A 57,671-nucleotide genomic window follows, 5' to 3' on the forward strand; every position below is an offset into this window, starting at 1 on the left:
ATCGACTGTTAAAAAATCACCTGTGCCAGTCGCTCTGCGCGTTTGGTTACTTATTGGGGTGCTGTCGCCTACCATTAAGCGAGCTATTGATTCGCTGGTTTCGTTTTTAGGAATGCAATGCCCACTTACCTTGCCGGCGCGCAAAATAGTGGCGCTGTCGCAAAGCGCAATAACTTCATGCAACTTATGGCTAATAAACAGCACCGAGCAGCCTTCTTTTTTAAGCGAATGCAGGGTCTTAAACAGTGCGTCTACTTCTTGCGGAGTGAGTACCGAGGTGGGTTCATCTAAAATAAGCAGTTGAATATCTAATAATAAACACCTGACTATTTCTACTCGTTGGCGCTCGCCCGTTGAAAGCGTAGACACTAACCTATGCGGGTCCAGCGGCATGCCGTACCTAGCCGATGTTTTACTAATTCTGCTGGCAAGTGTGCTGCTATGCCCTGCTAAATCGCCCAGCGCTAACGCGATATTTTGCGCAACTGTTAGGGTTTCAAATAACGAAAAATGCTGAAACACCATACCTATGCCTAATTCGCGGGCATCGGCGGGTTCTTTTATGTCCATTTTACGACCGTTAAAAAACATGTCCCCTTGGTCAGGTTTAACTACACCGTAAAGCATTTTCATTAACGTGCTTTTACCCGCGCCGTTTTCACCAAGCAGGGCATGTACCTCACCATGTTTTATTTTTATTGTTACGCCGTCGTTGGCTATACATCCGGGGTACTGCTTTGTCATTCCCTGCATAGTAAGGCGGTATTTATTGTCCATTATTTAAACCTTTCTTTGTGCTTGTTGGTTAAATAAGCTAGCCTAGAAACTTAGCTGACCAAGCGGTCAACAATGGCATGGTATCTGCAATTAACTTACCAAGATGAAAAAGTTTTTTTCTTACCTGCTTAAAAACAACAAGAAAAAATATACGCCAAGCCTTTACATATCAGGGCTTTATAAAAGTTAAGGGGGTCTGTGTGATTACGTTTTTATTAAATGACACGCCAATAGAAGTAGAAGAATGCGCGCCGAATCTCACCATTTTGGACTGGCTTCGCACCAAAAAAGGGAAAATGGGCACCAAAGAAGGGTGTGCAACAGGCGATTGTGGCGCATGCACAATTTTAATTGGCGAAGAAAAACTAAATTTAAACGGTGAGCCAGTTTGGCACTATAAAACCATGAATAGCTGCCTGCTTTTATTAGGTAATGCACACGCAAAACACATAGTAACCGTAGAGGCTGTAACAACAGGGCTTTACCCTACACTTAACGATTTACATCCGGTGCAACGCGCGTTGGTTGAGTGCCATGGTTCGCAATGTGGTTTTTGTACCCCAGGCATAATAATGAGCATGTTGGCGCTTTATATTAATAACCCGAGTTACCCAGGTAAAAAAGCCGCTATTCATGCGCTAGGGGGTAATTTATGTCGTTGTACGGGTTACAGCCCTATTTTACTTGCAGTTGAAAAAGCTTATAGCTACGAGCGTAAAAATGAGCCTTACTCTGCCATGGCGGCACAATTTAAGGCATCACTAAATATAGGTGATGACATTCCTTGTTTAAAAAATGGCTCTCGTACGCTTTATTTACCGCAAAGTGCAGCGCAACTTGTTGAGCTTAAAGCGCGTTACCCGCAGGCACACTTGGTTGCTGGTGGCACCGACTTTGCCATTGAGCTTAGCCAAAACATGCTATTGCCCGATATTATTATATCGCTTAGCCAAACCAGTGAGCTGTGCACTTTAACCGATAACAGCGGCGAGCTACATATTGGTGCAGCACTCCCTTACAGCCAGTTTGTAGACGCTTTTTACGATTACTACCCAGAGTCTAAGGAGCTGTTTGAACGCCTTGGCTCTAACCAAGTACGTAACAGTGGCACCTTAGGTGGCAGCATAGGAAACGCCTCTCCAATCGGCGATCCAGCCCCTTTACTCATTGCACTTAATGCCACTTTAGATTTATTAAGCGCAGCAGGCACACGTACAATAAACGTGGCCGACTACTTTGTTGATTACAAAAAGACAGTCATTAAAAGCGATGAAGTCATTAGCAAAATTACCGTACCTAAACGCCCAGACTCGTTAAAGCTTGCGTGTCATAAAATTTCAAAACGCTTTGAAGATGATATATCTACTGTGTGTTTAGTGCTGGCTATAGAGCAAACGCAAGGCGTAATTAGCAATGCCCGCTGCGCCATGGGCGGCATGGCCGCAATACCCAAACGCGCCGCGCACATAGAGCAAAAGCTTAATGCTCAACCCTTGCAAGTAAGCACGTTTATAGATGCCGCTAGTGCTATAAATGATGACTTTGCTCCCATGAGCGATGTACGCAGCAGCGCGCATTACCGCACTACGGTAAGCAAAAACTTGCTACAGCGTATTGGTATTGAGTTTTGCGGTGCACAGCCAAGCAGTAAAAATAATAACAACATTGCCATTACGAGGATTTCACATGCGTCACTTTGAAATGGATAAACTAAAAGCCCAAGGTGGAAGTGTTGGCCAATCTAAGTATCACGAAAGCGCAATAAAGCAAGTATGTGGCCATGCAAACTACGCCGACGATAACCCAGAGCCCCATGGCTGCTTGCACGCCTACCCTGTGCTTGCGCCTATTACCAGCGGCTTTATTAAATCAATTGATACAAGTAAAGCGCTTGAAGTGGCAGGCGTTAAACGTATTTTATCGGCTGATGATGTACCCGGTAAGCTTGATATTGGCCCAGTATTCCCTGGGGATGTGCTATTAACCAATCACGAAATTCAATATCACGGGCAACCTGTGCTGGTAGTGGTTGCCAAAAGCTACGCCATTGCGCGCCGCGCTGCTCGCCTAGTGGTTATAGAGTGCGAGCAAACCACCCCCATACTTGATATTAAAGAAGCGATTAAAAAAGAGCACTGGGTAAGGCCGCCACACTCACTTAACCGCGGTAATAGCGAGCAAGCCATAAATAATGCAGCCCACCAACTTAAAGGTGAAATACACATAGGCGGGCAAGAACACTTTTACCTTGAGGGGCAAATAGCACTTGCTCAGCCCGACAACGATGGCGGGATTCATGTGCAATGTTCTACGCAGCACCCAACAGAGGTGCAGCACTTAGTTGCTAAAATTTTAAAAAAGCCATTTAGCTTTGTAAACGTAGAAACCCGCCGTATGGGCGGAGCCTTTGGCGGTAAAGAAACTCAAGGCGCGCCTTGGGCTTGCCTTGCAGCGCTTGCAGTTTACCACCTTGGCTGCGCCGTTAAAATGCGCCTAGCCCGCAGTGACGACTTTAAACTTACCGGTAAACGCCACCCATTTTATAACCAATACCATGTAGGGTTTGACGAAAATGGCCTAATTGAAGGCGCTGATGTAACCGTAAATGGGTTTTGTGGTTATTCGCCTGATTTATCTGATGCCATTGTCGACCGCGCAATGTTTCATGTCGATAACGCGTATTACTACCCAGCTGCCACCATTAAAGGGAATCGCTGTAAAGTAAACACCGTAAGCCACACTGCATTTAGAGGATTTGGTGGCCCGCAAGGCATGATCATGGGCGAGCTAATAATGGACGACATAGCCGCTAAATTAGGTAAAGATCCGCTTGAGATCCGAAAACTTAATTTATACAAAAAAGGCCGCGACACTACGCCGTATCATCAAACAGTAGAGCAGCATATTTTAAAAGATATGATAAGCCAGCTTGAGGAGTCGGGTGATTACTGGGCGCGAAAAAAGGCAATTAAAGCCTTTAACGCATCATCGCCTACTATAAAAAAAGGCCTTGCGATGACGCCGGTAAAATACGGTATATCGTTTACCGTACAGCACTTAAACCAAGCTGGTGCACTTGTGCATGTTTATAGCGATGGTTCGATACATTTAAACCATGGCGGCACCGAAATGGGCCAAGGGCTTAATACAAAAATAGCGCAAATAGTAGCCCATGGCTTTGGCGTTGATTTTGACGCAGTAAGCATAAGCGCTACTCGTACCGACAAAGTACCAAACACCTCGCCAACTGCCGCATCAAGCGGGACTGACCTAAACGGCATGGCGGCGCTAAACGCGGTAAATACCATAAAAGAGCGTTTAATAAACTTTATAAGTGAGCACTTTGAAGTAGACAGCCAAAGTATTGTATTTAAAGATAACCTCATTACCTTTAGTAAAGGCGAAATTAGCTTTAGCGAACTTGCAAACCTTGCTTACATGAACCGTATATCGCTTTCATCAACCGGTTATTACGCCACGCCTAAAATTCATTACGATAGAGCGAAAGGCGAAGGCCGGCCATTTTTTTACTACGCACACGGCGTAGCACTGAGTGAAGTAGAAGTAGATACGCTGACAGGCGAAAACACCGTAACCCGCGTGGATATACTGCACGATGTGGGCAGCTCAATTAACCCTGCACTTGATATAGGCCAAATTGAAGGTGCCTTTGTGCAAGGTATGGGCTGGCTTACCACCGAAGACTTACAATGGAATGATAAAGGCCAGCTTGCAAGCTTTGGCCCTGCTAACTATAAAATTCCTGCAATTGGCGATACCCCTGCCGAATTTAATGTAAATTTATATAACTCGGCCAACCCAGAAACCACGGTATTTAGATCAAAAGCGGTTGGCGAGCCGCCGTTTATGTTGGCCTTTAGTGTGTGGAGTGCTATTCGTAATGCTATAAGCAGTGTGGCCGATTACAAATACACCGCCCCACTTGATACACCTGCCACACCTGAGCGTGTATTAAATGCAATTGAGCAAACTGCTAGCTGGTTTAAGGAGCAGCAACATGGCTAATTTAAATGAGTCGTTTCAGGGTTTTCATACGCAAAATTGGGCGCAAGCTATAAACGAGCATGAACAAAGCGGCACTAATTATGTTATTGCCACTGTGCTTGGCACCAATGGCTCAACCCCACGTGGCACAGGCTCTAAAATGGTAATAAGCGGCGAGCATATTTACGACACCCTTGGCGGTGGACACCTTGAATACGTAGTAATAGAAAAAGCACGCGAGCTACTTACCAAAGGCGAGGCCGCCCAAGTGATAGAGCAATTTAACCTAGGCGCAAATTTAGGCCAATGCTGCGGGGGAGCTGCCACCGTTATGCTTGAGTGCATGCAATGCGAGCGCTTTACCCTCGACATATACGGCGCAGGCCATGTAGCACAGGCGCTTATTGGTATATTGGCGCAATTACCTATGCGCATACGCTGGATAGATAGCCGCGCCGATGTATTCCCGCAAGTTATTCCTAATAACGTAATAAAAGTGGTTGATGAAGAACCAACAGAGCAAGTTAAACGCGCGCCAAAGGCTAATAATTACTTAATATTAACCCATAACCACCAGCTCGACTTTGCACTTACACAAGCCATTATTAAACGCGCTGATGCTAATTGGCTTGGTGTAATTGGCTCAGATACTAAAGCAAAACGCTTTAAACAGCGCTTAGCCCATCGCGATTTTACCACCGAGCAAATAAAGCAAATGACCTGCCCTGTCGGGCTTGAAAATGTAACGGGCAAGCTCCCTATGGAAGTAGCAATATCAATAAGCGGGCAGTTAATTGGCCTTTATCAGGCTATGCAAACCCATGCGCCCAAACGCCAAGGCTTGCAATGGCGTGCACTTAAAAATGCCTTAATTAGCAGCACGCACGAGGAAGAAAACGCATGAGTAGCTTAAAAATTAACGACCTAAATGCAGCGCAAGCGCATCAAGCATTAGAGCACTGTTGCGCAGCTCCTAACTGGGTAAGCGGTATGCTAAATATCATGCCATTTGAAAATAAAGATCACTTATTTAGCAGCGCGCAAAGCGTTTGGGATAGCCTAGGTGAGAGCGATTATTTAGCCGCTTTTGAAGGCCACCCGCAAATAGGCGATTTATCAACATTAAGTAAAAAGTACGCCGCTACAGCGCAAAAAGCGGGGCACGAACAATCAGGCATGAGTAAAGCAAACGAGCAAACCCTTAAAAAAATGATTGCGCTAAATAAAGAATACCTCAGTAAATTTGGCTTTATATTTATTGTGTGTGCCAGTGGTAAAAGTGCTGAGCAAATGCTTGAACTTATTGAGCAGCGCATACACAACACCCGCAGCACAGAGCTTAATATAGCCGCGGGCGAACAAGCCAAAATAACAAAAATAAGATTGGAGTCATTGCTATGAATAAAAGCCCTATCACTACCCATATTTTAGATACCAGCACAGGCAAACCGGCTGAAAATGTAGCTGTACAATTGTTTTTACTCACTAATAACGAGTGGCAATTAATAGCTCAAGGTAAAACAAATAGCGACGGGCGAATTACCGACTGGCTCAACACAGACGTAGAATTTGCAACCTATAAACTGGTTTTTGACTTAGACAGCTATTATGAAAACCAAGAAACACCTGCGTTTTACCCAGAGGCGCAAATTACCTTTAGATTACAAGATCAAAAACACCATCATATTCCGTTATTGCTTAGCCCATTTGGCTACTCAACGTACAGAGGCAGCTAATTATGAGCACCCACAACAATAATAAAATAACCGTAATGTGTGCCAACATACTCGACTTTGTTGACGACCCCGCCATAGCAGGCGAAAGCGCCCATCGCTATTTTGAAAAAGGCGCGTTAGTTATTCAAAGCGGCAAAGTGGTTAACCTTGGTTACGAGCAAGACATACTGCCAAACATTGATAAGTCAGCCACTATTATTCGCCACGATGGTAAATTAGTAATGCCCGGCATGATAGACACGCACATACATTTGCCGCAAACCGAAATGGTCGGCGCGTATGGCGAGCAGCTTTTAAGTTGGCTTACCGAATACGCCTTCCCCACTGAAAAAAAGTTTACCTGTGAGCATTATTCAAAAGACATATCTAATCGCTTTTTAGATGAGCTACTGCGTAATGGCACCACTACCGCATTGGTATTTGGCACTGTGCACCCGCAATCGGTAGATGCGTTTTTTAACGAATCTCAAAAACGTAATTTACGTATGATTGCCGGTAAGGTAATGATGGACAGAAACTGCCCAGATGACTTATCAGATTGCGCGCAAACCAGTTACGATCAATCAAAAGCACTGATAGAAAAATGGCACAATGTTGATAGGTTAAGCTATGCAGTAACGCCACGTTTTGCGCCCACATCAACCCCAGAGCAACTACAAAAATGTACTCAATTATTAGAAGAATACCCCGACACCTACCTGCATACCCACTTATCTGAAAACAAAGACGAGTGCGAATGGGTAAAAGGGTTATTCCCAGAGGCTGATGATTACCTAGGCGTTTACGAGCAAGCTAAAATGGTGCGTAAACGCTCGGTATTTGCCCATAGTATTCATTTATCTGAGCGCGAGCTGTGCTGCCTTGCCGATAACAACGCGGCTATATCGCACTGCCCTACCTCTAACTTGTTTTTAGGTTCGGGCCTTTTAAATTTAAAGAGATGTGAAGAGCATGGAATAAATGTCGGCATGGGTACCGATGTAGGCGCAGGCACAAGTTTTTCTATGCTACAAACAGGTAACGAAGCGTACAAAATTCAGCAATTACAAGGTCAAAAGTTCTCAGCATTTAAAGGGTTTTATTTAGCCACCCTAGGCGGCGCACGTGCCCTTGATTTAGAGAACACCATAGGTAACTTTAATGTAGGCTGTGAGGCCGACTTTATTGTAATGGATTACGCGGCCACCTCGTTTTTAAAGTTCAGAATTGGCCATGCCAAAACCCTTCACGAACAGCTTTTTGCCATGATGATGCTAGGCGACGACCGCTGTATTGAACAAACCTACATTATGGGTAAAAGCGTGTATAAACGCGACCAACAAGCCCAGTTTGCAGCCACACCCACACCCGATTTAGAAGAGGCATAACCCGATGGAAAACTATTTATTTGAGCTTGCTCATTTGGTGTTTAGATACTTTCACGTGGTAGCAGGTATAGCGTGGATAGGCGCCTCATTTTATTTTGTGTGGCTTGATAATAACTTACAAACACCGCCACAATGGAAACAAGATAAAGGCATAAAAGGCGATTTATGGGCTATTCATGGCGGCGGCTTTTACGAAGTGGCTAAGTATCAAAATGGCCCAGAGCAAATGCCCTCTACCCTACATTGGTTTAAATGGGAGGCCTACACAACCTGGATCAGCGGCGCGCTGTTATTTACGCTGTTATATTATGTGGGCGCAGATGTGTATTTACTTGATGCCAGTAAAAGTGAGCTCAGTAAGTTTGCAGCTATTGGTGCATCACTTGGTTTTATAGGCTTAGGTTATGGTGTTTATCGGTTATTGTGTAAAAGCCCGCTTGTTGAAAACGGCAAGGCATTTATTGCGCTAGGTGTAGGCTTTTTAGCGTTATGGACGTATGGGGTTGATCAGCTATTTAGTGACCGCGCGATGTATATTCATGTTGGTGCATTAATTGGTACCTGTATGGCCGGTAATGTATATCACATTATTATGCCTGCACAGCGCTACATGGTAAGCGAAGTAGAAGCTGGGCGCATTCCTGATTCAGCGCCGGGTTTAAAAGCAAAGCAATGCTCAGTCCATAATAACTACGCCACCCTACCAGTTATTTTTATTATGCTAAGTAACCATTTTTCGTATACCTATAGCCATGAGTTTGGTTGGTTAGTGCTTATTGGCTTTTTTATTATTGGTATGTGGATACGCCACTTTTTTAATTTAAAGCACCAAGGTGTTAATAAGCCTTCAGTACTAATAAGCGGTATTGCCGCGTTTTTTGCGTTAATGCTAGCCATAGCACCGTGGCCAAGTAGCTCTGTAAACGCACAAAATGATCTACAAGCAAGTATAAGCGATGCACAAGCGTGGGATATTATTAATAAACACTGTACACAGTGCCACAGTGAAACCCCTACCTCAAAGCTTTTTCAAACCGCGCCGCTCGGCTTTAAGCTCGACTCACTTGCTGATGTAAAAAAAGCCAGTGCACTTATCCATACTCGCGCGGTTATAACCAAAGACATGCCATTGGCTAACATGACAAAAATGACTGATGCAGAGCGTGAAATGCTTGGCACTTGGCTTAGCGCAGTAAAAAAGGAGCAGTAACATGAGCGAGCAATTTAAACATTACCCGCGCGATTTAATTGGTTATGGTGCACACACTCCGCATGCCAACTGGCCTAATAAAGCCCGTATAGCCGTGCAAGTAGTATTAAATTACGAAGAAGGCGGTGAAAACTGTGTACTGCATGGTGATGCAGCAGCCGAAACGTTTTTATCTGAAATAGTCAGCGCTCCCCATGTAGAAGACCGCCACATAAGCATGGAGTCTATTTACGAATATGGCTCGCGCGCAGGCGTGTGGCGCTTACTTAAACTCTTTAAAAAATACGATATACCGGTCACCATTTTTGCTGTGGCCATGGCCCTTGAGCGCCACCCCGATGTAGCTAAAGCCTTTGTTGAAGCTGGGCACGAAATTGCAAGCCACGGCCTGCGCTGGATTAATTATCAACATTTAGATAAACAAACCGAGCGCGAGCACATGCAAAAAGCCATTGAAATCATTCAAACGCTTACCGGTAAAAAGCCCACAGGCTGGTACACAGGGCGCACAAGCCCTAACACAGCAGCCCTTGTGGTAGAAAATGGCTCGTTTTTATATGATGCCGACGATTACAGCGACGACTTACCCTTTTACAGTATTAAAGAAGGTAAGCCACAGTTAATAGTTCCCTACACGCTTGATGTAAACGACATGCGCTTTGCCGCTGTGCAAGGCTTTAATGCCGGCGATCAGTTTTATAATTATTTAAAAGATGCGTTTGATACGCTTTATGAAGAAGGCGACCCACAAGGTGAAAACGCCCCTAAAATGATGTCGATAGGGCTGCATTGTCGCTTAATTGGCCGCCCAGGGCGCATTAAAGCCCTTGCACGGTTTTTAGAATATGCTAAATCGCATGAGCAAGTGTGGTTTGCCACGCGCGAACAAATCGCCGAGCACTGGCTTAAAACTCATCCGTATAATACCAATCCGCAATAGTACTTAATCATTTAGTTATGCGCATTGGTATAATAAAGCCTAGATGTGAGCCGTTAAAACTAAATTCTAAGAGCTTATTAGATTTATCGTAAAACAAAAAAAGCCCAGCAGTGCTGGGCTTAAGGTCACTTTAGGAGTAGTTAATTAAATGACACTGTAATGATGTTAGAACATACATTTTCAGTTACACATAATTGGTAATCGTACGATGGTGATGTAGCACCACGTACGTAGTCGCGGTAACGGCCGTTGTCTGATGTGGTATCAACCAGCTCACCGTTACGGTATACGCTTAATGACTCAGCGCCAACACGTTCCCAACTTAAATCTACACGCATAGTATCAAGGCGAGATTTATTAGCGCGTTTAAGGGTAAGCTCAAGCTCTACATCACTTACTACAACCGTTTGCGTTGACGTGCTTGTATTGCCTTCGCTGTCAGTTACGGTTAGTACAACATCGTAATTACCAGAAGCTGCATAGACATGCATTGGGTTTTGATCAGATGATGTTGCACCATCACCAAACTCCCAGCTCCACTGTGTAATATCGTTATTTGCATCCGTACTTGAATCAGTAAAGTTAACGGTTAAACCTTGTGTTTCTACATCAAAACCCGCACGCGGTGGTTGTGGGCTAACTTCACCAATAGCGCTTAATGTAAGAGACCACGTATTAATGGTACCCGTATCGGCTGCTGCGGTATCTTCAACGTGTAGCGTCCAATCACCTGTTGCCACTTCACCGTTAAATGACTCAGACGTAAAGCTTCTCACTATGTCGTCGCTTGAACCACCCACATTACTTTGTAGCGTTACTTGCGTGCCTTGTGCTGATACTAGCTTAACCACTAAGTCGCCTGAGTAAGTATGCGTAATATCAACATCCGCTGTTGTACCAAACACAGTTAAATCATCAGGTACATTAATTACTGATACGGCGCCCACTGGCGAGTTATCGGGAATATCAACACTTGCATTACTGCTGTAGGTAAAGTCGTTTAGGCCTACCGGTTGAATCATTAATTTAACTGACTGCTGTTTAACAATTTCATCCGCTGTTGCAGTAACGGTTAGCTCGTATTCACCCCACTGTGTATCAGTGTCGGTTTCAACGTTAAGCATTACTTCATCACCAGGGCGAGCCGTGCTAGCCGACAAATAAGCGCCGCTTAATGTTGATGATAGTTCAAGCGTTACTTCTTCATCCCACTGGGCAATTGAGCCAATGGTAAATGTGTAATTTGTAGCTTGGCCCGCTACAATTTGTTGCGTAAGTGGATCGGCTGAAATTTTAAAGCCAGGTGTAGGATCTGCATCAATAAGTGCTTGGTTAACATTAAGACGCGTACCTGCCACCGTTACACCTTGCAGTGCAGCGTTTGCATCGCCAGAGCTCATTAGTAATTCTTTAAGCTCTTGCGTGTTAAGTTCTGGGTTAATAGATAGCACTAACGCTGCAGCGCCAGCTACATGAGGAGTCGCCATTGATGTGCCTGAGTAAGACGCATAGCTCTCACCTGGTGTAGTAGATAAAATTGCGCTACCAGGGGCGCCCATATCAACGCTGGTTAAACCATAATGCGAAAACCACGAAATATTATCGGTTTGATCCGTACTTGCTACAGATAACACGCTTGCGTTTTCGTAGTTAGAAGGATAATGCGGGTTTACATCGTTATCTATGGTGTCGTTGCCCGCTGCCGCTACAAACAGTAAATCGGCTGCTTCGCTTGAGGCAATTGCATCGGCTAATGCTTGGCTATAACCGCCACCGCCCCAGCTATTATTTAATACACGTAAGTTAACGCCGGCATTTTTAAGTCCTACCATGTAATCAATACACTTAATTGCATCTGATGTTGAGCCATTACCTGCAGCATCTAAAAATTTACACCCTACCAGCGATACTTCGTGGTTAACGCCTACAACACCTGTTGCGTTATTACCGCTTGCGCCTATGGTGCCCGATACGTGAGTACCATGGCCTTCATCATCCATAGGGTCACCACTGTTGGTAATTGCATTAATACCGTGCACGTCATCTACAAAGCCGTTACCGTCATTATCGATGCCATCTCCAGGCACTTCACTGCTATTAACCCACATATTGCTAGCTAAATCGCTGTGGCTATAGTCAATACCGGTATCAATTACACCTACCACAACATCGCGGCTACCTGTCGAAATATCCCATGCTTCTACTGCATCAATATCAGCATCGGCAGTACCGCCTGTTTGGCCGTCGTTATTTAAACCCCACATCTCATCAAAGCGCGGATCATCAGGCGTTTGAGCAATGCTTACTTGGTAATCAGGCTCAACGTATTCAATCGCTTGGTGAGATTTTAAGCGTGCAATGGCTTCTTTAGTACTCATGCCCGAAATTTTAAACTTAGCTAACCGCCCAGAAAGTAAAGACTTATAGTTATCATCAATTTCATCAGCGTTTACATCTGAAATTTTTGCTTTAACTAACGAACGCGCTTGTTTACGCATTTGTGCTGATGCATTTTTTTTGTATTTAACAATTACTGCATCACTACTTGCTACAACAGGGTGTTTAACACCTGCATCAGGTAGTTTTGCAGCAGCTAAACACGGGAGTAAAGCAAGAGTGATAATAGATAATTTTGTTTTCATTGTTCTATCCATAGTTGGTTTAACTTAGCCGTACTAAGTAAGTTTACTTACAACTTCAAATACAAGAGGATCACGTGGCATAGAACTAGAAAACTAATAAATATGGATTTACACAAGTCAAAAAATAACAAACAACTAAAAATCAACATTTTTAACCAGACTGATTAACAAAAAAACATACAACACAGTCATTTTTATGAAATACCGCCCGCCATTTTTACCTTTTTAAGGACCAAACATTTTTACTAGTTTTCCTTCCTAGTATTGTTCCTATATGGATACTTTTTATAACCTGTTGAAATACTTAAAAAATAAAATTGGTAAAAAAAGATGATTTAAGTCCTTCGCCGGGGAGAATACAGTGAAGGTGTTCTTACAAAAAAGTTTAGCCACTTTATGTTTAATAAAAATGACAGGCTTAAACTTAGCATTTGTAATAACAAACGATTTACAAAATCAAATTAACAGTGGATCACACCATTATTTCAGCACGGCATGCTGAGCGAAAATATCTTATTAAAATTTATAACACTTAAGGTATTTGATTTTACTATTTCAAGGAGAATAATAATGAAGTTGAATAAAACACTTTTAAGCTGCGCTGTTGCATTAGCAGTCGGTACCAGCTTTGCCTCACACGCAGATACACAAAACAAATCAGTGTCTAGCTCGCAACTAAGTACACAAGTATCTACAGAGAGTCTAGAAAACAGCTTAACCCTCAGCCAAACTTCAAATGAAAATAACGCGTTTCTTTATCAAGAAGGCGACAGCAATACCATGCTTGTGACCACCACAGGTAACAATAACGACACTGAAGTTGTGCAAAGCCAATTTGGTAATTATGCCGAAGTAACAACAACTGGCGATAACAACACGCAAGTGTACTCGCAAGATGGCGTTGCTAATGGGTTTATTTCTGAGGTAACAGGTAACAACAACATGTTATTTGTTAGCCAATTTGGCCAAGGCTTTTTCGTAAATAACGAAGCGATTAACATCGTAACCGGTGATGACAACCTTATTGATGTAGAGCAAGGTAGCGGCGGCCACTGGTTCTACAACATGGATATGCAAGGTAATGCAAATGAAATCATGTCTTTACAACAGGGTGAATGGCATGAAGCAGAAATCACTATGCTTTCAGGCGATGAAAACACACTTGATTTAGTTCAAGACGGCTACTGGGATACCTTTAAAGTAAGCAGCTTACAAGGTAACGACAACGAACTTGATGTTGAACAAAACGGCGACCGTAACGCTGTAGCATTTAGTTCAATTTCTGGTGATGCAAATGAAATTGAAATTGAGCAAGATGGCTTAACAAATGCAGTAACGTTTGCAGCTGTTGTTGGCGATGATAACCAAATAGATTTAGATCAAGAAGGTTCATTAAATACAATTGAATCAAACTTATTTGAAGGTGCAAATAACGAAGTGGCAGCAACGCAAGTTGGCGCTGAAAACTTAATGACAGCCGATTTAATTGGCGATAACAACGAGCTAACTTCACTACAAAACGGTGACTTTAACGAATCTTACATGGGTGTAATTGGCTCTGATAATGAGTTTTCAACCACTCAAGTTGGCGACTTAAACTCTGTTCACCTTGCTAATTTTAACGGCACAGGTAACGATGTAGATTTAGTTCAATCTGGTGATGAAAACGTCATGCTGGTGCAATCGTCGTACCCTGATGTATCGCTTACATCAAACAATAACGATATTGACATTGCCCAAAGTGGTGCTCAAAACGAGGCAGTTGTTACGCTTGCGGGTATTTTAGATAGTAACGATAACCAAATCGATATTGCGCAAGATGGCATGTTAAACCTAGTCGATATGATGGTTGAAGGTAGTAGCCACAGTATTGATATTTCACAAGAAGGTGAAGGTAACTGGGTAAGCGGCGTTGAGCAGTCAGCCTTTTTAGTGGGCGGTGAAAACGTATCGTTTACAGTCACTCAAGTAGGTAACGATAACCTTGTTGAAGGCTCAGTAATTGGCTACGACAGCACGGTTTCTGTTACGCAAATTGGTGATGGCAACACAGCAACAATTACGCAAATGTAATTATTGAGGTGGGGAGGTTAACCCTCCCCATTTTATTATGAAAAAAAATATTCACTTACGTTACTACCTACTGAGTTTTTTTCTGTTTTTTTCTTCGCTAAGCAATGCTGCGCAAGAATTAGAAATAGATGGCTTACTGCTTGATAGAAGCATTAGTCGTTTTGGCCATCAATTTTATTACGAGTTTTCAAATTACTGGCGAGATCTCCCTTCAACCGCCGGTTTTAATATAGAAATAAGAGAAACAGTAATACCAAAAGCTGGCACAAAGCTTTCGCTAATTATGAATAACCAACTCGTGTATGTAACCTATTTAGGACGTAGATTAGCGCCCCTCGACGAACGCGTTGAGCAAGCTGTTTACACTGTAATAGACGCGATGGCACGCTCAAATATGGCAACATCGTCACCCGATATGGCAGTAAATGGATGGTAAAATGAAAAAAATAGCACTTATAATAATAACAACACTTAGTTTTTCAGCCTCGGCAACTGAAATAATTTATACCCCAATCAACCCAAGCTTTGGTGGTAACCCACTCAATGCCACTATGCTGCTTAGTAAAGCGCAAGCGCAAAACAAACACAAAGCCCCAACCATCGAAAAAGGCTACGCAGAGCAATTTCAAGACTCATTAGAGCGCACGTATTTAAACCGCATGGTAAGAGAAATTACCGATATGGCGTTTGGCGAAGAAATTGAAGACAGCCTGTTTGACCAAGACTCAATATTTATGAGTGGCGATTATCAAATAGAAGTCATCACCAGCACAACCGATACTATTACAGTAAAAATAACCAATATATTAGATGACTCTGTCGTGATAATCGAAGTTCCGAGGTTTGGATAATGCGCAAAATACTCATAACAATAACTCTATTAGCCATAACTGGTTGCTCAAGTATGGGAAACTTAATCCCTCCCTCACAGCAAGTCGCCACCACATTAGAACCCACTGAAATATTTAGTGATTTAAAGAACTTACCTAAACCCGTAGGCAGTATCCCTGTGTCTGTGTATTCGTTTAGAGATCAAACAGGCCAATACAAACCGCAAACTAATGTTAGCTCGTTTTCAACTGCAGTAACGCAAGGTGCTAACTCTATTTTAGTGCAAGCACTACACGAGTCTGATTGGTTTACACCGGTTGAACGCGAAGGCTTACAAAATATTTTAACAGAGCGAAAAATTATACGTGCAGGCCAATCTGACAACCCTAACCAACCAGATTTACCGCCCCTTACAACCGCTAAAATAATTTTAGAAGGCGGTATTATTAGCTACGATACTAATGTAAAAACAGGCGGTTTAGGAATGGAATACTTTGGTATTGGCGCCTCTGAGTTATATCGTGAAGATGCAATATCTATATATTTACGCGCAGTTGATGTTCGCACCGGCCAAGTATTACTTAGCGTAGCCACCAGCAAAAAAGTACTTAGCCAAGAAATGCGTGCAGGATTTTTTAGGTACGTAAGCTACAAACGCTTAGCCGAAGCTGAAGCCGGCTTTAGTGATAACGAACCGATGAGCATATGTGTAACCCAAGCCATTGAAAAAGCACTCACAGACTTAATTACAAAAGGAATTGATAGAGGGTTGTGGGCACAAAAAGCAGCGTAATACCAATGCGCAATAACACTTGATTAAGCGAATTGGTATAAGGCTATAATTTAAAAACAAAAAAGGCTACATAATGTAGCCTTTTTTGTATGAGTGTATACAACAATCGTGTTTTAAAAAATTGCTATAACTACTTAGCCATAGGTAATAAAACCGATATGTAACGCTGAGCCCAATTTGCTAATTCAACACGGTTACGAGAATTGGTTTTTTTAAAGGCACTGTACAAATGCGTTTTAACGGTGTGGTCACTTATATTAAGTTTATCGGCAATGGCGTTATTGCTCGCCCCTTGAGCAATTAAGTGAATAACCGATTTTTCACGTTTAGTAAGGTGCGCATAATCCCCTTTTTTGAGGGTAATGTCTTCTTGTAGGCTATTAAACGAAGAGGCAACCGAGAGAATATCTGAAAACGCTTTTGATATAACCTTTCGCGTAAACCATAACTCGCCTGCGGTTATTCTAACTAGCCCTTTAAAAATAGTTTCTGGTGCATCTGATTTATAAAACACACCATTGAAATGATTTAGCAGTAGGTTTTTTTCGCACACGGCATTGGGCTCTACATTAAATAAGACAACTTTATGCTTTTTAGCGAGGCAAATTAAGTCGGCAGGCAGTAAATCTAACCAGTTATTTTTAGCGCCATCAATTAAAAATAAATCAAACTTGTCCCTTTTCTCGTTTTTAGGGATCACGTCGTCCATTTTAATATCGCCAAAAATGGCTTGCATGGTTTTTAATATAGTTGTGTAGCTTTCACAGTGAAAAGAAGATTGAAACGTGGTTTTTACAAAAACGGCGTGTGGTTGTAGCATAGATTTCTTCCTTGAAATGTTTACACCACATTACCGAATTTATTAACAACTTACAATGCGCCCTTGGTATTATTCATACACGGCATAAAACAATCACCAATTATATTTAGTTAATAGTTACAATAACTTAATGATAATGAATGAATTATTTTCATATAAAATACTGCTCTGATCAGTCCTCACATAACGTATAAAAGCGTGAGGTAACCCCGTTAGTCCAGCCAAAACCTTGCTGTACTACGTATTCTCCGCCCCCTGCTTTTAATTGAGGCACGCACACATTGTATTTTTCTAGTAGGCACTGATTAACAGAAAAGTCGTTTTCTACCATTGTTAGCCAGTTTTGCATTATACGTTTACTAAGATCACTAAAACCGTAATTATTAAGCCCTTTAACAGCAAACCACTGCAGCGGAGCCCACCCATTAGGGCTATCCCATTGCTGTGATGTAGAGGTAACGGTAGTAACTATGCCACCGGCCTTTAAAAAGTCGCGGCTTAGTCGCTCGGCAATATGTTGAGCTTGTTGCTCAGACGCTAAGTTAAAAAATAATGCAGTACTTGCGGCAGCGCTTAACACCTTAGATTGACTCGCTTTGTGATGATTATAATCAACAAAAAAGTGTTGTTGCTCACTCCACATGTATTTATTAATCAGTGTGCGGCGAGCTGCTGCGTAGTCGCTAAATAAATCGGCTTGTTGGTTATTACCTAGCAACTTATTAAACTTACTAAGCTGTTTTTCTAGGTTATAAAGCAAACAATTAAGATCAATGGGTAATATATCGGTTGTTTGTATAGAGCTAAGTGAATTAGGCTCAGCTAGCCAGCGAGAACTAAAGTCCCAGCCAGATTCACACGCTGCACGTATATGTCGATAAAAGTCGGGCTTTTTATGCTCAGCTAAGCCCTCTGCGAGTGCCAGATCTTCTCTCAGGGATTCTGCCCTAGGGGTTGCTTCATCGTCCCAATAACGATTTAACTTGCCACCGCATGGCATTTTTACAACTCGCCTTAGTGCCGTTTTCTCGTTAGTAAGCTCTTCTGCGCCTTGCATCCAAAACGCATACTCTTTTTCAAGCGCATCAACACATTTTTCAAGCCACGCTACATTATTGGTTTTGCTGTGTTCGTGCTGCCATAGTAATTCAACCATAAGCGCTAAAATAGGTGGCTGTGAACGCGATAAGTAGTAACTGCGGTTGCCATTTGGAATACACCCATAATCGTTTATAAGGTCGATAAAGTTTTGCAGCATATCTTCAACAATCTCAGGTTTATTAGCATCAATTAAGCCAAGCGCTGTAAAGTAGCTATCCCAGTAGTATATTTCCTGAAAACGCCCACCAGGCACAATGTAGCTATGCTTTAATGCTAATAAAGAATCGGCTTTAGGTTTATCAGCCGCCCGTCTTAAACCATGCCACAAAGAGTTAATGTAGTGTTTAACACTTGCGGTATCTGGCTCACTTTGCATACGTAGTAAGGGGGTCGTAATAAAGTGAGCATTTACAAACTCTTTTAATTGGGCTTGATTAAGCGGTGCTACTTGCTCATAGTTTTTACACGCACTTTGCCAGCTGGTTCGTGCAGTTGCATCTGCAAATGTTTTACAGTCATCAAAAATATGTTGGGTCTGTACATCTTTAAATAACTGGCTCTCAAAAAAATTCATAACAATCCTAAATCAATTATATGCTGGCCGCGTGCTGAGAAATGGCGCGGGTGCGCTGTTTAAAAATAATCACGCTTATGAAAATTAAGCTAATGGGAATTAACGACAGGTAAAATGCGTGCTGACCACTAAAATGCTCAAATACGTAGCCTGTGATCATTGAACCAGTTGTGCCTCCAAGTGCTGAAAACACAACGATTAATCCTGTCATGGCTGCATGTTGGTGCTTTTCTAATGCGCTGAGCATTACCGAATTTAACACTGGATAAATTGGCGCCATAAAAAAACCAATGAGGGGCAAAACAAATGCAGCCAGTGGTGCATCAAATAGGCTGGTGATTACTGTATTAGGTAGGTTTTCAGTTAGGGGTAACGTTATAATAATAAGTAATGCCATGGCGACTAAGCATCCACACAGTACAAAAAACCAATTAATGTGCTTAAGCACCTGCCCCGCAACTAAACGACCAAACGCTAACGCCGCTGCAAAAATACTCGCTAACTGAATACTTATAGCCACTGGCAATTGTAAAACTTGGTTATTAAAGGTTGGCAGCCAAGTGCCTACGCCTTGTTCAATAAGGACATATAAAAATGCACTTATAATAAAAATAAGCACCAAGGGCTGATACGTTAATTTAAGCATGGCTATAAAGTCACTCAAACTAGAGTCAGTTTTATTTTTATCAATTGCAGGCGCAATCGGTGCAATAACAACACTTAGTAATACAATTAAAGTAAGCGCAGCCAACGCGTAATAAACATTGAGCCACGCATTGCTTTGGCTTGGGTCTATAAAGGCGGTAAAAATCCAATAACCACTTAATACACCCACCATAAAAATGCCTTCGATGGTGTTTAAAAGTGACGAGTGACTATTAGCATCTTCGGTTACTTGGCCAATAATCGAATAAACAGAAACTTTGACTACCGCAAAGCCACAGCCTATCACTGCAAATAGCACTTTAAACATATAAAATTCGCTGATCAGTGCGGTGCTTAAGCACGCTAATGCAACGACCGCTAAAGCCCCTAACATTGCGAGCTTATACCCTAATCTAGGAATGAACGAGGCAACAACAAAAGACATTATCGCAATTGATAAGTCTTTAAACCCTTCCAAAACAGACGCCTCAGTTTTGCTAACGCCCAATGTGTTTATTGCCTGCAAAATGACTGTTCCTACGCTATTTAATAATATTGCGAAAATAAAATAGCTTGCAGCAATTGCTAGTGTGATTTTTGTTTTACTCATAGCTTGCCTTACTTATAACGCAGTGCGCCATAACGATTAAAGCTAACACCTTTGGGTAATTAGCGTGTGTGTTTGTGTCAGTGAATGTTGAGTTTAGTGTAGAATAAAAATCAATGCAATCGTTTGCATTTTAAGTTTTAAAATTTGTATCTATCATTCATAAATCAACGTTTACTCGATTGACGAGTTATTAATTCTATATCAATAACTTGAGATTCAACTTTTTGACCCATAAATTGTTGCATAAGCTTTTTAACTAAAAGTTCAGCCGCTAATTGAGTATTTTGTTTAATTGTTGAAAGCGACGGATGGCTAATATCTGCCATTGCTATATCGTCAAAGCCCACCAATGCAACATCGTTAGGAATACTGACATAGCGCTCTTTTAACGCCTTCATTGCACCTAAGGCAACCATATCGCTACAAGCCATTATTGCATCAAAGTAGAGCCCTTTTTCGCGTAATAGACTATTAATTTCTTGATACGCCGAACTACTAGTAATATCAATAGAAACAACGTGCTGCTCTAGTTTATGCGTAGATAGCGCAGCCACATAACCACGGTGTCTTTCGCTAATTTCACCGTGCTCTGGGTCGCCTAAAAATAAAATATTTTTTGCACCGTGTTCGATTAAGTGCGCAGTGGCTTGCATTCCACCTAGGTAGTTATCACTGCCTACAATAGGGTAATTACTGGGTGTTTTAGGGTCTCCCCACACAACCAAAGGGATCCCCGCTTTAGCAGCCGCCTCTATATTGCGCTGATCTTTACCTTGCCCAACCACAATAATGCCATCGGCCCTTCGGCCATTAATAAAGTAATTAGCCCAATCGTGCTGTGCCATTATTGAATTAGACAATAAAAGCTCTAGCCCTTGTTGATTAAGTGCAAGATTAATTTCGCTAACCACTTTAAGTAAAAATGGATCGCTAATCGATTGTTCGGTTTGTTCATCTAAGTTAATGATAACAGCAACAACATTTGTTTTTTGCGTTCGCAAGCGGCTTGCAGCGGTGTTTAAACTAAAATTATGCTCTTTAGCGAGTTGTTTTAATTTATCGCGTGTTTCTTGTTTTATTAATGGGTTGTCATTTAAAGCACGCGAAACCGTAGAGGTAGACACCCCTGCCAGCTTTGCTAAATCAGCTAATTTTATTTTTTTGTTATCCATGAAAACCCTGAGCCGCGTTGTATTAACTAATGTTTAATGTAACTAGCTGACAATATAGCATTATTAATTTTTTCTGGCTTGCCTCACAGGCTAAAAAAGCCATACCTAGGCTTTTACGCTCAATATTTCTACAAATATAATTCATAAATAATTTACAAATAAATATTGCAAACGTTTGCATTAATCTTTAAGGTTTCATCATATACAGCCTGTTTACATAAAAAATTTGTATACAGCGCAGTAAAAAACACACTGTTTAACACACTAAAAACGGGATCACACATGACATTCAATAAAGCAAAAAGTACATTAGCGTGCGCTATAACTTTAGCCTTGAGCTCACACGCCACCTTTGCACAAGAGCAAGCACAAGAAACCAAGGTAGAGCGAATTGTTGTTTCGGGCACACCTACCGGGGTCGGCATCAGAAAAATAGATGCAGGCTACGCTGTTACAAATATTGATAGCCAGCAAATTATTAAACTTTCACCTAAAAGCACTGCCGATCTGTTTAAAGCCGTACCTGGGGTTTGGGTAGAAAGCTCAGGGGGTGAATCTGGTGCCAATGTATTTGTACGTGGTTTTCCTGGCGGCGGTGACGCCCCATTTTTAACCCTAAGTATTGAAGGGTCACCCGTTTACCCAGCCCCTACTTTATCGTTTTTAGAAAACTCTTCACTTTTTAGAATTGATGAAACGATTGAGACCATGGAGGCTTTACGCGGTGGGCCGAACCCTGTTTTATCAAACGGCCAACCGGGTTTAACAACTAACTTTAGGCTAAAGCGCGGTAGTGAAGACACCGAGGGCTTATTTAAATACACAACATCTGATTACGACCTACAACGAGTAGATGCTGTTATTAGTGGTGAAATTACTGACGATTTATACTTTATGGTTGGCGGGTATGTAAAAAGCTCTCCGGGTATTCGTGATGCAGGTTTTACCTCTGAGAAAGGCAGCCAATTTACCATTAATATCACTAAAGATTTAGATAACGGCGAGCTTAATTTTTATACCCGTCAAACAGATGACCATGGTGCATGGTACTTACCTACTCCACTTAATATTGAAGGGATTGACGCAGAATATACCCAACTTGGCACATTGAACCGCCAAGCAACAATATTCACAGGCCCTGATGCACAAGCACATGATATAGACCTAGGAGATGGCCGAGGCTGGGATGGGCATGTTTCGGGCGGTAGCATTAAGTTAGAGCTTGATAATGGTTGGCAATTTTCTGACCGCTTTAATATAACTAAAGGAGATGCCAATACATACGGGTTGGTGCCAAGTGGCTCAGCAACCACGGTTGGTGCAGTTGCCGATAATGGGCAAACCGCATTTGGTGCAGTAACCAATACAGAATACGCAAGCGACACCCCTATACAACAGCTTGGACGCTGGGTTGTACTTAAAGAAATTAGCTCATTTACAAACGATTTAGCGTTTTCAAAGCAATTTGATGATTTATCAGCCACGTTTGGTTACTACACAGCCAGTACATCGGCAAACGATTGGTGGAGTTTAGGTAATACGGCTTACCACGTACTAGAAGCAGGCGGCGAGTCGCTAACTGGCATTGAGTGTAATCAAAGCACTGATGGCTGCGATTTTAACTACGATATTAGCTCAACAGGTGATGCGCGCACCCATGCGTTTTATGTAACAGCTCAATACAAATTTGCCGACGACTTTACATTAGATGCAGGCGTGCGCCACGAAAGTCATGAAGTAGAATACAGTGTTGATGAAGGCCTTAATGGAATTATTACCAAAACAGTTAACTATGATGAAAGTAAAACATCGTGGACCACGGGGATTAACTATTCAATAAACGATGACATGGGTGTATTTGCACGCGTAAACCGTGGTTATAAAATGCCTTACTTTGACGACTTTAGAGATAACTTTAGCGCTTATGAAGGCGGCGAAAAGCTAATTAAAGAAGTAACCCAAGGCGAATTTGGCTACAAGCTAATTTCTGACTCTACAGACTTTTACGCTACCTTGTTTGTTAACGAAGTTAAGGGCGATACATTTGTACGCCGCCCAGGTGTACCTGCAGAAATTTTAACAAACGAAGCGTACGGTGTTGAGCTTGATTATAACTTTAATCATCAGGCGGGTTTTTCGGTTAATTTAAATACCACACTACAAGAAACCGAAATTACGCAAAGCCCAACCAATGAAGGAAATGAATCTCAGCGTCAGCCAAAGTGGCAAGTGCGTATCACACCTAGCTACGACTTTGAGCTACAAGGTATGTATGCCGCGTTATATGGCACACTGTCGGCTGTTGATGACCGCTTTGGTAACAACGAAAACACGGTGACTCTTGATGGCTACGAAAAAGTAGACTTAGGTTTAATTTTAGAACCTATGGAAGGCATAAAACTACAACTGGCCATTGATAACTTAACGGATGAGCAAGGTATAACAGAGGGCGACCCACGTAATGCCGATGCCCCAAATGGCCGCTATATTATGCCACGCACTACGCGCTTTAGTGTAAGTTATGCGTTTTAAACACACTTAATACTAAAGGGAGCTTGGCTCCCTTTATTTTATTTTTTCGTTTAGTTTATTAAGCGCCTCGACCGAAAAGCCCCTATCGTAAAAATGTAAAATTTTACCTTTGCTATCTATTAAAACAACGCGAGTATTGTTTGGGTTTTTATTACCTGTAAATTTTTGCACAGCTTCACCATCTTCATAAATAGTGATTACCCCGCCCCACAGCTCTTTTGGTATACCCTTGCGCATACCGCTGTCTATAAATGTACTAAACATACGCGGGGCCATACCTGCTATGGTAGGCAGTTCGTAAGTGGGTAATGTAACCCCTGTCATATCTAAGCCAATTAACCAACGGTCTATGTCAAATTGGCTATCTTGTTTATAGCCAATAAGTAACAAGGTTTTATCGGCTTTAAAATCACTCGGTATGGTTACGCTTTTCTCATCTAGGCTTTGGCCGCTAATGGTAGGAAACTGCTTACCGGTAATTTGCTGATTTGGGTATTGAGCTGAGCACGCACTAAGCATTAACACCATAAATGCGCTGGCTATTATTTTAATCATTTTAAAACCTTACATTGTTATAAATATCATACTGATACGTGTATGAGGTAAAACAGGTTTAAACCGTTTGCAATTTTAAATACGCTTTAAACTCTCGAAGTGCCATGGGCTTGGCATATTTCCAGCCTTGGCCGTAATGTACGCCAGCTTGTTTTAGTATGGCTTCTTGCTCATTTGTTTCTATGCCTTCTGCTACACAGGTGTAGTTAAACTTACGTACCAACGCCATAATATTGGGGATCATTGATGCCTTTAAGCCTTGTGTTGTTATGTCTTGTACAAAGGTGCGGTCAATTTTAAGTTGATGAAAGCTCAAGTTTTGTAGGTTTTTTAAGTTAGAGTAACCCGTACCAAAATCATCTATCGATAAATTAAAGCCCGCCTCAACCAGCCTTTTAAAGTGGGTATGGGCAACTGTTGAGTCTAAGTATTCGTCTTCTGTTATTTCTAAACAAATAATAAAGCGCGAATCGGTGAGTGCAGGTATGTCTTTTAAAAGCGCAATATTGCCTGTTTCTACATCGTAGGGAAAAATATTAATAGAAATTTTAAAATTGCGCGGTAATGCCTCAACGGTGGTTAGCTCATAAAGTACTTTTTCAATCATGGCTTGGGTAAAGCGCCACGTTAAATTGGTTTTTCTGATAATAGGAATAAATTGATCAGGGAATAAAACCCCGTATTTATCTTCAAAACGGGCCAATGCCTCACAGCCAACCACTTTACCTGTTTGCAAACAAATAATGGGTTGGTAGGTCCAATAAAATGAGCCCTTTTTAAGACCTTTGCGCACCCGCGTAATAGTTGAGCGCCTAGCCGCTAAGCTATAGTCAATTAACAGTCCACTCGATACACCCGCTAACGAAATTAAAATAAGCGAAATAATCAATAAAAATTGATTATCATCAAAAAATTGGCTCCACGGTAGTTGTGCGGCTGCGCAGTACCCTGGGTTATTGGTACTGCATTTAATAATTGATTCATAAGGTAAAAATGCGTTATTTTCAACCTGTTCATAAACCCCTTTAGCCCCCGCTAAATGAAATGTCTCGCGCGTATTTTTATAAAGTACTTCCCATTTGGTCGACACAATCACTTTATCGTTAAAAGCGCGCGTATCGACTATTAAATTGTAACTACCTTGCCTTACAATTATCACTTCCATTGCACGGCCACTAAACAAAAGCAAATACAATTGCGGTTCGTACCTTACGCGCACAGGTTTATTATCGTATTTATCAATTCGAATGTAGTCGGGAGGATTATCGGTAATTGTAGCTGCCAGCTTTCCTGCACCGGTGGTGCAAACCAGTTCATTATTTGTAAAAAAGCCAATATCTATCACGTATTGTGCATCAAACAACGCGCGGCGCATTTCTATCAATGTATTGTTATTACATTGTTTAGCGTTTGCGTTATTTAGGCGGGTTAAAATTTTTCTACGTTCTGTTGCGGCAGCATCTATGTGTTGAACAATATAATTTGAATCTCGCGCTAACTGCCTACTTAGCTTTTGTGCAGCAAAGTACATCAGTGTGCTAGCACATATAATAAAAACCACGACACCGCTTAATACTGCAATTAAAGACCTACGTTGATATTGTTTCATAACACCTTTTTAAAGAAGCTGTGTGTGAGTCAGGTGCAATAATAATTGCATATCTGGGCATAAAAGCAATCAAGCTTGTAAAATAATTAAAGCAAATTACGTTTTTAATTTATTGATTTGTTTGCATTATAATTGCAAAACCAGGTGGCTGAGTATATCGCTAAGCTGCTTATGGCCTTGGCTATTTAAATGTATACCATCACTCCCTAGGGGGGCGTTAAGGTGTGATATATCAACGTAATTAAGCGCGTGCTCGTGTGCTACACGTTTAAAGAGAGCGTTTAAGGGTTGTAACTTTTGATCACAGTTTAAATAAATACGGCTTAACCCATGCTGAGGGTTAATAAATAAAGGACCAATAACAATTATGTTCGGTAAATTAGCGAGCGAGTAAAATTGCTTAATAGAGCCAATAAAATGCGTAAGGCCGGTGGCTATATCTGCTGGGGGTAAGTTAAAACGCTTTTTTAAATCGTTAGTGCCAAGTGCAATAATGAGTGTGTGTAAAGCATGTTGCTGCAAATCGGGTTTTAAATAGCGAATACCATTAAGCTCCCCCGTAAAAGGCGGGTTATTCACAAGCGTACGGTTTGGCTGCCCCGACTCTATTACGGTAAAGCCGCTGCCTAGCTGTTGCTGTAACCGCGTGGTCCAACGGGTCTTTTCATCATAGCGCTTACCTGTTTCGGGGTTTAAACCCCACGTATTAGAGTCGCCAAAGCAGAGTATATTTTTTGTTATTTGCGTCATTAAAATGGATTAAGCGTATAGCCTTGTTGTTGAAGTTGTGCGTGCGCGGTCATCGCAGAAAGCGACATTTTTACGCCATCAATGAGCAATTCAGGCGTTACTTTAAAGTGAGTTGCCGATTGCCCACACACATACACCTGAGTGTTATTAGCAAGTAGCTGCTTAATTAACGCTTGGTTTTTATTATCAGCACTAAAGCGTTTTTTATATTCGCTATTAGCTAACACATCAACGCTTGCGCTGCCGTGCACAACTAATGCAAGTTGAATGTTTTCAGGCTTTACACCATGCGCTACATGCATGTTAATAAAACGCGCTAACGAATTTATTGAATTATTTTGCTCGCCTTTTTTTGCGCCATCGGCAACATCAAATGCTATTTTAAATACCGTAGAGCTATTAATTTTGTCATGCTCGGGTACATTATAATAATTACCAAACCCGTTAATTGGTTGCTCATTAGCATTAATAAACGGGCTAAAAAGCAGCACTAACCCTAGTAAATATTTCATAAAACAATCCTGTGTTTTTAAGCGTATTACTAAACTACCAGAGACAACCAAAAAAGGCTGCAATTTAAGCAACCTTTTGGGTACTTTTATGGTGATGATTAATAAACTGCATACCTAAATAACTAAACGTATTTTTAAATTGCTCTACAAAACACGCCGGCGCTTCAGTTGATGACGCATTAGAAAGCACTGAAAAATGCTTACTACGCAGCGTTCGTAATTTTGGTTTTAATGCTTCATCGTCCATGTAGTCGGTTATTCTATCAATAAATAATTTCATTTGTACCGTGGTGCTGTACCAATAAACGGGTGAGGCAAACACCCAGTGGTCATACTTTAATAGTGCTTCAAATACTGCGTAAAACTCATCGTTTTTATAGTTTTTACTGTAGCAGTATGGCTCTATTTTATAATCATCTAAGCATATTATCCTTACATCGTTTTGCTCAGCAAAGCTGTTAGCGTGTGCCTGCGTATTACCATTTTTACGTGCGCTTGAGTAAATAATAACAGTGCTGCGTTTAAGTTTTTGTTGCATTTAGTTAGCTCCTTTTTTAATGTTGAAAGAAGCTTAAAACCTCAACTTATATTGAGGTCAACCGGAAATTTAAAACAATGCCAATAGATCAAAAAAAACTAACCGAGGCTAACCTAACCGTAGGTTATGTCGCTAAGCGCAGCGGCGTAAAAGTATCAACCCTACACTTTTACGAAACAAAAGGACTCATACGTAGTTGGCGAAATAGCGGCAACCAACGCCGCTATAAAAAAGATGTGCTGCGCCGTATAGCGGTAATAAAAGCCGCACAAGCCATGGGAATAACACTTGATGAAATTAAACACACCCTGGCCACATTACCTGAGCAGCGCACTCCCACACAAAAAGACTGGTCAGCCCTTTCAAAGCAATGGCAAGCACAGCTTGATGAGCGCATAGCGTATATGCAGCGCCTACGCGACCGCGTAGATGGCTGTATTGGTTGTGGGTGTTTATCTATGAGTAAGTGCCCTATGTATAACAAAAACGACCACTTAGGCGAAAACCAAAGTGGTGCTATTTTGTTAGAGCGAGATTGAGATTTAAATTAAGGTTAGTCTAGGCCGCTAAGCCCTTCTCTTGCAGCTCTGTATAAAGCGCCTAGGGTTGAGTCGAAAACAGATTTTATAAAGCTATAAGTCAGCTCCACCGCTTTACTAATTACTTTGCCTGCAAACACTAACATATGCCCTAATAAACCTAAGGTTTGTGTTGCAAACGAGGCTGACGCTTTAGCTATTTTATCAAGCGTTCGCGCCAACATATCGTAAAAAGTGAGCCCAGTACCAATAGCTGCTTGGGCAGCAACTGCGCTGTAATAGCCTGCATCTTTTAAAAGGGTAATTAATGCAGCACCTAGTTTATCTGCCCAATGTGAGGTAAATGATGCTTGATTTCTGTCTTCAAATTTTAAACGCACAGGCATGTTTAAAAAGTGATTAGCTTGTATAGTTAAGTTGTTCCAATTATTGCTATTGGCAGTGTTTAAGTAGCCAGGCGTACCAGCAAGAGTATGAGCAGCACCTTTTAAACCTTGTCCACTATCTAAACGTATTTCTTGGCCATTGTGCGGAGCATGCGAAAAAGGCCATAAAGGCACTTTAGCCACTGGGTCAGCCCCATGTGTACAGCGATAAATTTTATCGATTCTGGATGTTGCTGCGCGAGAAAAGTTTTCAAGCCCAACACGTGGAGAACCAAACGTATATAATTTTACAGGAAGTGAATACTCAGCTTTGATCCAATCAGCAGAAAGCGTCGCTAACGCACCACCCAAGCTATGGCCAACTAAATGAACGCAACCCGTTACTTTATCTTGAATATTCGCTGCTATAAACTCTTGCAGCGCAGGCTTCATACTATAAAAGGTCTTATTAAAACCAGCATGCACCATACTGCCATTTGACCCACCACTCACACCAAAGTGCCCATCGGTTAATCCATCTCTTAGCGAGTTAGTCCCCCGAATAGTTATAACCGAATCGCCCTCATACGCGCCAAGCCCATGCCCTACTAAAGCAAAGCCCGTGCTTAAATTAAATAAATGAGAAAAAAAGCTGCCCGTTACCCCTTGTACTGCGCCAGGGTTAACTGAAAAGTTAAAATTGTCGCGCAAAGAGGCATGAAGTGTGCGATTGAGTAAATTAGTGGTTTTAATACTTTTTGCTTTATAAGCAAGGTTTGCTAATTGTACGGCTTGAGTGGGTGTCAAAGTATTCATATAAGTTCCCTTTAAATAAATAGTTAAAGTTTACATGATGTGTATATCGCAAAAGTGTGGCTTGTATCTTCTTTAATTGGAATATCGTAAGTTTGTGGCTCTTGGCCAATATCACACTCTAAGTGTGCAAGAAGCGCTTTGAGTGTATCGCTATCTTCATGAATTGAAACAAGTGTGTACCATAGAACAATCCCTTCTGGCGTGCCGTTTTCTAAATAAATATGTTGAACCAGCGAGTCGTTATCAAACATATTAGAAGGTTTACCTGTTTTTATTGTTTTTTCTGTGAAGGTAAAATAACCCTGCTCATCTGTTGTGGTTTCATCAACGTATTCATCGCCATAGGTAAGTGAGCGCATCACTTTAGTGTTTGCAACTGGCTGCCCATTATCTAATAACTGCCCTTTTACTGGAGCCGATAAATAAAATTCTTGTTTATTAAAAAAGCCAAACATATCTGCACAAGCCTGTGATGTAGTAAAAAAAACAACGGCAATAGAGACTATTACCAATACAAAAATTTTTAAGCGCGATAAAAACAAAGCAAACTCTCTCCCAAGGCCTAGCTATAAACTACTTAATATATAAGGCTAATTAATTACACCAGCCATATTTATGCTGAAAAAGTAGGGGTCTAATTAGGTACAATTATACTGCATGTTTTTTAATCAAAAAACAATCACTAATCTAATTATAAAATAGTGTATATATTAATTTACCAATGCCACTAAACATGATGCCGCCCATAAGCAAAAAAGCATACATAATACTAATAGCACCGGCTGAAGGGTCGCTCTTTTTATCAATTTCTATGCATGCCGTACACACAACAAAAAATATAAAAAAGTTAGCTATCACACCTAAAATAAAAGCATTGCCAAATAACGGTGATACGCCAGCTAAAACTGCACCCAAAATTAACAGCGAGTCTGAAATTGAATGTTTATCAAACCGGCTTTCAATTATTTTTATAACTAAAGTGGTTAGCATGGATAGTGAAAAGTATAGCGTTGGCCAAAACTGATAATATAAATACCCCCAGTTTAAAAGCTCACCTGAAGTTGATGAATAAGCTTGATGGCCTATGTCGGCCGCTGAAGCATTCGCGGCATTTTCGCTAAAAAGATACCCTATCCCAGCAATAATTAATTTTATAAGCCAAAAAAATAAAAAACTGGCAATTGTAAACCCGATAGCGTCATCCCTTGTTAATCGTTTTTTAGCTTTGCTTTTTACAATAATGGCAAGCATTAAACCTAGTAGGCATACACTTCCTAAATAAAGTACTGCCTGCCAAAAGTCATCAGGATAAAATACAGCTAACCCTGGCGCTATAAATAGATACATAGCATCTTCGTTATCTAGTGAACGGTTTCGGGCACTTTGCTCAGACTCTTTAAAAAGAGCTAAATATACAAATAAAGGCTGTAAAAACAGCATTAAAATACTCGTGGTAATAAGGCTCATACATCATCCTTAATGAGAAAAAACGAATGCAGCACTTATGCTGCATTAAAATTAAAAATGAGGGTGCTCAATAATAAAGAGAGGTAGGTATTACAGGTTTATTTTTTGAAAGTATGTTTTAAGTTTTAAAAGCCCTGATTCAAGTTCAAATTTTTGTATTTTAGGATTTTTGAATTTAAACCCATTAGAAATATGGGTATTAATCATCGTCGCCATACCCTCAAATCCAGCTGGCGCACTAGCAACTAAATCGCTCAACAAGGGCATGATAAGCACTTGATGCTCTTCTATTAAGGTTGGGTTTTCGTATATATCGTAAACAAGGTTAGTTAGTGTTTGTTGGTTTTGTTGTTCCATATCATTTCTATAGCGCCTTAGCTTAGGCGTTTATAGCTCCCTAGTGTTCTAAATTGAATAAAGGTAAATAAAATTTTATTACTTTTTGTTCCTTCGGTTACCTTTTGCCATTTCTTTTTCGACAGCAGCACGAGCGTCTTTTATATCTTTAAAAAAATCATACTGATATTTAACAAGACCTTGGTATTTTTCTCCTTTAATTAAATAAAAAGAGAGCAACATAAAGGCTATATTGATAACTGTTGCAATATAATACCCATTACCTTCTAAAATTATAAAAGCCGGTAAGCAAATCACAGCTAAAAATAAAGCATAGAATTTTAATATATTTGCGCAAAAAAAAGAGCCTTGGCTTACTTTAAAATTTATAAGGCAAAATGCTATCCCTGTAGAAAATAAAATGCCTAACAGCCACTCAGGTTCTGTATCAAAGTATTGCGTTAACACAGTCATTCCGGAGTATACAGTTCCCAAAAGTAAGAGCACTGTTACTAATAGAAACCTACGTAAAAGCTTCCATGGTGGAAATAATAGAAATACCTCATCGTTTTTAGACACTATTTACTCAACTCCTCATATATACCAATTGCAAGTGAATTCACCGTACCAGATAACGCACTTCCCCCAAAACTAAAGGATGCGCCAATAGTATCCTTTAGCTGTAATCTCAATGCTTGGGTAATTTGAACGCCGCTATAGCGCTTAGGAAATTGTCCGTTTCTGACCATCCTCTTCAATACTTGGTTAGAAACGCCAGGGTGGTTCAACCTAATTATATCTTGGGTTAAACGTTTTCTTTCACTACTAGAAAGGCCTTTTAGAAGAGCCTCAGTAGTTTTATTGGTATTTGCTTTTAGTAGTTTAACTGCTTTTAGAGTTGCGGCAGCGGCAGCTCCAGCCAGTGAAACTACATCAAGCGCCATAGTTACATTCTGATACCATTCCTTAGAGTCATATAAGTCGTTTAATTCAGGGTTTACGCTTTCGTTATAGGTTCTGACACCACCGTTAATGCATTGAAGTGAACTCGCTGTACTGGCAGCCACTGCTAAATATGTAACGGCAGAACTTGTTCCGCCAGAAATTGGGATCGCCGCAGCACTACCAAAAACGACTATCCAGCCTAACACAGCTGCACTACAACTTAAAACTGTACCGGCAACCTCCCCAACTAACCGTGATTCTCGTGCACTACTCTGACTATTTTTCAAATGACCTGCAAACTCTTGCTGATTCATATTTTTTGGTTGTTCGCGAAGTACTATTTTCGGACGAGTTAAAGATGAGCCACTATAAGCTCTCAACTCTACAACCGTAAAGCTTGAATCAATATACATAACCCCAGCGCCAGTCAACCCCGGAAGTTTGTCAATATCTTTAAATAGCCTTGCTTGATTTATTTCATGACTAAGTCGAACTTTTAACTGTCTTTCTTTGTGGCGTTGGTATTCATTCCCAAACATAAAAAACTCCTTTTAATTTAATTACTTTTTTCAAGCTTATTTACAGCATTGAACTTATTTACTCTGTTAAAGCTAGACATACGAAGTCTATTTTCATTTATCCAAGCATTAATATCATGTGTAGGTTTAAACTCTGAGCCAGTACCAGGCCAATAGTAAGACCCACTTAAACTCTTACAAAATACTAGGTAAATGGGCGCCGAGTTAAACATTACATCTTCACCTCTCTCAACAAACATCTCATAAGAGATTTGTTTATGAGTGAGCCTTTATAGGTAGTAACTACATCAGCGGTAAAAACATGCCTTTGGGAACCATCAACCTATTGAAAATATTCCACTTTAATAACTTTTACTTTAGCTAAATAGTCAGCACTATTGACCGCTTTTCTAAAGCCATCAAGCTCTAATGAATCAGTATGTTGAGCATTAGCACAAAAACTAAGGCTTAATAAAATAGTGTGCGCGATCAGCACTTTAAATTGGCTAAAAATCTTCAATAGAAGCTAATTTACTAATAGCAGTACTATCACAAACCCAATATTTCTTTATTTCATTTTTTTGTAGTGTGACTGTGTTTTCTTTTGTTACTGTATCAAACTCTTCGCTATAGTAATCACTCACTATAACTTCACTTTCCCCCCCATTAAAAGTTAAACTATGTTCAGTAACCAAAGAGCGATGATAGCTTGATTTTTCTAGAGCTTTAAAATCTGCTGAATCAATAACTGTAGCTGCATTTATAATGAATTTATCTAAGTGAAGTTTATTACCTACTTTACTAACAACCAGCTCAATGGGTGTAGGCTCATCAGTATTACATTTAAATATAATTTGCGAGCTACTTTGAGCTGCATTACATGACACAATAAAGAACAAGGGAATAGCCAGAATAAACTTTGCGACGTTACTTTTTATCATGCTTTTTAAATGCCCTGGGCAATTCAATATTATAGTTATTGAGTAAATACATTACTTAATGCTTAACTGATACACCTGATAAATCAAAGTTATAAAGCGTAACTGAATCAATAGAGTGCTCTTCAACTAACTTAGTATTCTTTACACTAATAACACCTTCATCAATACTAATATTGCTTACATTACTACTTAAAGTGAAATTAGGGAGTGCGTATAGCTCTGAGTTGATGATTTGATATCCCTTTAGTACTTGCAATTTGTTACCTGTATAAAACTTTATTAATGCATAATAATTTTTGCCTTTTTCGAGCAATGTTATTTCTGGCGTATGACCTTTTAATCGAGTAGCAATAAAAGGGATCCCTTCACTAAAAGACAAGATGTAAGTATCCCTTGTAGGTAAGCAAATACCTGATTTATCTTTGTGGAGTAATTTAACTTGCTCAAACTTCAATGACTGCAATAGCCCTGTTTTGTCATCAACTTTTAGAGGGTTAGTTACTTTTATATTTAAACATTCTGACGCGAAAGCGGTATGACTTATCGTTAATAGCAGAGTACAAATTAAGGCTTTAAAAACATTCATATACTTACTCCATATGTTTGCCAATTATGGATAAACTCTTGCACAGTTCCCTTTCCAAGTGGCGTATTATAATAAGTTTTCCAATACTGTGCCTGCGCATTAGTATCATTAGCTTCAGGTAAGGCAGCTGGCGCTCTTAAATAGTGAATTCTAGCAATGGCGCATGCATAAGCATCATTCTCTTTTAGCTCTTTTAACTTATCTTCAGTAGTCATTAAGCTTTTAACTTTTAATGCTAACTCTCCTCTATAACTTAGGTAATTATCCCAAATGTCATCATGAGTAGCAGGCTCTATCTGAAAATAACTCAACGCAGGTCCACCGCCTAGTTGTTGACGATACTTCAATCGACTTTCTTGAATCGCTGTACCTAGCAATAAGACTTCTGCTTTTTTTGATGATAAACCGATTTTTAACAGCGTTGGTTTTATTACATTGTTTAAAAAAAGTTGAGGATCTTTCATTCCTGCTTTTTGAGAGTTAAATAAGGCGAGCTTTTCATTGATTTTGCGAAACGTAACATCGTTAGCATTAATTTTTCCATCAGGCCGCGCCATGATTAATACTTTGCTTTGGAACAACTTAATAGCAGCAATAGTTTTTGAGTTTTCTGGACGAGGGTTTAAGCGACCATCGACAATTAAAGTTTGAGTAGGCGGGATGAGTTTTAGTAATTTATTTAACGCGGTTTGTACCGTTTTTACATCACTTGAACTGTTAATCCCACCCAACCCAACAGATTGAGTTATTCTGATTACTGCCATCGAAACATCCTTTTCTTTAATGTTATATTTTTTAAATTAAAATTTATTAGTAGTAAATCGACACCTACTATTTAAAGTGTGTCTCCTAATTATTTGTTATTTGAATCGTCTAAGACAACCTCAGTACCAAATGGCACCATTAATGTTTTCTCTACCATCTGCTCTACTTTTTCATCGTTTAATCTCGATAACGAATAAAATAGTTCTTGATTAACGTGTTTTGGAGTAGAGCCTTCATCTTTATCAAATGCTAAAAATGGATTGCTATCGCATACTTCTGATACTTTAAAATTAAGTAAACTATCAACGTATGACTTTAAATCTTTAAAACTATAAAGCTCTTTCAAAGAAGCAAGGTCGTCGTACTCTTCTTTATCTTCAGGAAAGTCAAATAAAAATACTCCCTGAGTCGGCAAGGAATATTGCTGACAACAAAGTTCACAGTACCAAGTCAGAGTATAATGTTCAGCACTGACACCAATAATATATGGTTTTGGAATTATTTCGCTTTCTTTATCAATAAATTCATGTAAATGACTACACACTTTTTCACTTGAATTAATAGTAAAATTTAATTTTTTGCCTGGTTTCATCTACGACTTCCCAGTTTAAAAAGGTTTAAGTCTAATAAAAGTGTTACTAGACTTAATTATAATACTCTACGTATTTATTAATATTACGTTAAAACTCAGTCAAACTTAGGACGAAGTTTCTCTCGCATTTCGAACATATTACTAGGTGTAATAGCCCACCGGTTTGGATTATCAAATTCAAAGTCTACTTTAAAGCGCTTTGTTTCATTCTCCATTTGAAACAATAGTTGATTGAACTTTTCACCGCATTGCTGATAAATATCTTCTCTTAATTGCTCTAAAGTATTATCTAATAGCAATTGTTCATCTTCAATTGAAGCTGCGGCAGGTGTAATCTCTTCACCATCATATAAAAAGCCGGAGTTAGAAGTACACCCCTCGCCAAACTCAAAAACAAAAGTAACTTCCTTCCACTCATAGTCAATAAGATCAGAACAGCGCAAAAATAATTGCGCAATATCCATGAGTGCTTCATCTTTTATATTCACATTTAACCTCTACATTTTTTGCATTACTTCTTTTGGGACTCGCACATAAGTTTGCCCATTTTGGTTATTAAACTTATGACGTTTTTTATATACCCTTTTTTTACTTTTAGGATCAAATACTTCATATTCACTAATTACATCAGTAGGTCGAGCTGATCCAGGGGGCTCAAGCGAAACCTTTAGTTTGACCTCATATCCAGCTTCGGTCCAATCTGCCCACTCGTTTTCCATCGACTTATAACTACCTCGATTAAAGTTAGAGTTTTGTGGAAATAAGTTTTTCTCTCCTTGATCACTCATAAAGCGATGGCCAACTAAATGACCGCCATCATCATCAGCTAACCTAGCCTCACCACCAGCTTCACTTTGTGCTTTTTTCTCTTTAGATGAGCGCTTACCATGATAAGTAGATTTTAACGTTGCCTCAACTGAAATAGGCCTACCTTTACTATCAATCTTCCAAGTTGCTTTGTTATCTTCAAACTCTTCCACAACTTCAGAAACCTCTTCTTCGCCAATTTTCCCATTCATCATATCACGTGTAAATTTACGGACTGATTTATCTCGAATAGAGGAACTCTTTGGCGTACCTTCTATACCACCAGCCTCCAATACATCGAAAACATGCGTTAGGCAGCTTTGAGTAGCAGCATCATATAAAGGAGTTTGTAAATTATCAGGATCACCATCAGCAGCATCAAGAGCTATTTCACTATTGAGCATTAGCTGTCTTTGTAAATCAATCGCAGCAATCGCATTTGGTAGTTTTATCGTAGCTTTTTCTATTAATTTGCCAGCAAAATCTTCCTCTTCATCGTAGCTATCAATAAGAGTTCTACTACTAATGCCATTATCATCAGTTCCACCTAGCTGATGAGTTTTAGTAACCTCAAATTTAGTTTTTATCTGAATAGCAAAATGAGTATCTTTGCCACGACCTATTCTTAGGACAGTCGCTATCCCTTCCTTACAACTCAACCCAAACGGATCCACCCAATTAACCGGATTCGGTGCATATTGATAATGATTTATTCCACCCACTAGGCCAATCGGATCTTGGTTTATAAAGCGTTGTTGTTTGGGGCTGTAGTAACGGTAGCGGTTGTAATGTAAGCCACTCTCTTCATCTAAATACTGCCCTTGAAAGCGGATTGGCTGAGTGAAGCTGTTTTCTTTATTAAAGTCAGCACCTGATTGTGGCTCTTCATAGCCATACACATCGGCTTGGTTTTCCCATACGACTTCTGCTTTGTTATTGGTTACAAAACGTGGGGTATTCAGTTGGTCTAGGTGGTAGTAGTACACCTCACCTTGTTTAATTAGTGCTACTGGATGAAATTGATTTGGCAGGTTGATATACCAGGTATATTCACCGTGTTGGCATTCGCCGATTAACTGGTCGTTATCCCAAATGTAGTCAATTTTACCGTGCTCGGTGTGCTTGGCGATACGACGCCCGAGAGGGTCGTAGTCGTATTGCGTGAGCGTGCCGTTGTTGTTAAAACAGCTTAACTGGTTAAACGCGTTGTATTCACGGCGGGTTTTTATGCCTTTGCCGGTTTCGCGTATTTGGTTACCAAACTCGTCGTAGTAAAAGTCGCTGTCGCCAAATTGTGTTAGGCGGTCGGCGTCGGTGGCACTGTTTATTGTGGTGTTGTTAATGCCTTTATTGTTTATTACTGAGTCAGCATTGCTACTATTTTTACTACTACTTTCACCACTATTTGGCGCTAACTCATTGTATTCGCTATGGGTGGCGTGTGTAAAATCAATAGAAGAGCTGGCTGTATGCTCATTACTGGCTGCATCATGTTCTATACCCTGCTCGCCTGTATCTCTAAGGTCTGCATCGCTTGTGTTTGATTGAACAGTCTGACTTTGCGGGTTACCAAAGCTATCCCACTGGTAGTGTGTGATTGTATCAGCACCTGAGCTTGCCAATGTTTGTTTTATTAACTGACCCAAGCTGTTGTATTCAAAATTGATATTTTGGCTGCTTACGCCTTCGTTTTTACGGGCAGTCAGCTGGTTTACGCTGTCGTAATTGTACGTACAGGTATCAAATAATGCTTGTGCTGGGTGTGTAAGCTGTTGCTGCGTTAAACGGTTAAATACATCAAACTGTTGAGTAAGGGTTATGCTGTTACCAAACTGCTGGGTTTTAATATTACCTTGGCTGTCGTAGCTTAATGTTACAAGCGGCTTTGCAAGCTCAACCTCATTGCTATTGGTTTGCAGTAAGTTAATACTGCTTAGCTGGCCAAACTGGTTGTAGCTGTATTTCAGCGTGGTTGAATCTGGCAGCGTAAGCGTTTGCCTTCTGCCGTACTCGTCGTAACTGTATTTTAAGGTATGCGCTTGTTGCTGGTTATTAACTTGCTCGGCGCACAGTAGCCTGCCGCCTTTATCAAAGTGTTGTTTAAGTGTTGATTGCGCGTTATGCGCACGCGTAATTTTACCTTGCAGGTTATAGCTGTAGTAATTGGCGTTATTAACGATATGTGAGTCGCTTGCAAGGCTTGCATGCTGCGCAGTTACGCGGCCAAGGCTGTCGCGCTCTATTTTTACATGGCGTTTATTACTTTGCGTTACTGAGGCTAAGCGATTACAGGCATCATATTTATACTGCTGTAGCGTGCCATCAAACCCGGTTATTTGTGTTGGGTTTTCGTTCGCGTCGTAACTTATGCGGTATACGTGACCGTCGCTTCGCTCGATGGCTGTTAAGTTTCGCTCTTTGTCGTACGTTAAATGCAGTGCGCTGCCATCGGGCTGAATAACACAATGCGGTTGGCTTAGCCCTTCAAAGTGTTGCTCTGTGGTGTCGCCTTTGCTGTTTTGCGAGCTAATTAACCGCCCTGCTTCGTCGTAGCTAAAGTATTGATGCTGTTTATTTTCAGGCTCGTTTTCATCAAAGGCAATTGTTTGTGTAAGCTGGCCGTGCTCATTGTATTTATATTGGGTGAGTAAGCCTGCGTTATTCAGTGTGGCATTTACGCGGCCTAGGCTGTCGTAGCTGTAACGTATTAACTCATCGTTAAGATGCTTTGCTAAAAGCTCGCCTTGCTCGTTCCAAATAAACTTGGTGATTTGACCATTTTTATTAATATGCTGGGTTAACTGGCCGAGCTTATCGTAGCTGTATAACGTGGTGCGGCCATCACCAAAGGTTTCGCTTTGTAATAAGCCAGCCACACTGTATTTACGCGTAATGGTTTGGCCATCAGGTAAGGTAGTTAATACACGTTGCCCAAGTTGGTTGTAAGCAAAATGGGTTTGGCTACCATCTGGCTGCGTTATTGTTTCTAATTGGCCGAAAGGTGTGTAGCTATAGCGCGTTGTACTGCTATCTGGCTTTATTTCACTGAGCTTTTGACCTTGCGCATTGTATGTATATTGCCAAACATTGCCATTAGGGTCGGTATGTTTTACCAGCTTACCTTGTGCGTTATGTACAAAGTGCTCTTTATGACCGCGTGAGTCTATACAGGTTGTTTCTCCAGCCTCTAAGTTATATTCAAACTGGTAAGTATAGGTATTGTTATCGCCCCATTGTTTTATACATTTTGCGCTAGGTGAGTAGCTATCCCACTCAAAATGATGGCTAAAGCCACTGGCTCGGGTACGCTTTGTTAATAAATTAGCGGCGTTGTAGGCGTAGCGCTCAGTTTCGTTTTGCTGATTAGTAGACTGAACAAGGTTTTTGTTTTCGTCGTACTCATAGCTTGCAAGCAATGGCGATAGCAATTGCTGTTTGTTGTTCTTATCGGTGCAGTACGCTGCTATTTTGCTTAATAAACCTTGCGCGTTGTAGCTAATAACACAGCCACGTACTTTGTTTACTTCTATACGGTGTAGGCGCTCTTTCGCATCGTAATAAAACGCGATGCTTTGGCCTTTTTCGTTAATTATTTTTTCAAGCAACCACGCTCTTTCGCCTGGTTTAAAGGTAAGGTGTTGGTCATCTGGCGTTACAAGTACTTGCTTACCATTTGTTTGGTAATGTAGCGCAAGGTTACTACTTAATTGATAGCTCGATTGGCCAGGTTTTACCTTTTCAAATTTATGTTTAGCGCCATGCTCGTCTTGGTACTCTAACCAGTAGGTGCCTTTTTGCTTAGGGCCCACTTTTGGCGGCGGCAAGTAATGCTCTGTAAGGCTTGCCATAAAGTCGTGGCGCCAACCATTACCCATTGTTGTACACACATCAGCATGAGATGAGCGATACAAACGTCGCCACACTAATTGGCGACTGCCCGCCAATGTAAAGTCGATAAGCGGGAGAATTTCTTCGCCCGACAGCATTGATACCGGATCTGAACGGCACTCTTGGTTTATAATTGGCTCTTCGCTTGCGGTGTTATTAATCGCACCACCAGTGTTTTTTACAGGTGCTTGTGATGCACTTTTCCCCGATGCGGTTGTCTTAGTTTTTTTGTTAGAGTTTTCATCCTCCGAGCTACTATTAGTATTATCACTAACTTGAATAGAATACTTAACTTTTTCACGAAAACACTTAATAGTCCCTGCAGCAATTGCTTTAATAAGCGAGTTAGCAGTTTTACGTTGGTCGTCTGCTTTAGATGCTTCAATACCTATACTTATAAGTAGATTAATAGTGTCAATCCGTTTAGAAGGATCACTTGTGAGCGTTTCACTAACTTGTTCAACTAATCGATTCGCACTTTCATTGGTATTTGTTACAACAGCTTCGTAACCTGCAGGTGCTTTTGCAGTACCAGCAACGAGGCAAATGGGGTAACTTGTTCCTTGTAAAACAACTGTATTACTTTGCATTAGTTGTGTGCTTCCTCACTTATCCATAAGTATGATGCTGCGGCCTGGTATTTTGATTGTTCTTGAGAAATCACTAACGCATGTTTAAAGTGATTTACAATAGCCGGGCTTGAGGTCAATTGATATAAATTGACGAGTCCTTCAAGCGCACCAATTTTACCTAATTTGTAATTAGGTAATTCATAATGTGTATGCTCATTAATTAAATTACTGAGCAATTGTAAATTAGTCAGCCAAACATCACTTTGCTGATGTATGCCGTTGCCAGGTGCAAATATAAGATCTATATGGTCTTTATTATCCTGTGCAATTTTTGAAAATATACCGCCTAGTTGGTCGTGCTTTATAAAATCTATTGAAGGAGCAAATTCATGACTAGTTTGCATCCAGCCAATTTGAGCCGTTTCAATAGTCGCAAGTGCACCACCTACTCCTAAGTATACCCACTCATTGTTTTTATTGGCTTTATAGGTAGCATCAATGGCAATCACGTTTGCCTTATGCCATTTTTTTTGCACCGCCAACTGCACTAACGTATTAGCACCAACAGCGCCATAAAATAATAAGTGCTCTACATGCTCAGGGAATAACTGTTTAAAACTTTTTGCTAAAAGCTGCTTTAGCTCATCTTGGTACGCAAGTGCTGGCAATAACCATACAAGTGGCAAGTTTGAGTCTTCTACTTTTGCAAAAAGTTCTTTCGCTTTTACTATGCAATCATAAATACAGGCATTCCATGATTGCCAAGTAATACCGTTAGGTGGAGTTGGGGTATCTGCATATAGCAGTGTATCTATGTCTTGCGACAAAGGCGTAGAAAAACAGCTTACGTTTACATTAAACGCCTTCATGCTTGCGCCTCTGCTTTTACATTTTTAGCCATCGATTTGTAGTAGGTATACAAATTAAATATTGCTTGGCTATAACAGTCCATTGCCGACATTTCTATTGCGTTTAACCTTTTATTCAGAGGTTTTCCAGCTACAAACCTTTGTAAGCAAAGCTCCTCCTCGTATTTAGGCCAGTTTTGCTGTAACTGCTGTTTAAAAGCCACTAGTGCTTGTTGTTCAGCATTAAATGCACTTACTTGAATGTCATAGCTTACGAGTAAATCGAGCTTATCACCGAGCATTCGCCGTATTAAGGCAATAATAGCTGTTGGGTTTTCTACTTGGTTTAACGACATACACGCTAAGGGCACTAGCTTTACATAGCCACTTTGTAATAGCACATGTAACGTGTCATCTACTGTTAAAACATTGCTTGCGTAATTACTTAATGCGTTTACTTGTTCCCAACTTAGTGATAATAAAAAAAGCGACATTAACGGTGAATTAACAAGCTTACTTTTACATAGCTCATCAAACACATGTTTTAGCACTTGTATGTTTGCATTAGGGTTGAATGCGCTGATAAGCGCCACTGTTTCGGCTGATGTTGCCTCTTGTTCGGTGCTATTAGCCAATGCAAAATAAATAGTGTTTAAGTCAATTAATGCAATTAAATTAAAGCTGTGTTGCTGTAATAAAACTTTATAAATAACAGCCTTTGCTACGCCATGCAGGGATGGGCTGTTGAGCAACGAGTTTATAAAAGCCAGGTTAATTGTTTGCGGTAAATTAGCCATAACCTCTATACATGCCTGCGCAGTCACATCAAGGCTTTGCTCACTCGTTACTAACGTATTAATTAAAGTTAAATCGGGTTGTGTAAAGTGTTGAGGAGTATTATTTTTTTTAGCGGTTAGCCACGTTGTTTCTAACAGCTTTTTTTTAAGTGTTTTTACATAACCTACAGAAGTAAACGGGCAGCACTGCGCCTTACTAATACAAAGCAATTGTGCTTGGTGATTACTTATGTAAGTAGACAGCAAGGTTAGCCACCTATTAATACAGTAGGGTTACCAACAACAATTTTTCCGCCGTGGGAGCTATCATCACCCATTCGAGCTGCGGGTTTACCGTTAATTTTTACGCTACCAGAGCCTGACTTTATGCTGTCGGGTGGCCCAACACACACTAACATATCGCCTTTACGTGCTGCGGGCATGCTACCTATTAATACATTAGTTGAGCCTACCACAACAGGGCCGCCAACATGCGGGACTGTACCTGTGGTTTTAGGGCATACATGCATATGACCAATTGTAGCTGCGGGCTTACCCATAAAGACTCCTTGTCTTATTTACTTTTTGACAATAAAACTAATCAAATAAAGGAATAATTAATAATTTACTTTGAGAAACTAAACCCGATAAGGTATCAACTAATTCTGCCTTACTATAATCCGAAATTGATACCGGGCTTTGTAATGCGTACTGATATAAAGCAGCTATGGTATCTTCACTATTTAAAGCATTATGTAAATTACTTAAAAACTGATTAGCATAATAACCATCCATAGCTTTTAAATGCGTTAATGCAGGATTTAGCAATGGATCATCAGGCCTATTTATTGGCAAACAAATTAAATACGGCAAACCGTAACGGCAATATACAACGTAACCATTATTATTAATGCCATTTCTATGCCCTGTATAAAAGCTATTTATTATTTCCATAACTGCACTAATTTAATTTAATCATGCCGGCAGATAAAGTAATGGCGCTACCATCAACTTTAACGTTACTGCCTTTAATGTCTATATTAGTGCCTTCTATAGTTATATTACCGCTGCTGCTCATTTTAATTTGTGCAGAGCCTGTTTTAATTACTATTTCATCACCAGCTTCAATATTAAGTGTTTTACCCACTTTTAACGTGTCGTTTTCACCTATATCGTCACTGCGATTTTTAGCCACTTTTAGTGTTTCATTATTGCCAATATCAACTTTTCGATCGTTGCCAATTTCAATATTATGGTCGTGATCTGTTTTGTCGTTTTGGTCATTTTTTACGTAAAGCTGCTTATCTTTTTCTGCTTGAATATAAACCAGCTCGCTGCCTTTTTTATCCTCAAACCTTAGCTCATTAAAGTTATCGGCTCCGCCTTCTTTGGTAGAGCGTGTTTTAATACCACTTTGTGTTTTTTCGCCAGGTAGTGCATACGGAGGCATTAAATCTGCGTTGTACACTGCTCCGCTAATAATTGGTTGGTCTGGGTCGCCATTTATAAAGTCTACAAGTACTTCTTGGCCTACCCGAGGGAAGAAAAACGCTCCCCACTTTTTACCTGCCCAGTTTTGCGCAACACGGATCCAACATGAACTTTTTGAATCTTTTTTACCTTCTCGGTCCCAGTCAAATTGCACTTTTACGCGACCATATTGGTCAATCATTATTTCATCGGCGCTGTCGCCAGTTACGATTGCCGTTTGCACACCGTTTATAACTGGTTTTTTCTTATTTATTTGCGCTCTGTAGGGTATATCTTTGGGTACGCATTCAAAATGGTTAGAGTACACTTCTTCTACTGACGACTGCTGAGAGCCAGACTGATTAGGCACCGTTATTGACGTCATCATAGAGGTAATAACAAATGTTTTACCTTCAAGACGTGGGTCTTCATGCTTTTTAAAGCTAAAGAGTTTACCCACTGTAAATGAGCGGCAATCACTGCGACCACTAGAAAGCTTCATGTCTCGCTGTAATGACTCAAGCTGAACAGATGCTAAATTAGCTGCGCGCGGGTGGCATTCTTGCTCGCCCGTGTATTCAAAAATTTCTGATACTGATTGCGTCGGTAACTCTGGATTAGCTTGCTCACCATCTGGGTAGCGTGATGGCTGTTTAAAATCGTAACCAACGCGTTTAAAGCTGCCTGGCGCAATACTTAAACCGCCCTGCCAACGTGATACATGAGATTCGCTTAAATGGCCAGTTGAGTAAACTACCTTTGCTTCGTCGCACACTTCATAAGCGGTAATATCATCAGCTAATACCAAGGTATGGTTGCTGTTGGTATGCTCAAAAAAGTAAAAAATACCTTCTTGTTGAAGCAATCGTTGAATAAAGTCAAAGTCTGACTCTTGGTACTGAACACAGTACTCGTATTTAGGGTATGTTTTGCTGGTTTTATCGCTAAAGGCAACATTGTGTTGGCCAAATAGGTCAGCAAATATTTCTTTAATTGTTTTCTTTTGGAATATTCGGCTGTTTTTACGGTTGCGCATAGATGCTGCAAACGGGACGATAGTTGCTTGGTAATCTATATAGTTTTTTTGTTCTTCTACATCAGCTGTACGGCTGCCGTTTGAAACCAAATGGCTTACTATTCCATGATAGTAACGCTCACCGCCGCCTTGTGCATTTTTTACCTTAATAGATACTGGCTTTCCAACCAAATCTTCATGTGCTATTTGCTTGCCAATTGTGTACATATTGGCAGACATAACAAATAAGTCTGACATTGCCTCTTGGGCAACAAAACGAGTTAAATAGAGGGCATCTTTACCAGCAGGGGTGCTAATCTGAATTACGTTGTTATTTTGTGTTGCTGTTTGCATTCCTTGCCTTTCCCATCCTAAAGATCAAAAAAAGCTCTGAGCAAAAGCCCAGAGCCATTATAAGATAACAAATATTACATTTGTTGACCTTTAACACCGCTGTAACCGTATACAAGTGGAGCAGTAATGTTATTTTTGTCGTCTGTTGGAGTAACAGTCATCATCATTTCTGTGTAGCTGATAGTGATTGTTTCAATAGGACGATCGTTTTGTACTGACACTGAATAGCTAGAAATCATCGCATCTGTAAGTTCGATTTTCATGATTTCTTCAACTTTATCACCTTGTTTAGTGATATGGAAAATAGCTGGTAAGCCTTTACCAATTGTCGCTTCTTTGAAAAGATCCGGAGATGCTTTATCTTGAAGTTTAGTGATCGTAACGTCGCCAAGACGAGTAGAGCTAGACTCACGGTCCATTGCTGTACCAGTTGCTGCGCTAATTTCACGGCTTACGTTCCAATCTAAAGATAATACTGTGATTAAATCTTTGAAAGATTCAGCTGTAGTTTCGCCTTTGATTGAACCGTATTTTAAATATGTATTTGCTTGCATTTGATAATGCTCCTTTTAATTAAACAATGTTATCCATTTAGACTGGATTATTTACTTTGGTTTCCCAAAAATTCCTTTGAAATCATTATCTTTAATACAGCAATGAAAAGGCCTTCAGATTCCTTTCCTTAGATGAAGACAATGTCTCAAAATTCCATGTAGTGATTTAAGGCACCAAAATTATAATACCCTAAAAATAAAGAAACAACCTTAATACTAAGTTAAATTAAATAAACTTTAATTTAACTCAATATTAAATTCATTATCTTTAACTGATAGCGATATACTATTTATTTTTTTGTCATCAATCATGCTAGAAAGTAAAACTTCCGACAACAAAGGCAATAATTTATTTTGCAAAATGGTATGAATGTTCCTAGCACCGGACCCTGCATTTTGACAATTATCAATAATATATTCTATTACGTCATTTTCATATTTAAGCTCAGCATCGTAATGCTTATTAACGCGTTTAATTATTTTATCAATTTGTAGTGATGCAATTTCTGTAAGAATATCGTCACTTAGTGGAATGTAAGGTATTACATTAATACGCCCTAAAAAAGCAGGTTTAAATGATGCGAGTAAATCATCTTGTAATGCTTTTAATAAACCTTTGATACTAGGTTTACTTTCTTCGTCTTCAAATAAACTCATGGTGGTATCAGTTCCCACATTAGAGGTCATAATAATGATTGTATTTTTGAAGTCGATATCACGGCCTTCACCGTCTTTAATTGTACCTTTATCAAACACTTGATAGAAAATATCTTGTACACCAGGGTGAGCTTTTTCCATTTCATCGAGCAATACTACGCTGTACGGTTTTCTTCTTACGGCTTCGGTTAATATGCCACCTTCGCCATAACCTACATACCCAGGAGGTGAACCAAGCAGTAGTGATACTTTGTGCTCTTCTTTGAACTCAGACATATTAATAATGGTGACATTTTCTTCACTGCCATACACTTCTTGTGCAAGCGAAAGTGCAGTCTCGGTTTTACCTACACCACTTGGACCTGCCAACATAAAAATGCCGTTAGGTCGGCTTTCATCTGCTAGTTGGGCGCGAGATGTTTGCACTACCTTAGCGATTAAATCTAACCCATGGTCTTGCCCTACAACACGTTTTTTCATTTGCTGTGCAAGGTTTAAAATGCCATGTATTTCATCTTCGTGCATTTTACCTACAGGTATGCCAGTCCAATCTGATATAACCTGTGCAATAAGCTCTTCATCCACTTGCCAATGAACCATATTATGTTCAAAAGCAGTTAACTTTTCTTTACTCTGCTTAAGATTGGCTAAAATTTCATCTGATGAATTTTCTTGTTCTGAGTTAATAGACTCGAGTGCCTGATTAAGCTCAGCTACAATTTCTTTTTCTACTTTAAACTGCTCAGTTAACGGCGCTAACTGCTCTTCAATAGTTACAAGTTCAGTTTTAAGTGTATCTAGTTGCACTGAATGATCTAAACCTGTTTTTTGTTCACGGTGTAGCATCTGCACTTGTGTTTCTATTTCGCTTAATCGATTTACAAGTTGCTCTATAGTGTTTGGTGTAGATGCTTGGCTCATTGCCACCCGCGCACAGGCAGTATCTAATAATGCCACCGCTTTATCGGGTAGTTGCCTTGCCGTAATATAGCGATGCGATAAGTGCACTGCACTTTCGAGTGCTTGTTCAGAAATAAATACTTTGTGGTGTTTTTCCATTACGGGCACTAAACCACGTAACATAGCCACTGCTTTTTCTGGCGTTGGCTCTTCTACTTTTACCACTTGGAAGCGGCGTGTTAGAGCTGCATCTTTTTCAAAAAACTTTTTATATTCAGCCCACGTTGTAGCAGCAATGGTTCTAAGTTCGCCACGAGCAAGTGCTGGTTTTAATAAGTTAGCAGCATCGTTTTGGCCTGCAGCTCCACCGCTACCAATCATCGTATGAGCTTCATCAATAAATAAAATAACCGGGTTAACTGAATTTTTCACTTCGTTAATTAATGATTTAAGACGATTTTCAAACTCGCCTTTCATACCTGCGCCAGCTTGTAATAGTGCTAAATCTAAGCTGTGAATTTTCACATTTTGCAGCACGGCCGGTACATCTTTTTGTGCAATTCTTAAAGCTAAGCCTTCAACTACTGCTGTTTTACCTACACCCGCTTCACCGGTTAAAATAGGGTTGTTTTGACGGCGTCTGGTCAAAATATCAACCATCTGGCGAATTTCGAAGTCGCGTCCTAAAATGGGATCTATTTTTCCGGCTTTTGCTTGAGCAGTTAAATCAACAGTAAATTGGTCAAGGCTCGGGGTTTTAGAGTTTGTAGCCGATTGGCTAGCCGTGTTTTGTACTGAGTGATTACGCTCTTGCGATTGAGCAACTATTTCTGGCCACGCATGAAGTAACTGCCCTGGCTCTATTTTATTAAATAACTTACTGCAACGGGTTACTAAGCTCGATAAGGTATCGTCTTTTACAAGCGTATAAATAACGTAGGCACTGCGAATTTGATTATCTGTAAACTCAATACTGGTACTTAACCAAGATTGCTTTAATAAGCTAGTAACATGTACAGATAAACTAGGTGATGACTCACTACCGGTTTTAAACGCTTCTAAAGATTGATTTAAGTCTTGTTTTACTTTTTCAATATCAATGTCAAAAGAGCCAAAAATAAGTCTAACATCATCTAGTTGTTGCTCAATCATGGCAAGTAACCAGTGTTCAAGCTCCACTGTAAAGTGGCTTCTGCTATTACAAATTGCAACCGCCGCCTCTAGGCTTTTTCTGCAATCAGGGCTTAGTTTTTCAACTAATTTATTGAGTGTCATCGAAGACATACAGTGTTCCTTTTAATTTTAATTATCCCTTAAACGATAACTTAGTAGGGTTAGATTTTGATTTGTTATTTTGTACCGCTAAAAAAGAATTTGCGCCTAATTGGCAGTCATTCTTAGCCAGCTGAGCGGCGCCTAAATGCTGAAAGTCAGTTTCAATAACTAAGCGGAACTGAATTGAGTTTCCAACGTAGTCTTTAGTAATTTTGTTTGCGAGTTCAAACAAAGCCCCTTTGGGTAAAAGAAGTTTTGCTTTTTTTGGATCGTTTGATTGTATATGCACTTCAATATTAGAAGAGACATCCCAAACCTTTTTACCTAGCATGGTATCTACACCTAACTGCGCATGCTGACCTTCAAATAATACTTGGCTTGCAAGGCGTGTTTGCTCTTGTTGGTGAAGTTCATGCCATTGACCAACCATTTGTTTTATTTTTACTTCGCAACCTAGGTATGAGCTAAGCACACTTTGTAAATCAAATGCGTTACGAATTTTTCGACTGTACAAACCCGAAAAATGCAACTGATGCTCATTATAGCCACCACTTAATAGCCCCAATATTTTGGTATATGGGTCTTTATTTTTGTCATTGTTTACATGGTTTAATGAAGGCTTATATTTTTTCCAAGCTCGGTAATACAAAGAGATCAGACGATGATTAAACATGTCGTAAAAATCGCGCATGGTCGTGTCTTTATAGCGCAGCCTTTGCATAACCAGTTCACTATAAAATTGCGGTAATGCACCAGAGCAGCCAGTTAACCCCATAAATGAAACCTGCATATTGACCTTGTGCAGACCATCTTCAAAGCCAGTTTCTTCTAGCTTAGTAATTGCATTTCCCGGGTAGCCAAACTTTTGGGTAGCCGTAAATTTTATTAGTTCTTGCTTTGGGTTGCTATCGTAACCGACGTGGCGATAATCTAAGCCACGCTTTTTAAGCTGGTTTTCAATAATGAAAACCGCTTTATAAAAATCGACTTGAGAAGCTTGGGCAATCAGTTGCTTTATCATAGTAGTGGTCTATCACCTACGCGCGCAGGCCACTGATAATATATTTGCTCTTGCTCTTTTAAACGCAAGCTCAAACGTGTGTAACTATTTATAGCGGCAAACTGAGCAAAGAAATGATCCAACACTGCGGCAAAAAAGAACATGCCACTGCCCGAAAAATCATCGTTAGCAAAAGTAATTTCTATCTCGCTGCCAGTTACAAAACTTACCCTGCCTTTTTGAATAACACGCGCGGTTGCAGGCTCAATACTAACGCGATATATATTATCTATTAGCCCTTTGGTTTGCGGCGATGCTCTAAAGTCATACAGACGAAGTACTTCTTTTAATTTATTACACGCATCTTCACCGCTAAACGTATCGAGTGTTAAATGATTAACAAGCTGCCAGCGCGTTGCATCGGCTAATACGGGTCTAACTGCATGTGTAAAAGGCGCTAAACAACGAATTTTTTTAATTACATCGCCGCGCTCTGGCATTAGTAATCCAAGCTCATCGTCGCCAAATGGCATACTCGCAGGTAAATTACGGTTGCTACAATGTGCGCGTACAGTGAGAACAGAGTTACCTTCACCATATTCCATAGCGCTGTTTTCAAATTTGGCATCTACCAATGACATAAATGTCTCGGTGCCAGACTCTACATAACCGCCCGCCCACGACGCTGTTTCTCTTCTTATATGCCAAAATAGGTCTTCGTGACCTTGATAATTTGGATGAGTTTGACCATAAAATGGCGCAACGACTTGTTTATTACCTTTGTGATCAAACGCTATAACCTCTGAAATACCAATCACTTCAGAAATTTCTGAGTCCATGTAACGCGGTGCAAGTTGATACTCGTATTCACTTATCTCAGGGCGAATTGGCTCAAGTTCTTGTTCAAATAAGTTAATTATTGGCGTGCACCCAAGTAAAAACATATCCTCATCAACCTGTTTCTCAAGCTCACTTGACTCAGTATCAAGGTATATATAGATATCACATTTGTTGGAGTTTTTAGGTAATGCGCCGCGTATACCTTCAAGTTCAAAAAAACGAAACTTCTCAGGAAAAGTAAAGTTTTCAACCAATAAACGATAACCGGCAGCAGAGCGCTGAGAGTAAGGCACAACCGCTTCGTGTGTTTCAAACCCGACCGCTTTTAATTGGTTTTTTGATAAGTATTTAATGCCTTCTTCGCCATTATCTATGGCTATACCAATGCTATGTTTGAATAACAGTTCGTACACTTTAAGAGTATGGTGCCACTGCCCGTTTATATATACGCGAAGTTTTTCTAAACCAGTTTCTGCAAGCGAAACGCCCTTGTATTCACCGGTTAGCTCTAACTTAAATATAGACTTTGCCTTTTCATGCCAACGCGGCTTAGGCGCTACAAAAGGGCTGTTATCAAACTGGGCTTTAGTAATTTCAATGGGCCAAAGGTAGGTTTCGTAACAGGTTTGAAACTTACATTGCTTCATAGAATCAACGTTAGTTTCAACTTCACTTGCTCTTGGGATGACAACACCCGCGGTGGAAAGGTTTTCGGCTTCTAATTTTACAATCGACATAGAAGGGATAGGTGCTTGATAATCTGGTAGCATCTGCCCTAATAAAGCATCCGTTAATTCAGGAAAACTGTCATCTAGCTTTTGTCTAATATTGGCTGTTAAAAATGCAAACGATTCAATAAGCCGTGATACATGAGGGTCTTCAACATGATCTTCACTAAGTTTTAAACGCCCAGCTACTTTTGGGTATTTCTCAGCAAAGTCTTTACCTAAATGACGCACAAATGCTAATTCACGATTGTAATATTTTAATAATTCATCGTTCATAATGATGCCTCAATAATCTTCATACCTAAATTTACGGGCTCTACCTCAGAATCAAAGCTTATAAATTCTGGCTCAGGATCAGCGTATAAAAGCGCATTAATACGCAAGTTTAAAACGCGATTAACCGGCACTTCTTCATCAGTAAATACTTCAACTTCTAAAAATCGTGGCTCAAATTTTAAAATAGTGTTTCTAACTGTCTCGCATAGCAGTGCTCGACCTTCGTGAGAACTGACCGACATACTTGAAAAATCAGGTAAACCGTACGATAAACACGATGTAGCAAGTTCACTATATTGTGTAGGCCACGTGTGCCATTGAATTCGGGCGTTAAGCAGTGCTTCTATATCTCTGCGCACATTTTTACGTAGCTCACTTATTGTGATCCCTTCGGTACGCGATGGTGCATCTTGAAAGTCAGGCTCATCATCAATGAGCCTATCTAAAATAGATGCTTGAAGCTGCTGCTTATGTTCTATCATTATTGCTCAAATATAAATTATGCTGCTTCTACAGCATTAATTTTTAAATTAGGAATTGTGATGGCTTCATCATTCACAAACAGCATTTTCATGCCTTTACCAATAATGAATTCATCTTTGAGTTCAACCCAGTCCGAAACCTGACCTAATTTTTCAAGATCCGATTCAGCATTGGCATAGACAAGCGGTAAATGTGCAGTGCCTGAAGGGCCTTCTTTAATCGTTATTTCAACGCGTAGCCAAATGCTTTCTAATACTGAACTTACAGGCTCTACTTTTATCGATTCAATTTCATCAAAATTTGCCAAGTAAAATTCGCCATTTGTGCCTAGTACTTCTAAATAAGGGTTTAATGTATCGTCCAAATCGCGTGCCACAGACTCTGCATCACTTAACGTTGTAACTCTTAACGTTTCCATTTGCGCAGAAAGCTCAGCAGCTTCGTCTATTTCGCCCTCTAGCAATGCCACATGCATTTTTAAAAACAGCGTGTCTATCTCATCAGCATCATGAAATAATTTAGGGATCCCTTTACCTTGGTAAAAGTCTATTCGTGATTGCTGAGCACGGATCAAATGTCTAAGATTTACAGCACCTACTGCAAACTCAGGATTTTTTTGAACCATAAAGTCGAGTTGTTTGTCTGCTTTTTCTAGATCACCATTTATGCAAAGTAATTCTGAATAGATACTTCTTATATCAAAATTTAAAGGCTCATCTTGAAGCTCTGTAGCACACAAAGATAGTGCTTCAGTTAGTTTTCCCTCGCGAATCAAGCTATGTATTTTCTTCATGGTTATTCCTTTATTTTGTGGTGAGGACTGAGCTCTGTTATTAATTTAATGCTCGAGACCATTTGATCTAATTGAAAATGGGGTTGTAGTTGTAAAACAGAAAAAAAGTGACCTGGATTTGCTTTGTTTTCACTTACTTTTATGCGGGCATTACTCAGTGGATATTTACTTCTGATTTGCTCAGATGCTGAGTCTGACGCAGTTGTATAATTATTGATCCACGACTGTAAGTCGCGCTCGCACGCATGCGCATTTATGTATGAACCGACTCTATCGCGGGCAAGTATTTTTAAATAATGTGCAAAGCGAGATACGCATAAAATGTATTGCAACATAGATGAAAGGCGTGCATTTATATTAGCTGCACTGGATTCGTAATTTTTTGCTTTTTGTACCGATGCATTACTATAAAAAACAATATGTTCAGTATTAGTAACTGATGACGTTGGAATAAATCCAAGTTCAGAGAACTGCTTTTCAAATTTACTTGTTACCAATAAATCCAATGGCGGTTTAGCTTCTTTTTGGTAGGTATCGTTTGCAAAGCTGTCTTTTGCAAGCCCTGTGACTAGCCCTTTTGACACTTTACCAGGCTCTATCCCTCTAATATGCCCAAACCATCCGCTATCACAGTAAGCCCTAATTATTGTTGATACAAACTGAAACGCAGCATTACCCCATAACATATCTGTTTCGGGATTTTTTATTTGTTCTTTAAAATAAAAGTCTTGATGGCGCTTACCATCGTTACTGTAGGGTGCTCTGACTAAAACATGCGGTAACGTTAAACCAACAAAGCGTGCCTCTTCCATTGATCTAAAGCTTTGCCATTTTACATATTCAGGTTGCTCAAATTGATTGAATAAATCTGCGTAGTACCCTAGGTCAGAAAAGTTATCTGCGCCAAAAAGGTTTGGAGACGCTGAACATATAAATGGTGAGAATGCAGCAGCTGCAGTGCGCGAGATTTCTTTAATAGTATCAATATCGTTATAAATAGTGCCATTAGATGACATATTACTAATTTCGTAATCGCCAATTACTACACCAAAAGGCTCGCCACCGGCACTATCAAATTCACTTTGATAGAGTAACTGAAAAAAGTAACTTTGGTCGAAATCTATCGCTTTGTTTACATCTTTAGAGAGGGTTGCCCAATCACAGTTTAATACTTTTATTTTTACTTTATTTTCTTTGTCGTATTGCTCTGTTTGGAGGGTTAACCACCATAAATTACGCCAGCTGGCTTCTAACTTTTGAAATCGTGTAGCATGAATAATGCTATTTAGCTGTTGAGAAATTAGCTGATCAAGTTCAACAATAATTCGTTGTAAATAAGGACCAAGCGATTCTTTTGTCCAAGAGATAGGAGAATCAGAAGAGCCTTCAAGCCACAATAACAGTGCCTTGTCTAAGTTTTTTTCGTTCAAAAACCTATCAAGCAAAGCATCATTATCGCTAATTCTAGACTGCGACTTTTGGTGAAAAGCGTAGTCTTGATTTATAAATGAAAACTCTTCGTGATTCATTTTACTGCATTATCCTTAACGCTAAAGACTAGTTAATTAACCAATCTCTGGAATTTTAGCTACAAGACGTAATGAAGAGGTAAGCTCTTCCATTTGTAGCCAAGGTCGTAACCATGCCACTGCGTTATAGGCGCCTGGCTGACCTGGTATTTCTTTAACTGATACTTTTGCATCGGCTAATGGGTAACGTGCTCTGATATCTTGGCCACCACCCTCGGTCGCATTTACATACGATAGAATCCAGCGGTTTAACCATGACTCAACATCTTCCGCTTCCATAAAGCTACCAATTTTATCGCGCGCCATCACTTTTAAATAATGTGCAAAACGAGACGTCGCCATTAAGTAAGGTAAGCGAGCTGAAATTGCAGCATTAGCTGTTGCATCAGGCGTTGAATATATTTGTGGTTTTTGACAGCTTTGGCCACCAAAGAAAACAGCGTAATCGGTATTTTTGTAATGACACAGAGGTAAGAAACCAAGTTTACTTAGCTCAGCTTCACGACGGTCTGTTATGCCAATTTCTGTTGGGCATTTAAGATCCGGATCGCCATCATCACTTGTGAAAATATGCGTTGGTAAGCCTTCAACTTTACCGCCACCTTCAGCACCACGTATCGCAGTACAAAAACCGTATTGCGAAAACGCTTTGGTCATATTAGTGGCCATTGCGTAAGCTGCATTACTCCAGCAGTAGTCGCTATTATCAGTGCTTACTGAACGGCCTGCTTTTGGTTCAACTTCAAACTCTTCATAGTTAAACTCTTCTACAGGTTTAGAAGCTGCACCGTAAGGTAAACGTGATAAGAAGCGAGGCATAGTTAGCGATACAAAACGTGAATCATCGCTGTCTCTGAACGAGCGCCATTTTGTGTACTCTAATGATTCAAACACTTTTTCTAAATCACGAGGTTTAGTCAACTCTTCCCAGTTATCAAACCCGAATAAAGACGGTGAAGAAGCGGCAATAAATGGACAGAAACCAGCTGCTGCCACATTCGACATTAGGCTTAACGTTTCCACATCTTCTGGGTGATTAGTAAATTCAAAGTCACCCACAATTGTGCCATAAGGTTCGCCACCAGGAGTACCAAATTCAGACTCGTAAATCTTTTTAAATGTTTGGCTTTGGTCAAACTCAACTGCTTTGCTTAAATCTTTATGTAGTTCTTTTTTCTTCATGTTTAAAACACGAATTTTAAGCGTTGAGCTCGTTTCAGAATTCATTACAAGGTGGTGCAAACCACGCCAAGAACCTTCTAACTTTTGAAACTCTTCGCTGTGCATAACAACACTAAGCTGCTTTGAGATTTTCTGATCGATTAATTGAATTGCTTCATTAAACGTCACAGTCATGTTTTTATTCCATTGAACTGTGCCTTTTAATGCCTCTTCAGTTAATGTTTTAAGTAGTTCTTCTGCACGACTTGCATCAGTTTGCTTAGTGGCACCAATGGCTTGCTCTAATAACGATGAGCTTGCCTCAGCTGTTGACTCTAATTCAGTACTTAGTTGCTCTGCACTCATTTTTCAGTCTCCTCTAGCTTAAGTTCCTTAGCAATAGAATCAAGGCTTGAAGTATTGCTTAATACTTCTTCTAAAACATTTTCAAGCTCTTCTGAACGGTCAATCTTAGTCATTAAATCGCGTAATTTATTACGTGTTTCCATTAGCTTACGTAATGGTTCTACCTGATTAACAACTGCTGCAGGCTCAAAGTCATCGATTGATTTAAAGCTAAGGTTAACTTCAAACTCAGAGTCATCATCGCTCAGTGTATTTTCTACAACAAGTTTTAATGAAGGGCTCATGCGTTTTAAAACATCGTTAAAGTTTTCGCGGTCAATTTGAATAAAGCGTCTGTCTTTTAATGGTTTTAATGCTTCAGTGTTATCACCTGAAAAATCACCCATTACACCAACAACAAATGGTAATTCTTTTTTTACCGCAGTCCCTTCAGTTTCAACATCATAAGTGATGTGAACGCGAGGCTTACGTACTCGTTTTAATTTATCATGGATACTCATAGAGAACTCCTTTTACTTATGTTTCAGTTTCGCTGATCTTAATGCCAGACAACTTAAAGTACCCGGTCCTAGCATCACTATCTGTTATTAATTCATTTAATAATTCAGGCAGCGATAATTCGCTCCATCGAATCACTTGTTCTATCGTGTATGACATTGGAGAATGCGGTTCGGTTTTTCTAAAAAACGCCGCTATTTCTTTAAGCTTATTTATCGCATTCTCACGAGAATCAATTGCTTGGTTAATGGCCTTTTTAGGCGCTTCAACAGCATCTTGCTCTTCATCGTTTTGAGTGAGTTGCTCTTGCGTTTGCTCAGAGATGAGAGCCTGTTCAGCTGCAACAAGTTTATCCGCTGCAATGTGGTTAACGGCCGCCAAACTTACTTCAAGCGCTTGTTTAATATTTGAGGTAGGTTGCGGCTGCCCCGTCACTTTATCCATCACATCGCTAAGCTGGGCAAATTCAGTAATTGCCTCTTCTATATCTTGCTTTAAGTTGACAAAAAATTCAGTGCTTGTCTCCGCGGCGCTTTTTTCGATTAATTCAAAATCGACCGCGCCTTGTGCTAGTTTTTTCTCTCTTTTCTCATCATTTAACCTTGAAATATCATAACCTTGTTGATATTCCCAAAATGTAAAAGGGTCTAAGCTAACACTGTCAGTTAACAGTATGCTTTTGATGGGGATAATAAGAGTCCCCTCACCTGCGGAGCCATTTAATCCGCCAAGAGCCGATACTTTGTCTGAAATTTCATCGTCTGCATCGAGGGTAGGGTATAGCGCGTCGAAATAATTATCTAATAAGTGGCTGGCCACTTTAAAGCCAAAAGCAAGCCCTTTAAAACCGTGAATTCGGCATAAAGCTTCAATAAACCACGCTAAATACTCAATGTCTTTGCTTTGTGATTTAATTGCGCTACTGCATTGCTCTAATAAAGGTAACCAGTCACGAGCAAGTGATGAAATACCTTCTTCGTCTACTAACGCGTTTCTTTCAGCGGCACGAAGTTGGTTTCTTAAATCTTTTAAGGCGTAATAAGTCGACGTAGGAGAAACATCCGAGCGAGGGTCTAAACCTGCGATCTCAGTTTCAGAAATAGGGGAAATATACTCTTCAAATACAAACATTCCGTCGTCCTAATAATTATCCATAAAACTCCAATAAAGTGGAGCGGATTTCATATTACATTCTTTATATTAAAATACAAGCCTAGTT

The 57,671-nt window shown here is 40.1% G+C and carries 52 protein-coding genes (1 of these 52 only partly in view); 14 read left to right on the forward strand and 38 right to left on the reverse strand.

Annotated elements, in window-relative coordinates:
- Positions 1 to 777, reverse strand: the start of a protein-coding gene (locus EJ103_RS18770) for an ABC transporter ATP-binding protein (RefSeq protein ID WP_126009328.1). 783 nt of this gene lie to the left of the window's left edge; only the first 777 of its 1,560 coding nucleotides appear in the window; it begins with the start codon at positions 775 to 777; its stop codon lies off the left edge, out of view.
- 200 nt (positions 778 to 977) lie between these two features.
- Here EJ103_RS18770 and xdhA point away from each other — a divergent pair, with 200 nt between their 5' ends.
- Genes xdhA through puuE form a run of 8 tightly spaced genes read left to right on the forward strand, consistent with a single transcriptional unit; the run spans position 978 to position 10,035 of the window.
- Positions 978 to 2,477 carry a xanthine dehydrogenase small subunit gene (gene xdhA / locus EJ103_RS18775; RefSeq protein ID WP_126009330.1) on the forward strand — a complete coding sequence of 500 codons (1,500 nt, stop codon included), beginning with the start codon at positions 978 to 980 and terminating at the stop codon, positions 2,475 to 2,477.
- The gene (xdhB, locus tag EJ103_RS18780) at positions 2,464 to 4,803 is read left to right on the forward strand and encodes a xanthine dehydrogenase molybdopterin binding subunit (RefSeq protein ID WP_126009332.1); all 2,340 of its coding nucleotides are present in this window, start codon (positions 2,464 to 2,466) and stop codon (positions 4,801 to 4,803) included. Before xdhA ends, xdhB begins: the two co-directional genes overlap by 14 nt.
- Positions 4,796 to 5,686 carry a xanthine dehydrogenase accessory protein XdhC gene (xdhC, locus tag EJ103_RS18785; protein ID WP_126009335.1) on the forward strand — a complete coding sequence of 297 codons (891 nt, stop codon included), beginning with the start codon at positions 4,796 to 4,798 and terminating at the stop codon, positions 5,684 to 5,686. Before xdhB ends, xdhC begins: the two co-directional genes overlap by 8 nt.
- Positions 5,683 to 6,183 (forward strand): 2-oxo-4-hydroxy-4-carboxy-5-ureidoimidazoline decarboxylase, encoded by a 501-nt coding sequence (uraD, locus tag EJ103_RS18790; RefSeq protein WP_126009338.1) that lies wholly within the window; start codon positions 5,683 to 5,685, stop codon positions 6,181 to 6,183. Before xdhC ends, uraD begins: the two co-directional genes overlap by 4 nt.
- Positions 6,180 to 6,518: a hydroxyisourate hydrolase gene (gene uraH, locus EJ103_RS18795; protein WP_029773019.1), complete on the forward strand. Its 339-nt coding sequence runs from the start codon at positions 6,180 to 6,182 to the stop codon at positions 6,516 to 6,518. Before uraD ends, uraH begins: the two co-directional genes overlap by 4 nt.
- 2 nt (positions 6,519 to 6,520) lie before the next feature.
- Complete coding sequence (gene guaD / locus EJ103_RS18800; protein WP_126009340.1) at positions 6,521 to 7,885, forward strand: guanine deaminase; 1,365 nt, start codon at positions 6,521 to 6,523, stop codon at positions 7,883 to 7,885.
- A 4-nt stretch (positions 7,886 to 7,889) separates the two neighbouring features.
- Positions 7,890 to 9,095 carry a urate hydroxylase PuuD gene (locus EJ103_RS18805; protein ID WP_126009343.1) on the forward strand — a complete coding sequence of 402 codons (1,206 nt, stop codon included), beginning with the start codon at positions 7,890 to 7,892 and terminating at the stop codon, positions 9,093 to 9,095.
- A 1-nt stretch (position 9,096) separates the two neighbouring features.
- Entirely contained in the window at positions 9,097 to 10,035 is a 939-nt protein-coding gene (gene puuE / locus EJ103_RS18810) for an allantoinase PuuE (RefSeq protein WP_126009346.1), read from the forward strand.
- 140 nt (positions 10,036 to 10,175) lie between these two features.
- Here the strand turns inward: puuE and EJ103_RS18815 are convergent, their stop codons facing one another.
- Positions 10,176 to 12,677, reverse strand: a complete 2,502-nt coding sequence (locus EJ103_RS18815; protein ID WP_126009348.1) for a S8 family serine peptidase — start codon at positions 12,675 to 12,677, stop codon at positions 10,176 to 10,178.
- Between the two features lie 570 nt (positions 12,678 to 13,247).
- Between EJ103_RS18815 and EJ103_RS18820 the strand changes: the two genes are divergently transcribed.
- From EJ103_RS18820 to EJ103_RS18835, 4 genes are read left to right on the forward strand one after another with little or no spacing between them, the layout of a single operon-like run.
- Positions 13,248 to 14,750, forward strand: a complete 1,503-nt coding sequence (locus tag EJ103_RS18820) for a curlin (RefSeq protein ID WP_126009351.1) — start codon at positions 13,248 to 13,250, stop codon at positions 14,748 to 14,750.
- A 37-nt stretch (positions 14,751 to 14,787) separates the two neighbouring features.
- Positions 14,788 to 15,186, forward strand: coding sequence for a curli production assembly/transport protein CsgE (locus EJ103_RS18825; protein ID WP_126009353.1), 399 nt, complete (start codon positions 14,788 to 14,790; stop codon positions 15,184 to 15,186).
- On the forward strand, positions 15,176 to 15,601 hold the full coding sequence (locus tag EJ103_RS18830) for a curli assembly protein CsgF (RefSeq protein WP_004587047.1): 426 nt from the start codon (positions 15,176 to 15,178) through the stop codon (positions 15,599 to 15,601). Before EJ103_RS18825 ends, EJ103_RS18830 begins: the two co-directional genes overlap by 11 nt.
- Positions 15,601 to 16,374 carry a CsgG/HfaB family protein gene (locus tag EJ103_RS18835; RefSeq protein WP_004587046.1) on the forward strand — a complete coding sequence of 258 codons (774 nt, stop codon included), beginning with the start codon at positions 15,601 to 15,603 and terminating at the stop codon, positions 16,372 to 16,374. Before EJ103_RS18830 ends, EJ103_RS18835 begins: the two co-directional genes overlap by 1 nt.
- A 130-nt stretch (positions 16,375 to 16,504) precedes the next feature.
- On the opposite strand, the gene EJ103_RS18840 is transcribed toward EJ103_RS18835, so the two are convergent.
- The 4 genes from EJ103_RS18840 to EJ103_RS18855 form a co-directional block, all read right to left on the reverse strand.
- Positions 16,505 to 17,194, reverse strand: coding sequence for a response regulator transcription factor (locus EJ103_RS18840; protein ID WP_064387111.1), 690 nt, complete (start codon positions 17,192 to 17,194; stop codon positions 16,505 to 16,507).
- A 172-nt stretch (positions 17,195 to 17,366) separates the two neighbouring features.
- Complete coding sequence (gene treF / locus EJ103_RS18845; protein WP_126009356.1) at positions 17,367 to 18,869, reverse strand: alpha,alpha-trehalase TreF; 1,503 nt, start codon at positions 18,867 to 18,869, stop codon at positions 17,367 to 17,369.
- 16 nt (positions 18,870 to 18,885) lie between these two features.
- Positions 18,886 to 20,124 carry an MFS transporter gene (locus tag EJ103_RS18850; protein ID WP_126009358.1) on the reverse strand — a complete coding sequence of 413 codons (1,239 nt, stop codon included), beginning with the start codon at positions 20,122 to 20,124 and terminating at the stop codon, positions 18,886 to 18,888.
- Positions 20,125 to 20,288: 164 nt separating this feature from the next.
- Entirely contained in the window at positions 20,289 to 21,296 is a 1,008-nt protein-coding gene (locus EJ103_RS18855) for a LacI family DNA-binding transcriptional regulator (RefSeq protein ID WP_024032846.1), read from the reverse strand.
- A 282-nt stretch (positions 21,297 to 21,578) separates the two neighbouring features.
- Here EJ103_RS18855 and EJ103_RS18860 point away from each other — a divergent pair, with 282 nt between their 5' ends.
- A complete protein-coding gene (locus EJ103_RS18860) occupies positions 21,579 to 23,828 on the forward strand; it encodes a TonB-dependent receptor (RefSeq protein WP_126009361.1) in 2,250 nt (749 codons plus the stop codon).
- Positions 23,829 to 23,861: 33 nt separating this feature from the next.
- Here the strand turns inward: EJ103_RS18860 and EJ103_RS18865 are convergent, their stop codons facing one another.
- The 5 genes from EJ103_RS18865 to EJ103_RS18885 form a co-directional block, all read right to left on the reverse strand.
- On the reverse strand, positions 23,862 to 24,383 hold the full coding sequence (locus tag EJ103_RS18865) for a hypothetical protein (protein WP_126009363.1): 522 nt from the start codon (positions 24,381 to 24,383) through the stop codon (positions 23,862 to 23,864).
- Positions 24,384 to 24,441: 58 nt separating this feature from the next.
- The gene (locus tag EJ103_RS18870; RefSeq protein WP_126009366.1) at positions 24,442 to 25,992 is read right to left on the reverse strand and encodes an EAL domain-containing protein; all 1,551 of its coding nucleotides are present in this window, start codon (positions 25,990 to 25,992) and stop codon (positions 24,442 to 24,444) included.
- Between the two features lie 126 nt (positions 25,993 to 26,118).
- Positions 26,119 to 26,742, reverse strand: a complete 624-nt coding sequence (locus EJ103_RS18875) for a GDSL-type esterase/lipase family protein (protein ID WP_241232318.1) — start codon at positions 26,740 to 26,742, stop codon at positions 26,119 to 26,121.
- On the reverse strand, positions 26,742 to 27,254 hold the full coding sequence (locus EJ103_RS18880) for a DsrE family protein (protein WP_126009369.1): 513 nt from the start codon (positions 27,252 to 27,254) through the stop codon (positions 26,742 to 26,744). The genes EJ103_RS18875 and EJ103_RS18880 overlap by 1 nt, the downstream gene beginning before the upstream one ends.
- Before the next feature lie 64 nt (positions 27,255 to 27,318).
- Positions 27,319 to 27,792 (reverse strand): flavodoxin family protein, encoded by a 474-nt coding sequence (locus EJ103_RS18885; protein WP_126009372.1) that lies wholly within the window; start codon positions 27,790 to 27,792, stop codon positions 27,319 to 27,321.
- Positions 27,793 to 27,869: 77 nt separating this feature from the next.
- Here EJ103_RS18885 and soxR point away from each other — a divergent pair, with 77 nt between their 5' ends.
- Positions 27,870 to 28,331, forward strand: coding sequence for a redox-sensitive transcriptional activator SoxR (soxR, locus tag EJ103_RS18890; RefSeq protein WP_024032854.1), 462 nt, complete (start codon positions 27,870 to 27,872; stop codon positions 28,329 to 28,331).
- 14 nt (positions 28,332 to 28,345) lie between these two features.
- Here soxR and EJ103_RS18895 read toward each other — a convergent pair whose 3' ends face one another.
- From EJ103_RS18895 to tssA, 27 genes are all read right to left on the reverse strand, one after another.
- Positions 28,346 to 29,512, reverse strand: coding sequence for a lipase family protein (locus EJ103_RS18895; protein ID WP_064387120.1), 1,167 nt, complete (start codon positions 29,510 to 29,512; stop codon positions 28,346 to 28,348).
- A gap of 23 nt (positions 29,513 to 29,535) precedes the next feature.
- Complete coding sequence (locus EJ103_RS18900; protein WP_024032856.1) at positions 29,536 to 30,054, reverse strand: DUF6795 domain-containing protein; 519 nt, start codon at positions 30,052 to 30,054, stop codon at positions 29,536 to 29,538.
- Between the two features lie 145 nt (positions 30,055 to 30,199).
- Positions 30,200 to 30,979 carry a hypothetical protein gene (locus EJ103_RS18905; RefSeq protein WP_126009375.1) on the reverse strand — a complete coding sequence of 260 codons (780 nt, stop codon included), beginning with the start codon at positions 30,977 to 30,979 and terminating at the stop codon, positions 30,200 to 30,202.
- Between the two features lie 90 nt (positions 30,980 to 31,069).
- Entirely contained in the window at positions 31,070 to 31,336 is a 267-nt protein-coding gene (locus EJ103_RS18910) for a hypothetical protein (RefSeq protein ID WP_126009377.1), read from the reverse strand.
- A gap of 78 nt (positions 31,337 to 31,414) precedes the next feature.
- Positions 31,415 to 31,894, reverse strand: a complete 480-nt coding sequence (locus EJ103_RS18915; protein WP_126009380.1) for a hypothetical protein — start codon at positions 31,892 to 31,894, stop codon at positions 31,415 to 31,417.
- Positions 31,894 to 32,799, reverse strand: coding sequence for a hypothetical protein (locus EJ103_RS18920; RefSeq protein WP_126009383.1), 906 nt, complete (start codon positions 32,797 to 32,799; stop codon positions 31,894 to 31,896). The genes EJ103_RS18915 and EJ103_RS18920 overlap by 1 nt, the downstream gene beginning before the upstream one ends.
- A gap of 485 nt (positions 32,800 to 33,284) precedes the next feature.
- Positions 33,285 to 33,719: a hypothetical protein gene (locus EJ103_RS18925; RefSeq protein WP_126009385.1), complete on the reverse strand. Its 435-nt coding sequence runs from the start codon at positions 33,717 to 33,719 to the stop codon at positions 33,285 to 33,287.
- Between the two features lie 55 nt (positions 33,720 to 33,774).
- Entirely contained in the window at positions 33,775 to 34,305 is a 531-nt protein-coding gene (locus tag EJ103_RS18930; RefSeq protein WP_126009388.1) for a hypothetical protein, read from the reverse strand.
- Entirely contained in the window at positions 34,302 to 35,069 is a 768-nt protein-coding gene (locus EJ103_RS20310) for a hypothetical protein (protein WP_241232319.1), read from the reverse strand. The genes EJ103_RS18930 and EJ103_RS20310 overlap by 4 nt, the downstream gene beginning before the upstream one ends.
- An 89-nt stretch (positions 35,070 to 35,158) precedes the next feature.
- Complete coding sequence (locus tag EJ103_RS18940) at positions 35,159 to 35,662, reverse strand: hypothetical protein (RefSeq protein WP_126009391.1); 504 nt, start codon at positions 35,660 to 35,662, stop codon at positions 35,159 to 35,161.
- A 95-nt stretch (positions 35,663 to 35,757) separates the two neighbouring features.
- A complete protein-coding gene (locus tag EJ103_RS18945; RefSeq protein WP_126009393.1) occupies positions 35,758 to 36,150 on the reverse strand; it encodes a hypothetical protein in 393 nt (130 codons plus the stop codon).
- Positions 36,151 to 36,159: 9 nt separating this feature from the next.
- Positions 36,160 to 40,947 (reverse strand): RHS repeat-associated core domain-containing protein, encoded by a 4,788-nt coding sequence (locus EJ103_RS18950; protein ID WP_126009395.1) that lies wholly within the window; start codon positions 40,945 to 40,947, stop codon positions 36,160 to 36,162.
- Complete coding sequence (locus tag EJ103_RS18955; protein WP_126009397.1) at positions 40,947 to 41,798, reverse strand: hypothetical protein; 852 nt, start codon at positions 41,796 to 41,798, stop codon at positions 40,947 to 40,949. The genes EJ103_RS18950 and EJ103_RS18955 overlap by 1 nt, the downstream gene beginning before the upstream one ends.
- Positions 41,795 to 42,820, reverse strand: a complete 1,026-nt coding sequence (locus tag EJ103_RS18960) for a hypothetical protein (protein WP_126009399.1) — start codon at positions 42,818 to 42,820, stop codon at positions 41,795 to 41,797. Before EJ103_RS18960 ends, EJ103_RS18955 begins: the two co-directional genes overlap by 4 nt.
- Positions 42,821 to 42,822: 2 nt before the next feature.
- Positions 42,823 to 43,113 (reverse strand): PAAR domain-containing protein, encoded by a 291-nt coding sequence (locus EJ103_RS18965; protein ID WP_024032867.1) that lies wholly within the window; start codon positions 43,111 to 43,113, stop codon positions 42,823 to 42,825.
- A gap of 37 nt (positions 43,114 to 43,150) precedes the next feature.
- The gene (locus EJ103_RS18970) at positions 43,151 to 43,507 is read right to left on the reverse strand and encodes a hypothetical protein (protein ID WP_024032868.1); all 357 of its coding nucleotides are present in this window, start codon (positions 43,505 to 43,507) and stop codon (positions 43,151 to 43,153) included.
- A gap of 7 nt (positions 43,508 to 43,514) precedes the next feature.
- Entirely contained in the window at positions 43,515 to 45,392 is a 1,878-nt protein-coding gene (gene tssI / locus EJ103_RS18975) for a type VI secretion system tip protein TssI/VgrG (RefSeq protein WP_064387133.1), read from the reverse strand.
- Positions 45,393 to 45,466: 74 nt separating this feature from the next.
- Complete coding sequence (locus EJ103_RS18980; protein WP_024032870.1) at positions 45,467 to 45,946, reverse strand: type VI secretion system tube protein Hcp; 480 nt, start codon at positions 45,944 to 45,946, stop codon at positions 45,467 to 45,469.
- Positions 45,947 to 46,183: 237 nt separating this feature from the next.
- Positions 46,184 to 48,787: a type VI secretion system ATPase TssH gene (tssH, locus tag EJ103_RS18985; protein ID WP_126009401.1), complete on the reverse strand. Its 2,604-nt coding sequence runs from the start codon at positions 48,785 to 48,787 to the stop codon at positions 46,184 to 46,186.
- A gap of 22 nt (positions 48,788 to 48,809) precedes the next feature.
- Positions 48,810 to 49,799 (reverse strand): type VI secretion system baseplate subunit TssG, encoded by a 990-nt coding sequence (tssG, locus tag EJ103_RS18990; protein ID WP_126009403.1) that lies wholly within the window; start codon positions 49,797 to 49,799, stop codon positions 48,810 to 48,812.
- A complete protein-coding gene (gene tssF, locus EJ103_RS18995; RefSeq protein WP_126009405.1) occupies positions 49,796 to 51,622 on the reverse strand; it encodes a type VI secretion system baseplate subunit TssF in 1,827 nt (608 codons plus the stop codon). Before tssF ends, tssG begins: the two co-directional genes overlap by 4 nt.
- Positions 51,619 to 52,104 carry a type VI secretion system baseplate subunit TssE gene (gene tssE / locus EJ103_RS19000; RefSeq protein WP_064387136.1) on the reverse strand — a complete coding sequence of 162 codons (486 nt, stop codon included), beginning with the start codon at positions 52,102 to 52,104 and terminating at the stop codon, positions 51,619 to 51,621. Before tssE ends, tssF begins: the two co-directional genes overlap by 4 nt.
- Positions 52,105 to 52,121: 17 nt before the next feature.
- Positions 52,122 to 52,898, reverse strand: coding sequence for a type VI secretion system accessory protein TagJ (locus tag EJ103_RS19005; RefSeq protein WP_126009407.1), 777 nt, complete (start codon positions 52,896 to 52,898; stop codon positions 52,122 to 52,124).
- 2 nt (positions 52,899 to 52,900) lie between these two features.
- Positions 52,901 to 54,427, reverse strand: a complete 1,527-nt coding sequence (gene tssC, locus EJ103_RS19010) for a type VI secretion system contractile sheath large subunit (RefSeq protein WP_024032876.1) — start codon at positions 54,425 to 54,427, stop codon at positions 52,901 to 52,903.
- A gap of 36 nt (positions 54,428 to 54,463) precedes the next feature.
- On the reverse strand, positions 54,464 to 55,954 hold the full coding sequence (gene tssC, locus EJ103_RS19015; protein WP_024032877.1) for a type VI secretion system contractile sheath large subunit: 1,491 nt from the start codon (positions 55,952 to 55,954) through the stop codon (positions 54,464 to 54,466).
- Positions 55,951 to 56,454 (reverse strand): type VI secretion system contractile sheath small subunit, encoded by a 504-nt coding sequence (tssB, locus tag EJ103_RS19020; protein ID WP_024032878.1) that lies wholly within the window; start codon positions 56,452 to 56,454, stop codon positions 55,951 to 55,953. Before tssB ends, tssC (EJ103_RS19015) begins: the two co-directional genes overlap by 4 nt.
- A 16-nt stretch (positions 56,455 to 56,470) precedes the next feature.
- Positions 56,471 to 57,583, reverse strand: a complete 1,113-nt coding sequence (gene tssA / locus EJ103_RS19025) for a type VI secretion system protein TssA (RefSeq protein WP_024032879.1) — start codon at positions 57,581 to 57,583, stop codon at positions 56,471 to 56,473.
- Positions 57,584 to 57,671 lie beyond the last annotated feature (88 nt).

This window comes from Pseudoalteromonas sp. Xi13 (assembly GCF_003952205.1).
In the GTDB taxonomy this organism is placed as follows: domain Bacteria; phylum Pseudomonadota; class Gammaproteobacteria; order Enterobacterales; family Alteromonadaceae; genus Pseudoalteromonas; species Pseudoalteromonas atlantica.

Bases quoted from the DNA above. Each gene is read 5' to 3' on its own strand.
- EJ103_RS18865 (WP_126009363.1), bottom strand. From the start codon at position 24,383: ATGATTAAAATAATAGCCAGCGCATTTATGGTGTTAATGCTTAGTGCG.
- puuE (WP_126009346.1), top strand. From the start codon at position 9,097: ATGAGCGAGCAATTTAAACATTACCCGCGCGATTTAATTGGTTATGGT.
- tssF (WP_126009405.1), bottom strand. From the start codon at position 51,622: ATGAACGATGAATTATTAAAATATTACAATCGTGAATTAGCATTTGTG.
- EJ103_RS18885 (WP_126009372.1), bottom strand. From the start codon at position 27,792: ATGCAACAAAAACTTAAACGCAGCACTGTTATTATTTACTCAAGCGCA.
- EJ103_RS18830 (WP_004587047.1), top strand. From the start codon at position 15,176: ATGGATGGTAAAATGAAAAAAATAGCACTTATAATAATAACAACACTT.
- EJ103_RS18880 (WP_126009369.1), bottom strand. From the start codon at position 27,254: ATGAAATATTTACTAGGGTTAGTGCTGCTTTTTAGCCCGTTTATTAAT.
- EJ103_RS18825 (WP_126009353.1), top strand. From the start codon at position 14,788: ATGAAAAAAAATATTCACTTACGTTACTACCTACTGAGTTTTTTTCTG.
- EJ103_RS18835 (WP_004587046.1), top strand. From the start codon at position 15,601: ATGCGCAAAATACTCATAACAATAACTCTATTAGCCATAACTGGTTGC.
- soxR (WP_024032854.1), top strand. From the start codon at position 27,870: ATGCCAATAGATCAAAAAAAACTAACCGAGGCTAACCTAACCGTAGGT.
- xdhB (WP_126009332.1), top strand. From the start codon at position 2,464: ATGCGTCACTTTGAAATGGATAAACTAAAAGCCCAAGGTGGAAGTGTT.
- tssB (WP_024032878.1), bottom strand. From the start codon at position 56,454: ATGAGTATCCATGATAAATTAAAACGAGTACGTAAGCCTCGCGTTCAC.
- tssA (WP_024032879.1), bottom strand. From the start codon at position 57,583: ATGTTTGTATTTGAAGAGTATATTTCCCCTATTTCTGAAACTGAGATC.
- EJ103_RS18805 (WP_126009343.1), top strand. From the start codon at position 7,890: ATGGAAAACTATTTATTTGAGCTTGCTCATTTGGTGTTTAGATACTTT.
- EJ103_RS18895 (WP_064387120.1), bottom strand. From the start codon at position 29,512: ATGAATACTTTGACACCCACTCAAGCCGTACAATTAGCAAACCTTGCT.
- EJ103_RS18850 (WP_126009358.1), bottom strand. From the start codon at position 20,124: ATGAGTAAAACAAAAATCACACTAGCAATTGCTGCAAGCTATTTTATT.
- EJ103_RS18855 (WP_024032846.1), bottom strand. From the start codon at position 21,296: ATGGATAACAAAAAAATAAAATTAGCTGATTTAGCAAAGCTGGCAGGG.
- EJ103_RS18965 (WP_024032867.1), bottom strand. From the start codon at position 43,113: ATGGGTAAGCCCGCAGCTACAATTGGTCATATGCATGTATGCCCTAAA.
- EJ103_RS18840 (WP_064387111.1), bottom strand. From the start codon at position 17,194: ATGCTACAACCACACGCCGTTTTTGTAAAAACCACGTTTCAATCTTCT.
- uraH (WP_029773019.1), top strand. From the start codon at position 6,180: ATGAATAAAAGCCCTATCACTACCCATATTTTAGATACCAGCACAGGC.
- EJ103_RS18980 (WP_024032870.1), bottom strand. From the start codon at position 45,946: ATGCAAGCAAATACATATTTAAAATACGGTTCAATCAAAGGCGAAACT.
- EJ103_RS18950 (WP_126009395.1), bottom strand. From the start codon at position 40,947: ATGCAAAGTAATACAGTTGTTTTACAAGGAACAAGTTACCCCATTTGC.
- EJ103_RS18905 (WP_126009375.1), bottom strand. From the start codon at position 30,979: ATGAGCCTTATTACCACGAGTATTTTAATGCTGTTTTTACAGCCTTTA.
- EJ103_RS18870 (WP_126009366.1), bottom strand. From the start codon at position 25,992: ATGAAACAATATCAACGTAGGTCTTTAATTGCAGTATTAAGCGGTGTC.
- EJ103_RS18970 (WP_024032868.1), bottom strand. From the start codon at position 43,507: ATGGAAATAATAAATAGCTTTTATACAGGGCATAGAAATGGCATTAAT.
- EJ103_RS18815 (WP_126009348.1), bottom strand. From the start codon at position 12,677: ATGAAAACAAAATTATCTATTATCACTCTTGCTTTACTCCCGTGTTTA.
- tssH (WP_126009401.1), bottom strand. From the start codon at position 48,787: ATGTCTTCGATGACACTCAATAAATTAGTTGAAAAACTAAGCCCTGAT.
- tssE (WP_064387136.1), bottom strand. From the start codon at position 52,104: ATGATAGAACATAAGCAGCAGCTTCAAGCATCTATTTTAGATAGGCTC.
- tssI (WP_064387133.1), bottom strand. From the start codon at position 45,392: ATGCAAACAGCAACACAAAATAACAACGTAATTCAGATTAGCACCCCT.
- tssC (WP_024032876.1), bottom strand. From the start codon at position 54,427: ATGAATCACGAAGAGTTTTCATTTATAAATCAAGACTACGCTTTTCAC.
- EJ103_RS18875 (WP_241232318.1), bottom strand. From the start codon at position 26,742: ATGACGCAAATAACAAAAAATATACTCTGCTTTGGCGACTCTAATACG.
- EJ103_RS19005 (WP_126009407.1), bottom strand. From the start codon at position 52,898: ATGAAGAAAATACATAGCTTGATTCGCGAGGGAAAACTAACTGAAGCA.
- EJ103_RS20310 (WP_241232319.1), bottom strand. From the start codon at position 35,069: ATGGCAGTAATCAGAATAACTCAATCTGTTGGGTTGGGTGGGATTAAC.
- xdhC (WP_126009335.1), top strand. From the start codon at position 4,796: ATGGCTAATTTAAATGAGTCGTTTCAGGGTTTTCATACGCAAAATTGG.
- uraD (WP_126009338.1), top strand. From the start codon at position 5,683: ATGAGTAGCTTAAAAATTAACGACCTAAATGCAGCGCAAGCGCATCAA.
- EJ103_RS18940 (WP_126009391.1), bottom strand. From the start codon at position 35,662: ATGAAACCAGGCAAAAAATTAAATTTTACTATTAATTCAAGTGAAAAA.
- EJ103_RS18820 (WP_126009351.1), top strand. From the start codon at position 13,248: ATGAAGTTGAATAAAACACTTTTAAGCTGCGCTGTTGCATTAGCAGTC.
- EJ103_RS18955 (WP_126009397.1), bottom strand. From the start codon at position 41,798: ATGAAGGCGTTTAATGTAAACGTAAGCTGTTTTTCTACGCCTTTGTCG.
- tssG (WP_126009403.1), bottom strand. From the start codon at position 49,799: ATGATAAAGCAACTGATTGCCCAAGCTTCTCAAGTCGATTTTTATAAA.
- EJ103_RS18925 (WP_126009385.1), bottom strand. From the start codon at position 33,719: ATGATAAAAAGTAACGTCGCAAAGTTTATTCTGGCTATTCCCTTGTTC.
- EJ103_RS18930 (WP_126009388.1), bottom strand. From the start codon at position 34,305: ATGAATGTTTTTAAAGCCTTAATTTGTACTCTGCTATTAACGATAAGT.
- EJ103_RS18910 (WP_126009377.1), bottom strand. From the start codon at position 31,336: ATGGAACAACAAAACCAACAAACACTAACTAACCTTGTTTACGATATA.
- EJ103_RS18860 (WP_126009361.1), top strand. From the start codon at position 21,579: ATGACATTCAATAAAGCAAAAAGTACATTAGCGTGCGCTATAACTTTA.
- guaD (WP_126009340.1), top strand. From the start codon at position 6,521: ATGAGCACCCACAACAATAATAAAATAACCGTAATGTGTGCCAACATA.
- treF (WP_126009356.1), bottom strand. From the start codon at position 18,869: ATGAATTTTTTTGAGAGCCAGTTATTTAAAGATGTACAGACCCAACAT.
- EJ103_RS18920 (WP_126009383.1), bottom strand. From the start codon at position 32,799: ATGTTTGGGAATGAATACCAACGCCACAAAGAAAGACAGTTAAAAGTT.
- tssC (WP_024032877.1), bottom strand. From the start codon at position 55,954: ATGAGTGCAGAGCAACTAAGTACTGAATTAGAGTCAACAGCTGAGGCA.